We start from the raw sequence: 48,513 nt of genomic DNA on the forward strand, positions 1-48,513 counted from the left end.
CACGCCCCTCGCCCTTGTTCAGAGGCTCGCGCCCCTAGGTTTCCTGCTAGCCAGCCGTCCCGGCCGCGATGTCGCCAGCGATGATGCCTGCGCGAATGTCCTCGATTGCGCTGAGGGTCTCATCGTCGATGGTGCCCTCTGCGAACTCGGCCACGCCCACGCCCTCGTTCTCCAGCGTGCCTACGTAAGGCTCGTTGGTGAAGCCGTCGATCGAGGTTTCGATGGTGTCGAAAACAGCGTTCGAGATCTGCTTCAGCACCGACGTGAAGACGATGTCGGAGTACTCGGGAGCGGACTCGGTCCAGTCGGAGTCCACGCCGACCAGCCACGCGTCACCAGCGGACTGGATCGCGGAAGCCGCACCCAGGCCCACGGGACCCGCGACCGGCATGACGATGTCGGCGCCCTGGTCGAGGAAGCCCTGCGTGATGTTCTGACCCTGCGTCTGGTCCTCGAAGTCACCCGAGAACGAGCCCTCGGCGCCGTCCCAGCCGAGCACCGTGACGTCGCTGCCGGTCTGCTCGTTGTAGTAGTTGGCACCTGCGAGGTAGCCGTCCATGAAGATCGACACGGTGGGGATGTTCACGCCGCCGAAGGTGGCGATCGTGCCCGTCTCGGAGGCGGCTGCGGCCGCGTAGCCGGCGAGGAACGCCGCCTCGTCGGTCTCGAAGAACATCGGCTTGATGTTCTCGATGGGCTCCTCGTAGCCGAAGTCCACGATCGCGAAGTTCACGTCGGGGTTGGCGGCGGCGGCAGCGGCCGTCGCGTCGCCGAGCAGGAAGCCGACCGTGATGATCAGGTCGCAGCCAGCAGCAACCTGAGCGTCGAGGTTGGGTCCGAAGTCGCTCTCTGACGTCGACTCGGCCTCGGCGATCTCGATGCCGAGCTCTTCGCTCGCGCGGACCAGTCCGTTGTAAGCGGACTCGTTGAACGAGGCGTCGTCGAAGCCACCCTGGTCGGAGACCATGCAGGCCTTGTAGTCGACGGTCTCGGCGGGGGCCTCAGCGGAGGTCGTGGAGCCAGCGGTCTCGGACGAGGTGGGCTCGTCCTCGGGCGCGGATGCGCACGCGGCCAGGACGAGAGCCGAGGCAGCCGCAACGGCGCCGAAGCGGATCGTGTTCTTCATGTGTGAGTTCCTTGGGTCGTTCGTGCCTGTTTAGGTACGCCAGGCTGGTGCGTTGCCCTCTATGCTACGCACCAATTGTTTCGCAAACCGATGCGAAGTGTTGCGACACGACAACGAATCGGTATCGATAGCCGGAGCGACGCCGGGTTCGAGCGTGCCGCGTCAGCCCTGGAACGCGACGTCCTTCACCCGCTGCGCCGCCTCGCGCCGGGTCACGAGGATCGCGTCGTCTGTCTCCACCACCACCGCATCGGGTATCCCCACCACGGCGATGGGCTTGGAGCCGCCAACCAGCAACGTGCCTTCGGACCCCACCAACGACACAGCCTCGGAGCGGCCGATGCGGAGGGCGCCATCCTCCCCGGGTGTCAGCAGTTCGGCGAGGGTGGCGAAGTCACCCACGTCGTGCCAGCGGAACGGCCCGGGCACCATTGCGACGCCGCCCTCGGCGGCGACCGGCTCGGCGATTGCGTGATCGATCGCGATACGGGTGAGCGTGGGCCACACGCGGTCCAACACCTCGGCCCGCGAGGGGCCGTCCCACGCTGCGGCAATCTCGCGCACGCCGGACTCGAGCGTGGGCTGCAGCCGCGCGAGGTGCCCCAGCAGTACCGACGTGGACACCACGAACATGCCCGCGTTCCACGAGGACCCGCCCTCCGCGATGAACTGCGCGGCCGTGTCCGCATCTGGCTTCTCGGTGAAGGCGTCCACCGCGAAGGCTCCCGGCGCATCGGGTAGCGGGGCGCCGGCCCGCACGTAGCCGAACGCCGTGGACGGCTCCGTGGGCTCGATGCCGATGGTGACGAGCTTGCCCGTGCGCGCTGCTTCGACGGCCGTGCGCACCGTGGCACGAAACACATCCCCAGCGGGGATCACATGGTCCGCGGCGAACGAGCCCATGATGCGCTCGCCCTCGCGCTCCTCGATGAGCGCCGCCGCGAGCGCGATCGCCGCCATCGAGTCGCGGGGGCTCGGCTCGGCGAGGATGCGCTCGGCTGGCACGCCTGGAAGCTGCTCAGCGACCGCATCGGCGTGGCGCTGGCCCGTGACGATGTACACGGACTCGCTGAGCGGCGTCAGCCGCGCGACCGTGTCCTGGATCAGAGTCGACCCCGTGCCAAGCAGGTCGATGAGGAACTTGGGCCGCTCGGGCTTGGACAGCGGCCACAGCCGCGACCCCACCCCGCCGGCCGGGACCACGCAGACGAGGTCGGGAACGAGACTGTCCAGGCTGGCACCGAGCATCATGGTGACCACCTTAGAATGTCTGCACCGGACCATCGCCACTCAAAGGAGAAGCCGTGTCCCCCGCGCCCACTCTTTATCGCGGCCGAGAAGGCATGTGGATGTGGCTCGTGCACCGTACAACGGGTGTTGCGATCTTCTTCTTCCTGCTGATCCACGTGCTCGACACTTCGCTCGTGCGCGTCTCGCCCGAGGCCTACAACGAGGTCATCGGCGCCTACAAGACGCCCATCTACGGCCTCATCGAGGCCGGACTCGTGGCCGCGATCGTGCTGCACGCCTTCAATGGCCTGCGCATCATCGCCGTCGACCGCTGGACCTGGGCGCTGCGCCACCAGCGCATGCTCGTGTGGGTCGTGTGGGGCATCTTCGCCGTGATGATGGCGGCATTCCTGCCGCGCCACTTCGGCTTCGTGTTCGGGGGTGCGTGATGACTGCCCCGGAGCTCAAGGCGCCCAAGAAGCCCATGAACCGACGCACCGTCGGCAACGCGGAGAAGTGGGGCTGGATGTTCCAGCGCGTCTCCGGCGTGATCCTCATCGTGCTGATCTTCACCCACCTGTTCGTCAACCTGATGACCGGCGACGGCGTGAACCAGATCGACTTCGCGTTCGTGGCCGGCAAGTGGGCCTCGCCGCTGTGGCAGTGGTGGGACTTCACCATGCTGGTGCTCGCGATGGTGCACGGCACCAACGGCATGCGGATGATCGTCAACGACTACGCCCGCCGCCCGTTCCTGCGCCACATGCTGCAGTGGGCCCTCAACATCTCGATGGTGGTGATCATCGTGCTCGGTTCGCTCGTGATCTGGACCTTCGACGCCTGCCCCGTGGACGCCGCCGGCGAACTGCTGCCCGAAGTCCCGACCTTCTGTGAGGATGTCCGATGACCGACCACGAATACGACGTCGTGATCGTCGGCGCCGGTGGCGCCGGCATGCGCGCGGCTCTCGAGAGCTCGCAGCGCGCCCGCACTGCGGTGCTCACCAAGCTCTACCCCACGCGCTCCCACACCGGTGCGGCGCAGGGGGGCATGGCTGCGGCGCTCGCCAACGTCGAGGACGACAACGCCGAGTGGCACACGTTCGACACGATCAAGGGCGGCGACTACCTGGTCGACCAGGATGCCGCCGAGATCCTCTGCAACGAGGCCATCGACGCGGTCCTGGACCTCGAGAAGATGGGGCTGCCGTTCAACCGCACCACTGCGGGCACGGTCGACCAGCGCCGGTTCGGCGGCCACACTCGCAACCATGGCGAGGCCGCCGTTCGCCGCTCCTGCTACGCCGCGGACCGCACCGGCCACATGATCCTGCAGACGCTGTATCAACAGTGCATCAAGCAGGAGGTCGAGTTCTTCAACGAGTTCTACGTGCTGGACATGATCCTGGACGCCGACCCGCAGACCGCCGCAGACGGCGAAGAGGTCGCCGTGGCCGGGGTCGTGGCCTACGAGCTCTCGACCGGCGAGATCCACACCTTCCGCGCCAAGTCCGTGGTGTTCGCCACCGGCGGCGCGGGCAAGGTCTACAAGACCACCTCTAACGCACACACGCTCACCGGGGACGGCATGGGCATCGCGCTGCGCGCCGGGATTCCGCTGGAGGACATGGAGTTCTTCCAGTTCCATCCGACAGGTCTCGCGGGCCTGGGCATCCTGCTGTCCGAAGCGGCGCGCGGCGAGGGCGGAATCCTCCGCAATGCCGACGGCGAGCGCTTCATGGAGCGCTACGCGCCCACCATCAAGGACCTCGCGCCTCGCGACATGGTCGCGCGGGCGATGGCGAACGAGGTGCGCGAGGGTCGCGGGGCCGGGCCCAATAAGGACTACGTGCTGCTCGACCTCACCCACCTCGAGCCCAAGCACATCGACGAGAAGCTGCCGGATATCACCGAGTTCGCTCGCACCTACCTGGGCGTCGAGCCGTACACGGAGCCTGTGCCGGTGTTCCCCACCGCGCACTACGCGATGGGCGGCATCCCCACCAACGTCAACGCCGAGGTGCTGCGCAACAACAACGACGTCGTCAAGGGTCTGTACGCGGCCGGCGAGGTCGCGTGCGTGTCCGTCCACGGCGCCAACCGCCTGGGCACCAACTCCCTGCTGGACATCAACGTGTTCGGCAAGCGGGCCGGCATCGCCGCGGCCGAGTACGCGCTCACGGCGACGGCACCGGAGCTTCCGGCCGATGCGGCAGCACGGGTGACGGCGCTCGTCGCCCAGTTGCGCGAGACGGTGGGCGGCGACGGCACCGAGCGCGTGGCACAGATCCGCAAGGAGCTGCAGGAGACCATGGACATGAACGTCCAGGTGTTCCGTACCTCCGAGTCCCTCGCTGAGGCCAAGGAGCTCGTCCAGCAACTCAAGGAGCGCTACAAGTCGATCGCCATCCACGACCGCGGTCAGCGCTTCAACACCGACCTGCTGGAGGCCGTCGAGCTCGGCTTCCTGCTCGAGCTGGCCGAGGTCGTCATCGCGGGAGCGGACGGTCGCAAAGAGAGCCGCGGCGGCCATTACCGCGAGGACTTTCCCACCCGGGACGACGAGAACTACCTCCACCACACCATGGCGTACGCGCGTCCCGACGGGATCGACCTTCAGTGGAAGCCCGTCGTGATCACCAAGTACCAGCCGATGGAACGTAAGTACTGAGCCGGGAGGCGCACCGATGACTGCCACTGCCGAGAAGACCGAATCGACCCAGGAGGTCGGCGCCGTCCCCACGTTCACGGTCACGCTCAAGATCCTGCGCTACGACCCCGAGGGTATGGACGGCCGCGAGGCCGGCGCCGAGTACTGGGAGGAGTTCACGGTCGAGGCGCTCGGCACCGACCGCGTCCTTGACGCCCTGCACACCATCAAGTGGGATCAGGACGGCACGCTCGCCTTCCGTCGCTCGTGCGCGCACGGCGTGTGCGGCTCCGACGCGATGCGGATCAACGCCAAGAACCGGCTCGCGTGCAAGACGCTGCTCAAGGACTTGAACCCCTCGCGTCCCATCACCGTGGAGCCCATCAAGGGGCTGCCGGTTGAGAAGGACCTGATCGTGGACATGGAGCCGTTCTTCGCCTCCTACCGGGAAATCATGCCGTTCCTGATGACCACGGGGCCCACGCCGGAGCGCGAGCGCCTGCAGTCACCCGAGGAGCGCGAGCGGTTCGATGACACGACCAAGTGCATCATGTGCGCCGCCTGCACGACGGCGTGCCCGGTGTTCTGGACGGACGGTCAGTACTTTGGCCCGCAGGCCATCGTGGGTGCCCACCGGTTCATCTTCGACTCGCGCGACGAGGGCGAGTGGGACCGGCTCGAGGTGCTGAACGACAAGGCCGGCGTGTGGAAGTGCCGCACCGCGTTCAACTGCACCGAGGCGTGCCCGCGCGGCATCGAGGTCACCAAGGCCATCTCCGAGGTGAAGAAGGCGCTGACCTCAGGCGAGGTCTGACCCGCTACCAGGTCCGGCCCTCTTCGCACCAGGTCTGCAGGAAGGGCCGGCCGCGCTCGCCGCACGAGTCCCCGAACTCCTCGTACTCCGAGCCCAAGGGTGACTCCGAGTAGAGGTCGTCGCACGCAGTGTTGTCGCCGGCCGCGCAGTCATCCCAGAGCGCATCGAGCGCCGGGTCATCTCCGTACGCGCTGCCTTCGGCGTACTCGGAACCCGCCTGCTCTGACTCCGCCGCTGCGGAGTCGGCCTCGAACGCCGTCCACGCGATACCCCAGGTGAGCGCGGCTGTGACCGCGATGGTGACCAGGACCCCGAGCACCAGCCCGATGACCGCCATCCAGGTTCCCTTGCGCTGACCCGCCCCCGTGCGCCGCAGGCCCACCGCTCCCAGCGCGACCGCGACCGGCCCCATCCCCAGGATTCCGGTGACGAGCGCGGCGATCGAGACCCCGTCGGTGGACGTCGGTGAAGGCGACTGCGGGCCAGTCACCGGCGGCATCTGGCCGTATGGCGGCGGTGACGGGTTGCCGTATGGCGGCGGTGACGGGTTGCCGTACGGCACCGGCGGACTCGCAGGCGCTCCGGCGGAGAACCCGGGAGCGGGCTGCTGCGGCGCGGGCGCCTGAGGGCCTGGCGGCGCATAGCCGGCCTGCTCGGTCGAGGCGGCGTCCGGGCTCCACGCGTCGGGCTGCGAACTCGGTCGCTCAAATGGGTCGCGGGTAGTCACGGGACGTCCTCTCGTCGGTGCGCCGAGGGAGGGACAAGCCCTCGCGATGCGCTCTGAGAGGACGCTAGCGCATCTGCTCTAGCCGGGACGTACCGTCGACTTGCTCGTGGTGACGCCACTGCTCCGGCGCGGCTGCTCCTCAGGGGCGTCGGATTCGATTTCCGGGTCCACGCGCTGGACGTCACGGTTGGCGCCCAGCCACGCCGAGGTCAGCAGCAGGATACGCGCGATGAAGTCCACGAAGATCAGCAGCGACACGATCGCGATGGCCGAGCCGAGCACCGCGTTCTCACTCAGTGCGCCGACGACAAGGGAGAACGCCTGGCGCAGGATGCCGATCGCGACGGCGGCCGCAAACAGCGCCCATAGCAGGGGACCGCGCGGTCCCTTGTAGCGCCCGAGCACCACGATCGCGAGCGCGGCGAACGCCATGTCGAGCAGCACGCCAATAGCGATCGCTGGTCCCCGGATGATGCCCTCGGAGACCCACTCGACCGAGAACCATCCCGCCATCACCTCCGCGAACTGGGAGGCGATCACCTGCAGCACGAGTCCCAGCACCACGACGATGATGAGCGAGAACAGTGCGATGAAGTCCCGCAGCTTGCCCTGCGCGGGCGGGGCGGCTTCCTTGCCGAGCATGACACGCACGCCCACGCGCATGCCGCGCAGGTACCGGGTAGCGGTGTTGAACAGCACGAGAAAGCTCACGAGACCAACAACGCCAGAGATGCTCTGCGGCTCAAGTGTCGACGGGTTCACGAGGTCGTTGTCTCCCTCACCGACGATCCCCGGTACCGTCTCGTCGAGGAACGAGTAGAACCTCTCGTTCCACTCGGAGTTGCGGGTGATGAAGTAGCTCGCCAGGGTGACGCCGATCACCAGCGCGGCGGCGATGGAGGTGATCGAGAAGTACGCGATACCGCCAGCCAGGATCATTCCGTTGCCGTCGTTGACGCGCTCGAGCATGCGCCCGGCGTGAGTGTGGTCGAACCGCTCCTTCAACGATGCGGCGCGTTTGCCCGCCACCTTCGCCTTGACCAGCAGGCTCGCGTTCTTGGCCTCGAGCCGGTCCTGCTCTCGCCGGTAGACGGTCGTGTGCTGGAAGGCGGAGTCCGCCGCGTAACGGTGAGGATCGTTCGAGACCGGTGTGCTCGGGTCCTCACGTTCCGCCATCCGCCTACCTCCCGTGCATCGGGGCCAGCAGGCCCACCTTGTCGTACAGCCGCTCGAGGGTGGGGCGCGCGATGGCCGTGGCCCGCGCGGCGCCGTCCTCCAGTACTCCGTCCAACCTGTCGGGGGACTCGATCCATTCCATGGCGGAGTCGTGGAAGGGCGTGAGGAACTCGACCACGGCGTCCGCGAGATCGACCTTGAGGTGGCCGTACATCTTGCCCTCGTAGTCCGCGACGAGCTGCTCCACGCTGCGCCCGTCGATCGCCGAATAGATGGTCAGCAGGTTGGACACTCCCGGCTTGGCCTCGCGGTCAAAGGAGATCACGGAACCGGTATCGGTCACGGCTGACCTGATGTTCTTCGCTACTTTCTTGGGATCGTCGAGCACCTCGATCAGGCCCTTGGGGCTCGAGGCCGACTTGGACATCTTCTTGGTGGGCTCCTGGAGGTCGTAGATCTTCGCGGTCTCCTTGACGATGTGCGGCTCGGGGACCACCACTGTGCCCTCGCCGAAGCGCGTGTTGAGCCGCTGCGCGAGGTCGCGCGAGAGCTCAAGGTGCTGACGTTGGTCCTCGCCGACCGGCACCACGTTGGTGTCGTACAGCAGGATGTCCGCAGCCATCAGCACCGGGTAGGTGAACAGGCCGACGTTGGTCCCCGTCTCGCCCGCCTTCGCGGACTTGTCCTTGAACTGCGTCATGCGGCCGGCCTCGCCGAAGCCGGTGAACGTGCTCAGCAGCCACGCGAGCTCCGCGTGCTCCGGCACGTGGGACTGGACGAACACGAGCGACCGGGTCGGGTCGACGCCTGCCGCGAGGAACTGCGCGGCGGTGCGACGGGTACGCTCGCGCAGAGTCGCGGGCTCGGGCGCCACGGTGAGCGCGTGCAGGTCCACCACGCCGTAGATCGCGTCGTGGGTGTCCTGCAGCTTCACCCATTGCACCAATGCGCCCAGGTAGTTGCCGAGCTGCAGGGAGTCGGAGGTGGGCTGCATCGCCGAGAATACGCGGGGCTTCATGCGCCCATTGTTCCGCAAGTCCGCAGCCGCGCCGAACCCGGCCCCGGCATCGGCCGTATGCCCTGTGCCCAACGCCGGACCGTCTCGAACATCGTGCCCGCCGGCACGCCTGCGACTCCTACCGATTCCCACGCGCGCTCCAGCGTGTCGCCCTCAGATTGTTCCAGAGGGTCCGCAGCGAAGGCCAGAGGTATCAGGTGGCGTCAGCGTCGAACGGGGCCGGCTGGCCCGTCGCCTCCGGAGCGGACCGCACGGGCGCGGCGGTCGGTGCGGGCTCGTAGAGCGCCTCCCGCACGATGCGTCGTGGGTCGTACTGGCGGGGATCGAGCTTCTCCCAGTCGACGTCGTCGCCCACCTCCGCCTTGAGCTGCGCCCGTCCCTTGTCGACCGCTGCCCGCACGCCCAGCACCCACTCGCGCAGTTGCCGGGCGTACTCGGGCATACGTTCGGGCCCGACCACCACGATGGCGATCAGAATCAGGACAAGCAGCTCGCCGCCGTTGATGCCGAACATGCGTCCTAGTCTTCCGGCTCGGGCTCCTCTTCGCCAGTCTCGTACTCGACCGAGGAGCTCGAGTCGAGCGTGACGACGATCTCCTCCTCCGAGCCATCGCGCTGGACGGTGAGCGTCACGTCCTCGCCTACGGCCTTGGCGCGGATCTGCACCACGAGCTCGTCGACCTGGGTGATGGGCCTGCCGTCGATCGCCGTGATGACATCTCCCGGCTCGACTCCGGCGTTGGCCGCGGGTCCGCCCTCGACCACGCCGAACTCGTCGTCCACGACCTGGACTCCCTCACCGCTGTAGCGCTGGTCGAGCTGGACGCCGATCACGGGGTAGGTCGCGACCCCGGTCTCGATCAGTTGCTCGGCGGTGCGCTGCGCCTGATTGGACGGGATCGCGAAGCCGAGGCCCACAGAGCCTGACGTGCCGCCGGTGCTCGGCAGCGCGGCGATCGCGGAGTTGATGCCGATGACCTCGCCCTGCGAGTTCAGCAGCGGTCCGCCGGAGTTGCCGGGGTTGATCGCGGCATCGGTCTGGATCGCGTCGATGAACGCGGTGCTGTCCGCGTCGCCCGCCGTGACGGGACGGTGCACTGCGGACACGATGCCTGTCGTCACGGTGCCCTCGAGGCCCAGCGGGGAGCCGACGGCGATGGTCGAGTCACCCACGAGCACCTCCGAGGAGTCGGCGAACACCATCGGCGTCATGTTGTCGGCGTCCACCTCGAGAACCGCGAGGTCATAGTCCGCCGTGGCGCCCACGATCTCGGCGTCGAGCTCGGAACCGTCGGACAGGATGACATTGATCGACTCGGCGCCTTCGACCACGTGGTTGTTCGTGAGGATGTAGCCGTCCTCCCTGATCACCAGGCCGGAACCGGAGCCCGCGCCGGCGCCGCCTGCGCTGACCTCGATCGAGACGACGGACGGCATGACGGATGCGGCGACGGCCGCGACGGAGTCTGCGGGCCGCTCGACGGTCTCGCCAGAGGACAACTGCATCGAGGGGGTGGACGTGCCCCACTCGTCATAGGCCCACGCGCCGCCGAACCCCGCGCCGGCGCCGATCACGAGTGCGCCGACGACCACGCCAGCGACCGTGCGCTTGCGAAGACGGCCTACCGGCGGCTTGGGCAGAGCGGCGGCCGGAGGCGGCGTGTCGCCGCTGCCATCGTGCGCGGGCTCCGACGTGTACATCACGCCGTCCGCGCCAGGCGCATACGGCGACCGGTCGGCCGATGCGGGCGCGGGGGCGTCGCCGGAGTCGGCCTGCGCGGAGGGCGACTCGGGCGGCGAGGTCGAGGAGTCGGCGGAGGTGTCGTCGGGCCGTGGCGCGCTCCCGTACGAAGGTGCCGCCTGGTCATCGGCGGGTGCGGAACCCTCACCCTCGCTGCTCGAGCCGGGGGGTGCGAAACGGTTGTCAGTCATCGAAACTCTCTCATCTGTCTAGTGACGCGAAGGCGGTGAACTCTCGCAGCCCGTCGGCCACGCGGTCGACGAAGCCAGGATCCCCCTGAGCGGGGAAGCATGCCGCGACGGCCTCAAGCGTGGACAGCGCGCAGGAGCACGTCGCGGAGATCACGACGTCCCCGGTCTGCCACACCAGCTGGCGTGGATCGTCGCTCACGATGTAGGCCATCGTGTGGCCAAGGTCCAGGGAGTCGAATTGCTCAGCGAACGCGGACGACAACCGCCCGTGCTGCTCGGTGATGACCACAGGCTCGAGGTCCGCGAGGATCGTCGCCACGAACACGAGCTCACCACCGGGAGTGCGCATCACCGCTCCCTCGACCGGGGTCAGGCCGGTGGCCTCCCAGTCGGGGTGAACCCAGGATCGCAGGGCGTCTCCGCCGCGCATGGTCTGCGCCGCGACGTAGGTGACGTCCCCACCAGCAGACCCTGCTTGGACAGCCGGCCCGGTGCCCTCTGCGAACTCGAGGGAGACCTCGTCGGGTGCGCCCGCGAGGTACGCCGCTCCGACCCCTGCCGTCACGGCGACGATCATGATCATGGCGGCGAGCATCGGCTGCCGGTGGCGGCCGCTCGCGGCGCGTGCCTGATGACGCGACTCACCCTTGGCGATCTCCGCCATGCGGTCGCGGTCGAGCAACTGTTGCGCGAAGGACATGTCGATGCCGGCCGACGCCGTCTTGAGCGCGTCCCGAGCCTCGCGCAGGTCGTTCCACCGCATGCGGCAGTCGGGGCAGTGCTCGAGGTGGCTCATCGCCTGCGCCGAGCGCGCGGAACTCAGCCGGTTGTCGAGGAGATCGTGGAGGTCGTCGCCGAGGTGCTGATCACTCACACGCCACCTCGCACCGGCGCGCGGTGAGCCAAAGACTCACGGAGCTTCGCACGGGCGCGAGACAGTCGGGAGCGGACAGTACCCATCTTGATGCCGAGTGTGGCGGCGATCTCCTCGTATGACAGCCCCTCGATGTCGCTCAGCACCACGGCGGCCCGGTATTCGGGCTGCAGGTCGGCAAGCGCGGCGACGATGTCGTCGCCGAGGTGGGACATGTCGAACGCGTCCTCCGGCTGGCCCGAGCGCTCGTGGCGGTCGAAGCTGCGAGAGGTGGGGACGGAGACATCGTCATCAGCCATGAAGTCGAACCGAATGCGCTTCTTGCGACGCATGCGGTCCAGGAAGAGGTTCGTGGTGATGCGGTGCAGCCAGCCCTCGAACGTGCCCGGCTTGAACTGCGACAGCGAGTTGAACACGCGGATAAACACATCCTGCGTGAGGTCCTCGGCGTCGTGCTGGTTGCCGGTGAGGTGATAGGCCAGCCGGTAGACCCGGCCAGAGTGCTCCTCGACAATGCGCTCCCACGTGAGTTCGGGGTTCGCCGTCTCGGGCGCGAAAGGGGTCGCCACAGTCGCAGCATGCGTGTCTTGCTTCTCGTGCGACATCAACTCACCCACTTTCACGGTCTGGCAACGGATACATGTACTCCTATGTTCCCACGGATGCGCCCGCGAGGCATCGGCGCGGGCCCCGATGTGACGGATACCATGCCCTCAGGAGGCGATACATGACTACGGATGCCGCGAACTGGGCTTATTGCGAGGACTTCGTCCCCGAGGACGCCGTCCTGCTGGAGGCCCGCGACACGGCAGACCAGTTGGGCTGCGTGCCGGTGCACCCCGGTGCGGGCCGTGTGCTGCAACTGCTGGCACGAATCTCTGGGGCGCGATCCGTCGTCGAGATCGGCACCGGCGCAGGAGTCTCCACCACCTACATCCTGCGCGGCATGGGTGACGCCGGCGTGGTCACCACCATCGACGTCGAGCCCGAGCACCACAAGGCCGCGCGCCGCACCCTCGCTGCCGGCGGGTTCGTCCCCACACGCGCACGCCTGATCACGGGGCGCGCGCTGGACGTGCTCCCGCGCCTGACGGACGCCGGTTACGACATGGTGCTGATCGATGCCCGGAAGGTCGAGTACCCCCAGTACCTCGAGCAGTCGCTGCGGCTGCTGAAGGTTGGCGGGGTACTGGCGATCGACAACTCGCTGTGGCACGGTCGCGTCCCGGACCCCGCTCAGCGGGACGAGGAGACGACGGCGGTGCGCCAGACCCTCAAGATGGTCCGTCAGGACGAGTCACTCGAGCCGATGCTGCTGCCGAGCGGCGATGGTCTGCTGATCGCGGTCAAGCACTCCGCGTGAGCGGTGGTGCGAGTCGCGTAGCGGCGCGGGTCGAGCGCGAGTAGCGCTAGTCCTGCGGAACGGGGAGCGCGCCAGCCAGTGCGTCGCGCAGCTGTGCGACCTCGTCGGCGTTGATCTCGACAACGAGACGACCGCCACCCTCGAGTGGCACGCGCATGACATAGCCGCGGCCTTCCTTCACGACCTCCATGGGGCCGTCGCCGGTACGGGGCTTCATCGCAGCCATATGTGATTCTCCTCGGGGATCTCGCGCCAACCGCGGGCTCCGCGGTACCGGGAACCATTCTACGCCGACGCGGGGGTACCCCTCAAACCACCTCCGAGGTCCCCCGCCGTGAGCCTCGGCAGCGCTACATCCCCTCGGCGGGCTGTCCCTCGATGGGCTCCTCAGGCCCGGTGCCCTCTCCGCGCGCGTGATCGACGACGATGCTGACCGCCTCCTCGATATCGTCCGTGACGTGGAGCAGGTCCAGGTCCGTCGCCGAGATCTTGCCGTCGGCGACCGCCGTGTCTCGCAGCCATGCGAGGAGGCCATCCCAGTACGCGTGTCCGACCAGCACCAGCGGAAACCGTGTGACGGTGCGGGTCTGGACCAAGGTGAGCGACTCGAAGAGCTCGTCGAGCGTTCCGAATCCCCCCGGCATGACGATGAACCCCTGTGCGTACTTCACGAACATTGTCTTGCGCGCGAAGAAGTACCGGAAGTTGATTCCGAGGTTCACGAACTCGTTGACGCCCTGTTCGAAAGGCAGCTCGATGCCGAGGCCGACGGACACTCCCCCGGCCTCGTGAGCGCCCTTGTTCGCAGCCTCCATCACGCCGGGGCCGCCGCCCGTGATGACCGCGAAGCCCTCCTCGACGAGCCGGCGACCCGCGGTCTCTCCCTGCGCGTAGTCGGTCGAGTCCGACTTGGAGCGGGCAGAACCGAACACCGAGATCGCCGGGCCGAGCTCCGCGAGCGCGCCGAATCCTTCGACGAACTCGGACTGGATGCGCATCACTCGCCATGGGTCGTCGTGCAGCCAGTCGGGCGGATCCTGCTCGTTCAGCAGCCTGCTGGAGGTGGAGGACTTCGGCACGTTGCGGCCGCGCAGAATGACGGGACCCTTGTGGTATTCGGCCTTCATGGAGCCTCTCCTTGAGTCTGTGGAGTCGTGCATGCGGTGATGTGCAGGACGGTCAGGACAGCCACGCCTCCAGGCCGGCGCGGCACGCATGGATGTCGCTCACGGGACACTGTTCCTGGTCCGCGTGCGCGAGTTCGGGATCACCCGGCCCGTAGTTGACCGCAGGGATGCCGAGAGCGCCGAACCTGGCGACATCGGTCCAGCCCTCCTTCGCTCGGGGCGCGCCCGCGCCCGTCCCCGCGACCGCATCGGCGAACGAAAGCGCCAGCGGCGCGTCCAGCCCCGGCCTGCACGCGGCGGCCAGGTCCGTCCACTCGAGCGTCCAACCGTCCACACCGGCCGATGCGACCAAGGCTTCGACGTGTGCCTGCGCCTGGGCAAGGGTCTTGTCGGGCGCGAAGCGGTAGTTGACCGTCACGGTGCTCGCGTCGGGGATTACGTTGCCGGCGATGCCGCCCCGGACACCCACGGCATTGAGGCCTTCGCGGTACGTGAGCCCGTCCACCTCGACGCTTGCGGGCTCGTAGACTGCCAGCGCGGCGAGCAGGGGCGCGGTGCGGTGAATCGCGTTGACGCCCTTCCATGCGCGAGCGCTGTGCGCCGCGACACCCGGGACGGTGACGTCGGCGCGCAGCGTGCCGTTGCAGCCGCCCTCGATCGCCGCCGAGGTCGGCTCGCACAGGACGGCGAAGTCCGCCTCCAACAGCCGCGGGTGGCGCCGGGACAGCCGCCCCAGGCCATTCTTGGTCTCCTCGACCTCTTCATGGTCGTAGAGCACCCAGGTGACGTCACGCGTGGGCCGCTCGAGCGCCGCGGCGAGCGACAGCATGACCGCCACGCCCGCCTTCATGTCGACCGATCCGCGCCCCCACAGCGTCGCGCCGTCGTCGCGCCACTGGGCGGGGACGTTGTCCTTGATCGGCACCGTGTCGAGGTGGCCGGCGATGAGCACGCGCTCGGCCGCGCCGGTCTCGGTGCGCGCGATCAGCGCGTCGCCGTCGCGCGTGACCGTGAGGTGCGGCAGCGCGCCCAGCGCCGCCTCCACAGCATCGGCGATGGCATGCTCTCCGCCGCTCACGGACGGGATGTCGATGAGCAGGCGCGCGAGCTCCTCGACGGGCGCGGACAGGTCAAGGACAGGCATGCGGCCAGCCTATCCGGCACCGTGCCGAGACCTTCCGACCCGCCGATGCGCCCCGCTCCCGTCCACTGCGCCCTGGAGGCACATGAGCGTCGGGTCTGGCTGGAATCCGACACCCATGTCCCTCCAGGGCGTGGATGGGGCGGAAGGCGGGGCGCTCGGGCGGGGACCTCGGCCCTCTCAACTACCCTGGACACATGACTCGCCCCGCATACGGATTCGGACTGGCCACCATCAACGCGAGCGGAACCGTGCTCGACACGTGGTTCCCCGCCCCCGCCCTCGGAGACGCCCCCGAGGGCGCATCGGCCCCCCAGGCGCTCCTCGACGCCGCGCGTGAGGATGCGCTGCGGGACGTCGCCGTTCGCGCGGTGAGTGCCGAGATCGACCTCGATGTTCCCCCCGCCAGCGTGACTGACGCGTATCTGCGCCTGCACCTGCTGTCCCACCGCCTGGTACAGCCTCACGGCGTGAACCTCGACGGGCTGTTCGGTGTGCTGAACAACGTCGTGTGGACCTCCGCCGGCCCGTGCGCGGTCGAGGGCTTCGAGGACGTGAGGCTGAGATTCCGGGCCGCCGGACAGACGCTCACTGTCTACGGCGTCGACAAGTTCCCCCGCATGGTCGACTACGTGGTTCCCAGCGGTGTGCGAATCGCCGACGCCGACCGGGTCCGCCTGGGCGCACATCTCGCCGAGGGCACCACCGTCATGCACGAGGGGTTCGTGAACTTCAACGCGGGCACGCTCGGGCACTCCATGGTCGAGGGCCGCATCTCCGCAGGCGTCACCGTGGGCGACGGCTCGGACGTGGGCGGCGGCGCCTCGATCATGGGCACGCTGTCAGGGGGCGGCAAGGAGGTCATCGCGATCGGCGAGCGCTCGTTGCTCGGCGCCAACTCGGGCCTGGGCATCCCGCTCGGCGACGACTGCATCGTCGAGGCCGGCCTCTACGTGACGGCCGGGTCCAAGGTGCTGCTCGTCGGCCAGACCACCGATGCGGGCCAGCCACGCCTGGTCAAGGCCCGCGAGCTTGCGGGCACCAACGGCCTGCTGTTCCGCCGCAACTCCGTGACCGGCGCCATCGAGGTGGTGGCACGTCAGGGCGAAGGGGTCACGCTGAACGCGGCGCTCCACGCGAACTGACGTGGCGCAGCAGGGGCGTGGCGGGCGTATCGCCGCGCTCGCGGTGCTGGTGGCCGCGAGTGGGGCCGCGATCGTGCTCGGCCCCGGACTGTGGGATCGGTACGGCGACGAGGTCTTCCCGTCCGGCCAGTGCACCGTCACGCTCGGGGAGCGCACCGACACGAAGACCGCGGAGCAGGCGAACAACATCGCGATCATCGTCGCCGGCTCCATCCGGCACGGCCTGCCGGCGCGCGCCGCGACCATAGGCGTCGCGACCGCGATCCAGGAGTCCTCCCTGCGCAACATCGACTACGGGGACCGCGACTCGGTAGGGCTGTTCCAGCAGCGTCCGTCGCAAGGGTGGGGATCCGTGGAGGAGATCCTCGACCCGTACTACGCGACGGACCGGTTCTACGGGGCCCTTCGGGCGATCTCGGGCTGGCGTGAGCTGGACGTCACGGTGGCCGCGCAGGCGGTGCAGCGCTCCGGCTTCCCGGACGCATACGCGGACCACGAGGAGGAGGGGCGGCTGTGGGCCTCAGCCCTCACCGGCCATGGAGGCGAAGTCGCCTGCGACCTGGGCGGTGCGGAGGCGACCACCGCGCGGGCCTTCACCGACCGCGTCGCGGCCGACTTTGGGACCGCCGTGTCGCTGCAGGTGGGCGACGTCAACGCCGGCTCCACCGTGCTGACAGCACCCGCGGCCTCCGCGACCATGGCGGACGCTTTCCGGCACTGGTCAGTAGCGGTCGCAGCCGTCGAAGGCGTCACCGCCGCGGTGAACGACGATCAGGGGTGGCTGCGCGACGACGATGTGGACCTGCCGTCGGGTACGGAGACGCGCGTCGCGATCCGCACCGACTGAACAAGACGTTCCTGCAGGACGAGCGCTGACGGCGAACCGTGCACAGAACCTTCCTACAGGCGCGTGGGAAGGGAGCGGGTCAGCGCTGATCCATCGGGGCGTAGTCGCGAGCGACCTCACCCGTGTAGATCTGGCGCGGGCGGCCGATCTTGGTGCGCGGGTCTTCCATCATCTCGCGGTAGTGCGCGATCCAGCCCGGCATGCGCCCCAGCGCGAACAGCGGCGTGAACATCTGACGAGGGAAGCCCATCGCCGAGTACAGCAGCCCCGTATAGAAGTCCACGTTCGGGTATAGCTTGCGCTCGATGAAGTACTCGTCCGACAGCGCGATCTCTTCGAGACGCTGCGCCATCTGGAAGGTCTCGTCGTTGCCGCCGAGCTCCGCGAGCACGGTGTTCGCGACGTCCTTCACGACGGCACCGCGCGGGTCGTAGGACTTGTACACACGGTGGCCGAAGCCCATGAGACGCGCGCCCTCGGCCTTGTCCTTGACCTTCGCCACGAACTGCTCGACGGTGTCGCCGGACTCCTTGATGTTGTCGAACATCCCGAGCGCGGCCTCATTGGCGCCGCCATGAAGCGGTCCGGACAGTGCGCCGATGCCCGCGGAGATCGAGGCATAGATGTTGGCCTGCGACGACCCGACGATGCGTACCGTCGAGGTCGAGCAGTTCTGCTCGTGATCCGCGTGGAGGATGAGCAGCAGGTCGAGCGCGCGGCGGATCGTCGGGTCGATGTCGAGAGAGCCGTCCGTGCCCGAGAACGCGATGCGCATGAACTCGTCGACGTAGGTGCCGTCGCGCGAGGGCTCGATCAGGTCGCCGCCGGTGAAGCGGCGCTGCAGGTAGGCGATCACGGTGGCAGTCTTCGCGAGCAGCTGGACGGTCGCGAGCTCGATCTCGTGCTCCCCGCGCCCCACGGACTCCGGGTAGAACGTCGACAGCGCGCTGGTCGCGCCCGAGAGCACCGCCATCGGGTGCGCGTCACGCGGGAAAGCCTCGAGGAACGCCTTGATACCCGAGTGCACGTGCATGTGCCGGGCGACGCGCTCATTCAGTGCGGTGAGCTGGTCCGCCGTCGGGAGCTCGCCGTGGATGAGGAGGTACGACACCTCGAGGAAGGTCGAGTTCTGCGCGAGCTGCTCGATCGGGTACCCGCGGTAGCGCAGGATGCCCTGGTCTCCGTCGATGTACGTGATCGAGCTCTCGCAAGACGCGGTGTTCATGAACCCCGGATCGACCGTGACCAGACCGGTGTCGCTCAGGAGTGTCGCCACCGACACTCCGTCATTGCCTACCGTGGAACGCTCGAGCGGCAGCTCGCGCGTGGTGCCATCGACCGTAAGTCGGGCATCGACCGCTCGTGTCATACCTAGGGACCTCCCGTGCGCCGCAGCGCCATTGTGCGTTCGCTTTACAGCGAGTTTACCTGTCTTTTGAAAGCCGGTCGGCCCCGGCCCGCACACGTTCATTCGTTGCCGTCAGGGCGATTCGCACGTGGCGATCTCCTGCAGCACCGTAGAAGGAGCCCGGCGCGGCGACGATGCCGCGTTCCGCGAGCCACTCTATGGTCTTCCAGCAGTCCTCGTCACGCGAGGCCCACAGATACAGCCCCGCGGCCGAGCCTGAGACCTCGAATCCGGCCTTCCGGACTGCGGGAAGCAGGAGCTCGCGGCGGTTGCGATAGATGTCCCGCTGCGTCGCCACGTGGGAGTCGTCCGCGAGCGCCACCGTCATCGCCGCCTGCACGGGCGCGGGGACGATCATCCCTGCGTGCTTGCGCGTCTCCACCAGTTCCGCGATCAGCGCCGGATCCCCTGCCGCGAACGCGGCGCGGTAGCCTGCGAGCGAGCTCTGCTTCGACAGCGAATACAGCGCCAGCAGCCCCGTGTGATCACCGCCGCACACCTCTGGGTCGAGCACCGACGGCACGCCGTCCTGCACCCAGGGATCGGTCCACGGCAGCGCCGCGTAGCACTCGTCCGAGGCCACCACCGCGCCGATGCGCCGCGCGGCCTCCACGATGTCGCGCAGCTCGTCGCGAGACAGCACCGCGCCCGTCGGATTGGACGGCGAATTGATCCACACCAGCTTGACGTCGTCGCGCTCCGCCCAGTCCCCCACCGCGTCGGTCGCGACGGCCGATGCGCCCGCGAGGGTCGCGCCCACCGCGTAGGTGGGGTAGGCGGCGGCCGGGTGCACGACCACGTCGCCAGTCGACAGGCCCAGCAGCGCGGGCAGCCAGGCGACGAGTTCCTTCGAGCCCACCGTCGGCAGCACCGCAGCCGGATCGAGACCGGCCACACCCCGCGTGCGCGCGAACCAGTCGACGACCGCGCCACGCAACTCGAGCGTGCCGTGCGTGGTGGGATACCCGGGTGCATTGGCGGCGCCCGCCAGCGCGCGCTGGATCAGCGCGGGCGTGGGGTCGACCGGGGTGCCGACCGACAGGTCGACGACCCCGTCAGGGTGCTCTAGTGCGCGCTCGCGAAAGGGAGCGAGGGAGTCCCACGGAAAGTCCGGGAGCGCGCCCGGATGGAGGCCCATGGCTGGCCCGCGAGCCTTCTACGCCTGGGGCGGGAGCGACTTGATGAGGTCGTGGTCGTGCTCGATGAGACCCATCTTCGCGGCACCGCCGGGAGAGCCGATCTCGGAGAAGAACTCGACGTTGGCGTTGTAGTAGTCCGCCCACTTGTCGGGAGTGTCATCCTCGTAGTAGATCGCCTCGACGGGGCAGACGGGCTCGCACGCCCCACAGTCCACGCACTCGTCGGGGTGGATGTAGAGCATTCGTTCGCCCTCGTAGATGCAGTCGACCGGACACTCGTCGATGCAAGCCTTGTCCTTGACATCGACACAAGGCAATGCGATGACGTACGTCACGTGCGTCTCCTCCACTCGAGGTTGTTACGGGCAGTTCATCATAACGTCGCGAGCGCCTGCCGACGTCACACCACGGTTGCCGTTGCGGCCGGCGGCGTCAGTCGGACTAGTCGTCGTCACCCTCGTCGCTGACGCACTCGATCGCGTCATCGGGCTGGTAGGTCCAGGTGTTCGAGGTCTGGTCCACCTGTTCGTCGTCGAGGTACACCGTGCGGGTGTTCGTGATCGTGAATCCTGGCTGGCCGGGGCCCTTCGGTGCGCAGTTGGCGCTCGAGACCTCTTTCACGCCCGGCTCGGTGATGTTGGTCTTCGGGCTTGCGCTCGTGGTGACCTCGAAGTGCTCGGTCGACCACACATCGACGTACAACCGCCCGTTTGCGACGTAGCTGTTGAACACCGCCGCATACGGGGTGTTGTTGCGGAACTCGACGTTGATCGAGCCCGTGTAGATGGTCGACTCGCGACCTGCGGGGTAGCGGGTGAACCACACCGAGTGAGGGCGATGGTCCAGGATCTCGAAGCCCGCGAAGTAACCCGCGTTGTAGGCCGTGGTGGCCATCTGGGACAGGCCGCCGCCCATGCCGCTGGTGAGGATGCCGTTCACGATCACGCCAGAGTCCTGGTAGCCCTCCTCCTCGTTGATAGGGGACAGGGCCTCCGTGAGGTCGAAGTTCTCGCCCGGCAGGACGACCACGCCCTCGACATCGGCGGCCGCGACGCGCAGGTTCTGAGTGCGCACGGCGTCCGACGTGACCGGGGTGTCGAACGAGCTGATGATCTCCTGGAAGTCGGCGAGGCCGAGGTCCTCGGCGCTCACCTCGGGTTCCGCGGACGTGTACGGCAGCTCGCCGATGCGCTCGGCGCTTCCGGCGGCAGAGAGGACCGCCTCGCCGAGGGCCTCGCCGTCGATCGTGATGCCCGGCGAGCCCTCGTCGATCACGATCTGCTGGTTGTCGTCGAAGGAGACCGAGGCGTTGTCGCCCTCGGTCGTGAGCTCGGGGTTGTCCTCGATGATCCGGTCGGCGAGCGCACCTCCGTCCACCGTGAGCTCGAGCCCACCTGGCCCGGACTCCACTGTGGACATCGAGGCGATGGTCGCTGGTTCGATGGTCGCCTCGGCCTCGTCGCCCACCAACGTGATGGGGGCGGCGAGGATCTCGGTCTCGAGCTCGCTCGCGAAATCGGCGGCGTCCTCGTCCGTGATCGCGGGCGGCTCCGTCTCGGCGACCAGGTCGATGGACTGAGCGGCGGGCCACACCGTCACGATGCGCTGCGCAGAGGCCTCCTGGTCCACGGTCACTGCGGCGCGGCCAGGCACCACCTCGACGGCGGCCTCGGCGAAGGTGACGCCGGCGTCCTGCGCCGGCCCGTCGAGCTGGACCGCTGCGGTCTCCAGGGCGTCAGCCAACGAGTCCTCGTCGACCTCGGTCACAGGCGAGAGCTCGCCTCCGCCCGCGATGTGTGCCCATAGCCGGTCAGGCGCGAGGGTGAAGCCGGTGACCTCGTCGAGGGTGCGTTCCACATCGATGGACAGCCCCGCGTCCCTGGCGGGCACCGCGAACGACTGCTCGGCTGCCCGCAGCTCGAGGTCGGTGCTCTCGAGGACGTCGGTCTCGCCCTCGACCTCTTCGGTGGCCTCGGTGACGGACATCGATCCGATGTCCATCCCCAGCATCTCGGTGCCGCGGGGGACGGTCGTGGAAAGCAACGCCTGGGCGCCCACGTAGACGACCGCGATCCCGACGAGCGCGAGCGGCACCGCCCATGCGGCGCGACGCCTCTTGCGACGCGGACCTTCCGAGTCCTCATCCGGTCCGTCGTCGTCTGCTGAACCGGCCCAGGGCGGCGAACCCGCAGCGGCGGGATCGGACTCGGCGTCCACGGGACTCATGACCTCGGTGTCGCCCTCCGCCGGGTGATCAGATGACGAGTACACAGCCGTCGCGTCCACGGGTGTCGAATCGACAGCGGTGGGCTCGCCGTCGGAAGGCTGCACCGGGATCTCCGAGGAGGGCGCGAACACGGAGGTGCGCTCGGGTGCGCCCGTGCCGCCCGCAGCCACATCGCCATCGCTGTTATCGTCGCCTGAGCTCATGGCTGCACCGTCATCATCCTGACGGTCGTCAAGAGACTCGTCCTCATCGGGGTGGGGATCGTAGCGCGGCTCGTAGGTCTCCTCGGGAGAGCCGGAAGTCGCGGCCGAACTTGCGGCGAGCCAGGCGGGCGCCGACAGCTCGCTGGTGGGCACGCGGTCCGATGCGCGCTCGGGCTCGTCGTCGGGCGCGTGCTCGGCGCTTGGCTGGGCAGCGGAATCGTCGTACGCCTGCTCATCCGTCGCAGACTCGTCGGTTGCAGGGTCCTCGCGCGAATGGTCCTCGCCCGAATGGTCCCCGGGCGCAGACTCCTCCGGGGCGAAGCGCTCCCCTGACGTGCGCGCGCCTGAGTCGCCGTCGAACGGCTCGTTCTCGACCTCGTCGACAGCGGGCTCGACCTCGTGGGACGGAACCGCCCGCGCTCCGGTGCCCTTTTGAGCACGCCGGCGCAGCGAGCGGTGAGCGGCGGAGTTGCGGCGGCTGCGTGCCAGGTCCTCCTCGACCTGACGCTGTGCCTTGCTCTTGCCTTTACCGCGGGCCATGCGCACCTACCAGCAACCGAGACGGGACGACGGCGGCCACCACGATCGCGATCGAGCCGCCGGCCAGCCATGCGACGCCTAGCGGGTCTTGAACGATCAGCACGGAACCTCCCGGCCCTTCCAACGCCCACACGAAGGTCATGGCCATCCAGGCACCCGCGAAGAGAGCGAGACCCGGCCATGCGAGCCATGTGCGCGCGAATGCGGCCCCCAGCGCCACCATGAGCAGGCACATCACCACCCCGAACGGGGGGTAGGTGCGATGCGCCACGGCGCCGACGGTCGCGGTGACGAGGCCGCCGCCGAGCAACACGGCATAGCCGAGGGAATCCTTCATGCTCACCAGGATAGGTGCATGCGCAGACAAGACCAGAGCAGTGCCGTCAGTGGTGGCGAGCGCCGCCCGTGCATCGGTCGCCGTCACCGCCGTGGCGCGAGGCCACGGCGGCAACCACCTAAGCGTCTAGACGCTTGGCGCGCGACGTGGCGCGGGCGCGATCGGTCTGGTCCAGGATCACCTTGCGGATCCGGATGTTCTGAGGGGTGACCTCGACACACTCATCCTCGCCGGCGAACTCGAGCGACTCCTCGAGCGTCAGCGTGCGCGGAGGTGACAGGCGCTCGAGCTCATCACCGGTAGCGGACCGGATGTTGTTGAGCTTCTTCTCCTTGGTGATGTTCACGTCCATGTCCTCGCCGCGCGAGTTCTCGCCGACGACCATGCCCTCGTAGACCTCTTCCGTGGGCTTGACGAAGAACGTGCCGCGATTCTGCAGCAGCATGAGCGCGTTGGACGTGACCACACCGGTGCGGTCCGCCACGAGCGAGCCGTTGTTGCGGAAGTCGATGGCGCCCGCCCACGGGGCGTAGCCGTGAGCGATAGACGAGGCGATGCCGGTGCCGCGGGTCTCGGTCAGGAACGTCGAACGGAACCCGATGAGGCCGCGCGCAGGCACGATGAACTCCATGCGCACCCAGCCGGTGCCGTGGTTCGACATGGACTCCATGCGGCCCTTGCGGGCGGCCAGGAACTGAGTCACGGCGCCCAGGTGCTCCTCGGGCACGTCGATGGTCATGTGCTCCATCGGCTCGTGGACCTTGCCGTCGATCTTCTTGGTGACGACCTGCGGCTTGCCGACGGTGAGCTCAAAGCCCTCGCGTCGCATCTGCTCGACCAGGATGGCCAGGGCAAGCTCGCCGCGGCCCTGAACCTCCCAGGCGTCGGGACGCTCGGTCGGCAGCACGCGCAGCGACACGTTGCCGACGAGCTCCTTGTCGAGGCGGTCCTTGACCTGGCGGGCGGTGACCTTCGCGCCCTTGACGCGACCGGCAAGCGGCGCGGTGTTGATGCCGATGGTCATCGAGATTGCGGGGTCGTCTACGGTGATGCGCGGCAGCGGACGAGGGTTGTCGAGGTCGGTGAGCGTCTCGCCGATGGTGATGTCAGCGATTCCGGCCACGGCCACGATGTCGCCCTGCTTGGCGGATTCCGCGGGCACGCGGTCAAGACCCTTGGTCTCAAGCAGCTCGGTGATCTTGACGCTCGTAAGTGAGCCGTCGGCGCGGGCCCATGCCACGGTCTGGCCCTTGCGCAGCGTGCCGTTGAAGATCCGCAGCAGCGCGAGGCGGCCGAGGAAGGGCGACGCGTCGAGGTTGGTGACGTGCGCCTGCAGCGGGGCGTCGTCCTCGTAGCTGGGACCCGGGATGCGCTCCATGATCGTGTGGAACAGCGGCTCGAGGTTGTCGGAGTCCGGCATTCCGCCGTCCTCGGGCTGGTTCAGCGAGGCGCGGCCGGCCTTGGCCGACGCGTACACCACGGGAACCGACAGCAGCGCATCGATGTCCAGGTCCGGGACGTCGTCGTGCAGATCGGACGCGAGCCCGAGCAGCAGGTCGTGAGTCTCCTCGACGACGGCGCTGATGCGCGCGTCGGGCCGGTCGACCTTGTTCACGACGATGATGACGGGCAGGTGGGCCGCGAGCGCCTTGCGGAGCACGAATCGAGTCTGTGGCAGCGGTCCCTCGGACGCATCGACGAGCAGCACCACGCCGTCCACCATCGAGAGTCCGCGCTCGACCTCACCGCCGAAGTCAGCGTGGCCAGGGGTGTCGATCACGTTGATGGTGACGCCGCCGGGCTCTGACGCCTCGCCGAGGTAGCGGATCGCGGTGTTCTTCGCGAGGATCGTGATGCCCTTCTCGCGCTCGAGATCACCGGAGTCCATCGCGCGGTCTTCGACATGGGCGTGGTCGCCATAGGCGCCACCCTGGACGAGCATGCCGTCCACAAGGGTGGTCTTGCCGTGGTCGACGTGGGCGACGATCGCGACATTGCGCAGGTCGGAGCGCACGGGCATACGGGGACTCTTTTCGTAGGGAGGGGTGGCGGCGCTCAGCGGCACCGACAGTCCATTCTAGCGGGGTGCGCTCGATCCGCCCACAATGGGTCCCTTTTGCCCCGATCGGGCGAATAAACCAGGACCGTGATGACGTTGACCGTCACGTGAGGGTCTTCCGCCCTCGCTTCAGGCCACCACTAGGAGGTAGAAGATGACCACGGCACAGAGCAGCATCGACGTCAACGTTCCGCTGAGCACCGCGTACAACCAGTGGACTCAGTTCGAGACGTTTCCTCACTTCATGTCCGGCGTCGAGTCCGTGACTCAGATCGATGACTCGCGCACCCACTGGGTGACGAAGATCGCTGGAGTGGAGCGGGAGTACGACGCCGAGATCACCGACCAGGTCGTCGACGACCACATCGCGTGGCACAGCATCGGTGAGCTCAAGCAGGGCGGACGGGTCGAGTTCAAGTCCGCGGGCCCCGAGGTCACCACGGTGACGCTGACGCTCGACTGGGACCCCGAGGGGTTCGTCGAGTCGACCGGCGCGGCTCTGCAGGTTGACGACGCCATGGTGAACGGCGACCTCAAGAACTTCAAGAAGTACATCGAGGACAAGGGCGTGGAGGACGGTGCGTGGCGCGGCGACATTCGCGGCGGCGAGACCGACCCCCAGATCTAGCCCCTTCTCAGTGCCGACGGCGGGTCCGCTCAGCGGGCCCGCCGTTCGTGCGTCTGCGGCGGCCCGCAGTGACCGTGCTTGACTGGCGGCATGCCTGTGCTTCACATCGCCCACCGATCCGACTGGGAGTCCGCCGTGCTCTCGGGAGCCTACGAGACGTCCACGCGCGGACTCAGCCTCGCGGACCAGGGCTTCATCCATGCGTCGCACCCCCACCAGGTGTCGCGGGTCGCGGCGCGCGTGCATAGCGACGACCCCGAGGATCTTGTGGTGCTCGTCATCGATCCGTCAGCGGTGCGCGCCGACGGCGTCGAGATCCGCGAGGAGGACGGCGGCAGCGGCGAGCTGTTCCCCCATATCTACGGGCCCATTCGTCCTGCCTGGGTGGTGGAGGCCCGGCCTGCACGCTTCGAGGACGGCGACTTCGCCTGGTAGCCGAGCGTGCGGTCGGCGGCCGATGCGCGCGCAGCCGGGGCGCTCAGCGCCGGTAGGCGCGATAGGCGTGCGTCACATATGGCAGGAGGACTTCGCGTTCAGGGCTCTGCAGCCCGGCGAGCACCGCCTCCACGTCCCGATCGACCCGCGCCCGGTACTCCTGATCGCCCATGATGTAGTGGCTGCGCGAGCGTGCCATCGCCCGCACACCGCCCGCGTCCGTCCGGCGCACCCACTCCCACGTGCGCCGTTCGAGGCCGTCCAGCGGTGGCCCCACGCGCGGGCCCTCCCCTTCGATCAGTTGCTCTGCGGCGGAGCCTCGCATCGCGTTCCCCAACCGGGCCACCCATGGCTCCCGACTGTCGCGAATGTTCCACACCAGACCGAGCGTGCCGCCGGGCCTCAGCACGCGCGCGATCTCCGTCGACGCAGCATCGGTATCGACCCAGTGCCAGGCCTGACCCAGCACGACCGCGTCCATGGACGCGTCCGGGAGTGGAATCGACTCGGCACGGCCCACCGAGGTGACCACATCGGGAAGCGACTGCGAGAGCGTGTCGAGCATCGCCGGGTCCGGATCGACGGCCACCACGTGGTCGGCCACTGCGGCCACGAGCGCGGTGAGCTTGCCGGTACCCGCGCCCAGGTCGAGCACCCGCCGGGGTGAGGCGGGGAGAAGCCAAGCGACCGCATCGGCCGGATACCCCGGGCGACCGCGCTCGTAGTCTCCCGCCGCCGCGCCGAAGGAGGTCGCGTGAGTCATGCGGCCAGCCTATGGGCGCGCCCTGTGCGGAGGGAGTCCGTCAGACGGGGACGGGCGCCGGCGGGTCGGAACGTGCGGGCTCCTCCGTGATCGACTCCACCACAGTCGAGGCGGGGCGCTCGCCGAGCTTGACCACGACGACTCCCACCAGGATCAGCAGCGCGCCCGCCGCTTGGACGGGTCCAGGGGCCTGGCCGAGCAGCAGCCACGCGAAGCCGGTGGCAGCCATGACCTCCGTGAGCGCCACGAACGAGCCCAGGCGCGCGCCCAGGCGCCGGGTCGCGGCGATTCCGGTGACGTACGCGACAGCGGCCGTGATGACGCCCAGGGCGATCGCGACGGTCCACCACGGCGCCTCGAACTGCACGAAGGTGACGGTGCCCGTCGAGAAACGCATCGGCAGCACCCCGGCGAGACCCGCGGCGCCCAGCACCACGACCGCGACCAGCAGGCCACCGGCCGCGAGCGTGATGGGCGGCAGCCCGTTGGTCTCGTCGCCGCTGATGACGAAGTAGACGGACGCGCCCACCATCGCACCGAGCGCCCACAGCACTCCGACAAGCGAGATCTGCCCGCCACCGAACACATTGAGCAGCATCGCGAGGCCGAACGCCGCGATGGCCGCCCCGCCGACGGTCAGCGGCGTGGGCCGGTGCCCGTGGCGCAGCCACATCCACAGCACCACTGCCACGGGAGCGGTGTACTCGATGAGCAGAGCGACGCTCACGTCCAGGTACCCGACAGCGAGGAAGTAGAACAGTTGAGCGCCAGCGACGGCGAAGACGCCGTAGGCGACGATGACCTTCCAGCCGCGCCGGACCAGGTGGAGACGACCTCGCACCGCGAGGATCGCGGGGACAATCAGCACTGCCGCGGCGATCACCACGCGAATCAGCGTGGCGGCGCCCGCCGACCACCCCACATCGAGCAAGCCGCGCGCGAGCGAGCCGGACAGGCCGAATGACGCCGCGGAGGCGAGCGCGAAACCGAGACCGGCGATCAGGCGCTGGCGACCCAAGTCATGTGTCATCAAACTCATGACACATGACGCTAGCCATCGTTTGATAATGTGTCAACATGCCATTCGCACATGACACGATCGAGGCGCTGGAGTCGGCGGCCTTTCTCGCCAACTCGGAACTCGAGCCGGACACCCTCGTCGGCATCGAGGCGCTCGACGCCTTTCTGACGGACTTCGGATACACCGGCCCCCGGGCGGCCCCCGCGGACGTCCCGCTGGTGCGCGGCATCCGCACGCGCCTGCGAGGGCTGTTCACCGCCTCGCGCGACGAGGCCGTCCCGCTGGTGAATGAGATCCTCGCGGAACAGGCCGCCCTCCCCCAGCTCGTGCGCCATGGCGACGTCGACTGGCACATCCATGCGACCTCGGATGACCGGCCGCTTCACGAGCGCATTCTGGTGGAGACCGCGATGGCGATGATCGACGTGATCCGCGCCGACGAGATGAGCCGGTTCGGGCGCTGCGAAATGGAGGACTGCGACGGGATCGTGCTCGACCTGTCCCGCAATCGCTCACGCAAGTACTGCTCAGTGACCTGCACCAACCGTGCCGCCCAAGCCGCCTACCGCGCGCGCCAGGCGGACGACGTGGCCTGAGTCGCCGCTAGTCCTGCGAATCGGCCCAGCCTGCGAAGCGGGCGGCAGCGCGACCCCGGCGCGACCGGGGCCCGGGCTCAAGGTGCAGCGTGGCTGCGCGCACCAGCCACGAGTTCAGCGACAGCCCCTCGGCGGCTGCGGCGACCTCGGCCCGTGCCTTGAGGGCATCGGGCAGGCGAAGCGTCGTGCGAGAGATGGCGTCGTCCGCGAGCGCTGCGGCCACCGCTTGCGCATCGGCCTCGTCCCTCTCCTCGGCCAGCGCCGCCCCCGGCGCAGTCACGACGAACTCGACGCCCTTGCCCCGCACGCGCAGGTCGACCGCTCCGGGCTCGAGTTCCCGGGATATCTCCTCGACGGCCTCACCAAGGGCCTCGACGAGCATCATGTGGACGGCCGGGGCGAGCGCCGTGGTGAGCCGCTCCGCCGCCTCGCGGGTCTTTGGAGTGCCTGCTGCCGAGGTCGCGAGCAACTGCTCGCGGAGCCGTGCGGAATGCTGCTGAAGGTCCATAGCGCCATGATGACACCACTGCGACACCACCGCCAGTCGAGGGAAATAACCGTGGCCCGTCGAGGCGTTGCCCCCACACGAGGGACCACTGCAGCGACCGAGTGATCGAGAGAGGCATCTGATGTCCACACCGCAGAGGATCATCGTGGTCGGAGCCGGGCTTGCCGGCCTCACGACAGCCGTCCGGCTCGTCGATGCGGGACACGAGGTGACCGTGCTCGAGAGCGCCGGCGTCGTCGGAGGCCGCACCGCCGACTGGGACGAGGACGGCATGCAGGTCGAGACGGGTCTGCACCGCTACCTCGGCTTCTATACCAAGCTTCCGCGGCTACTCAGGCACGTCGGGCTGAAGGTTTCCGACGTGGTGGTGTGGCGCGACGAGATCGCGTTCCGCGTGGCCGACGGCGGTCCGTCCGCCCTGTTCTCCGCATCCCTCATCCGCCACCCGGTCCGCACCGCAGTGCGCGCTCTCAAGCACCGAGACTTCCTGCCCCTGCGACAGCGTGGCGCGATGGTGCGCATGCTCGCCGCGGGCTCGGTCGCGTACCTGCTCCGGCCCACCAAACTCGACCAGGTTCCGATCGCCGACTACGCGCGCGGGCACGGTGTGAGCCAGCAGACTGTGGACCGACTCATCGCCCCGCTGACGGCCGGGTTGTTCTTTGTGCCGCCCGACAAGTTCTCCGCCCACAACCTCATGGGAGTGGTGGTTCCCTACTGGCGCTCGCTCATCAAGACCGGCGTCGGGGCCTTCAGCGGCGGCATGACCGAGGTCATGTCGGGCCCGATCGCCGAGTACGTGCGCAAGAAGGGCGGCACCGTGCACGTGAACACCCGCGTGCAATCGCTCGTCGGCGACGCGAACGGGATCACCGGAGTGCGCGTTCACGACAAGGTGCTCGAGGCTGACCAGGTGGTGGTCGCCACCTCGCTGGGCCCCGCCAAGGCGTTGATCGACTCTGCGCTGGAGGGCCACGAGTGGTTCGACGACATGCGGCGCATGGAGTCCACCCCGTCGGTGTGCTTCCAGGCGGAGACGGATGTGCCGAGCACAGCGGAAGACACCGCCACCTTCACGCCCGGCACCGAGATGGGTTGCTTCGCGGAGCAGTCGCGCACGACGTTCTCCCATCTGGATGGGCGAATCAGCGTCATCATGGCCACGCCCAAGACGCATGCAGACTCCACGACGGAGGAGCTGACCGAGACCGTGATCACCGAGGCGAGACGGGTCGGCGTGGACCTCCGCGGCCACATTCGCCGCGCGCGCAAGGTGGGGATCTCCGACGACTTCTACTCGCTCGAGTGCGGAAACGACCCGCTGCGGCCCGCGCAGCACACCCCCATCCCGGGGCTCACCCTTGCGGGCGACTACACCCAGCAGAAGTACCTCGCGACCATGGAAGGGGCCGTCCAATCGGGCGAACTCGCGGCGCGGGCAATCCTGAAGGAGGAACGATGAAGGCAGTGGTCTATCACGGCAAGCACGACATGCGGGTCGACGAGGTCGACAAGCCCCACCTCCAGTCGCCCACCGACGCGATCATCAAGGTGACATCCACCGCGATCTGCGGCTCTGATCTCCACCTCTATGACCGCGCCATCGTGGGCATGAAGGAAGGCGACATCGTGGGTCACGAGTTCATGGGCGTGGTCGAGGACGCGGGGCAAGGCGTCTCCCACGTGTCCGTCGGCGACCGGGTGATCGTGCCCTTCGTCATCGCATGCGGGACGTGCTGGTTCTGCACGCAGGGGCTGCAGTCGCTGTGCGACAACACCAACCCGAACGCGAAGATCCTCGAGAAGACGTATGGGCAGTCAGGCGCGGGACTGTTCGGCTACACCCACCTCTTCGGCGGCTACGACGGCGGCCAGGCGGAGTACGTCCGCGTGCCGCACGCCGATGCCGGCCTGTTCGCCATCCCCGACAGCATGGATGATGACCACGCGCTATTCCTCACCGACATCCTGCCTACCGGGTGGATGGCCGCGGTCAACTGCGACATCTCAGAAGGCGACACCATCCTCATCGCGGGAGCCGGCCCCGTGGGGCAGCTCGCCGCGGCCAGCGCCCTGGTCCAGGGCGCCGGAACCGTCGTGGTCTTCGACCGAGAGCGTTCGCGCCTGGACAAGGTCGCGGAGCTGCCCGGAGTCGTGCCCCTCGAGGACACCGGCCGCGGAGTCCAGAAGGCCATCAAGGCCCTCACCGGCGGACGAGGGGCCGATGCGGTCATCGACGCGGTCGGCATGGAAGCCCACGGTGGCGGTGTCGTAGGCGCCTACGACCGGGCGAAGATGCGGCTCAAGCTCCAGACGGACCGAGTCACCGCGCTGCGCACGCTGATCAAGGCGGCGCGCAAGGGAGCACGGGTGTCGATTCCCGGGGTCTACGGCGGGGTCGCGGACAAGTTCCCCATCGGCGCCGTGTTCGGCAAGGGACTGACCATGACGGGCGGCCAGACCCATGTGCACCGCTTCGTGCCCGAGTTGATCGACCTGATCGGGAACAACTCTCTCGACCCGTCGCGGATCATCTCGGCACACATGCCGCTCGACAAGGCTCCCGAGGCCTACGAGTTGTTCAAGGACAAGAAGGAGCTCAAGGTGGTGCTGCAGCCCTAGTCTTCACCGGGATCGGCGGCGCGCTCGGGTTCGCGGCGCTCCTGGTAGCGGTGGAGTTGGTAGCTGAGCGGGGATGCGCTGACGCCGTGGATGAGCACGGAGATGGCGATAGCGAGGGTTGCGTACGTGAAGACCAGCGGATCGCCCGTCTCGTGCTCGGCGACGGTGGAGTAGAAGAGCGCCGAGACGCCCACGGGGGCGAACCAGCTGAGGAAGGCGGTCTCGGCCCGGCTGTGCTCCGGGCGTAGCGCCGGTCGCAGCAGCCACACGGTGACGACGCGGCGCAGTACGAGCGCTAGCATCACGGCCGCGACCGCGCCCCATCCGAGTTCACCCCATGCCGGGAACGGCAGCGCGAGCCCGAGCAGCATGAACACCGGCAGGATGAAGAACCGATTCATGCTGTCGTCCAGCCGGTCCTGCTTCTGCTCGTCGGACTGCGGGATGATCTGCCCGAATACGGCCGCCGCGATGAAGACGGCCAGCAACGCGTTGACACCCGCCACTTCCCCAGTGCCGAGCACGAAGAACGCCAGCGCGATGATGAAGCCCAGGTACGCCGTCTCCTCGATGAGCTGCCGTCGTCTGACCAGCCGGTACAGATAGCCGAAGGCGAGGCCAACCGCCACGCCGAACAACGCGCCGCCGATGACCTCCCGCAGCACCACCGTGGTCAGCAGGTCGGACCACGACTTGTCGGGACGGATCATCAGCATGATGGGCAGGAAGACGAACAGGTACGCAAGCCCGTCGTTGAGTCCGCTTTCGGATGAGATGTTGAACCGTACGCGATCCGGAATCTTCGCTTCGGCGAGAGAGCCGGTCACGACGGGCGTTGTCACCACCGGGTCGGTGGGCGTGATGATGGCTCCGATGAGCAGGGCGAGCGCGAGCGGCAGTCCCAGCAGAGCCCACAGCACGCCTGTGGCCACGAGCAGCATGACCACCATTCCCACGCCGATCATCCACAGCACCCAACGCCGGTGCTCTCGCCAGTAGCCGTGCGGCAGGCGGAGCGCCACGCCGGAGAGCCCGATGGCCAGCGTGACCCGCGAGGCCTCCTCGAGCAGTGTCATGGGGGGCACGCCGAAGGAACCGATAGTGACGACGTCAAGCGCGTACGGCCCCAGGGCGGCGCCGAAGGCCAGCGCGAGCAACGGACCCGGAAGTCCGATGCGCTGGAGGAACGACGAGAAAGCCGAGAACACCAGGATCGCGCCGGCGAACAGGGAAACCGCGACGTAAACGGACATGCCATTCACCCTACGAGCGAAGCTCCGGGATCGCCCAGGTTGCTCCTCACATCCAGCGCTTGGCCTTGAACACCCGGTACAACACCACGGAGAAGCCCACCATCAAGCCCAGGGCCAGCGGGTAGCCGAACGACCAGTGCAGCTCCGGCATGTTCTGGAAGTTCATGCCATAGATGGCCGCGACGAGTGTAGGCGCGAACAGGATCGCCGCCCACCCGGAGATCTTCTTCATGTCCTCGTTCTGACGCTCGGCGACGAGGGTCGAGTTCACGCTGAGAATCTGCGCGAGCGCCTCGCGGTACTCGGCGATCAGCACGCCGATGCGGTCGAGGTGGTCCGCGACATCCTGCAGGTAGGTCTGGAGATCCTCGGCGACCTCGTGCTTGTCGAAGCCGCTCCGCAGGCCACCCAGCACCTCGACCATCCATGACGTCGCGTGCTGAACGTCGATGACCTCCTGAGTGAGGCGGTAGATGCGTTCGGCCACCGCAGGGTCGCCGCCGAACACCTGGCGTTCGATCTGTTCCTTGTCGATTCCCACCTCGTGAAGCACCGGCGCGTAGCCGTCGACGATCGCGTCCAGCAAGCGATACGCGATCGCCTCGGGCCCCAGGTGGAGCAGGTCGTCCTCGAGTAGCGAGCCGAGGATGCGCTCCGCTTCCGCACCCGGCCCGGCAAGCGCATCGGCCGCCGTGCCGTCGATCCAGACGCCGTCCTGGCACAGGACCGCCGCCGCCCCAGGGCGCACCAGCACGTGAAACTCCGCGAGGTCGACCTGTTCGTGCTCGTCGTCGTAGTGCGCTGATCGCACGACCAGGAACAGCACGTCCCGGTATCGCTCGAGCTTGGGCCGCTGACCCGCGTGCAGCAGGTCTTCGACCAGGATCGGGTGCAGGTCCCAGGCGTCGGCCAGGTCGCGGATGGCGCTCTCGCTCGGGTCTGGATAGAGCAGCAGCGCCATCTGTGCGGGCGTCTTGTCGCCGAACGTCCGCGCGTCCGCCGCCGTCGTGCCGTCGGGAGCCGGGACCACTTGACCGTCCGTGACGAACCTGGCGAGGCGGCCGTTGGAGCCGCGGGGCGCATCGGCCGTAGAAGGCACCATGTGCCGACGCCTGCCCGCCATCCTGCCCGCCCGATCTCGCACCCTGCTCACGCGTTCCTCCTCAAAGCCGCTTGCCACCGTCTGTGGAGACAACGGTAGACGCTTAGCAGGCCTCCCTCAGCGCGAGCTCGCGCCAAGCGACTCTGCCAGCCACGCGTTGCGCTGGGCGATCAGCCGCACCATGTAGCGCCGGAGCACCAGGCGTTCAGCCAGGCGGCCGATGCGCGGGAGGCCGCGCGGCCGGGCTCGGCGCTTGTCATCGCAGCGGTGTTGCCGGCCTCAGGATCGGGCTATCCGGGACTTCCCGAGTCCCCCTGGTTGCGCTCGACGAAGGGCAGCAGGCTCGACCCGTCACCCATCGATCCCTCGGCGATCACGCCAAGGGAACCGTCCTGGTGCAGGATCACCGCCTGCACCGCCGCGAGTGACCCGTTCCCGGACTGTCGCACGGCACCGTGGACGTCGGCCTCCGTGAGCCGGTGCTTGTGCAGCGACTTCGATTGGAAGTCGCCGGCGTAGTACAGCAGCACCGGCGGGGAGTCGAGGGCCCGGCGTGCGCGCGGCCAGCGGGAGCGAATCGCCGCGAGCGCCCACTGCACTGCCACCAGCAGCACCAAGGCCACCACGACCTGAGCCAGCCCGACGTCGGAGGCAGTGACCACGCGGCCGAACGCCGAGCCGAGTGTCACGGCGATGACGAAGTCGAGAGGCGTCATCTTCGCCATCGTGCGCGGCCCGGTGCCCTTCAGGAGGACCACCAAGGTGAGGTAGCCGACCGTGCCGACGAGCAGGGTGTGCCAGATGGGGGACCAACCGGTCCAGAAGTAGCTCACGTCCATGGCGTCAGCCTGTCGCGGGCGCCGGGCCGAGCACGGCCCACCCCTGTGAAGGGATCTCGGCCGTATCCACAGCGGCGTCGATGGTCGCCTCGCCCGCCAGGACCACGCTGGCCTCCGCTGCCGCCACCTGCTGAGGTTCGTGCGACAGGTTCAGGGCGACTACGAGTGAGCGGTCGCCGGACGCGACCCTGTAGGAGAGCACCTCGTTCGACAGCTCGAGGACCTCCGTGGTCGCGCGATGCAGCCACGGGTTCCGGCGGCGGAGACCGATCAGCTCTTGGTGCAGGGCAAAGATGGGCCGGCCCAGGGGCGACAGGTCGTCGGGCGACGGCGGGAAGACCGGCCTGATGTCGTCGTCGCCGCCTTCCCTGTCCTCCTTCACGCCGCGGTACCCCTGCTCGTCGCCGTAGTAGATGGAGGGTGTCCCGCCCGCCGTGAGCAGAATGACGACGGCATGCGGCAGCAGCGCGGCATGGGTGAGTTTGCTCGCGATGCGGGTGACATCGTGGTTGCCGATGAACGTCATGGGCGCGTAGGTGGCGAGCAGGTCGTTGTGGCGCTCCAGCGCTGAAGTGAGCTCGTAGAAGTTCGCGTCGTTGAGCGAGCTCCAGATCGCCTTCCACAGTTCGTACTGCGTGGTCGAGTCGAGGCCGCCCGCCTCGACCTCACCGGCGTAGTCGCCGTGGATGTACTCCCCCACGAAGTACGCGTCGGGATAGTTGCTCCGGACACGGCTCGTGACCTTGCCCCAGAAGGACGACGGCACCGCGTAGGCGGCGTCGAGGCGCCAACCGTCGGCCCCTCGCGACAGCCAGTGCTCCATGACCTCGACCACGAAGTCGGCCACCGCTGGCTCATCGTGATTGAGCCCCACGAGGTGATGATGGCCCTCGAAGTCGCCGTACTCGGGCTCATCCCCCGGCGCCGCACCTTCGGGCCACTGCAGTGAGAACCACGCCCCCGCATCGGCCGCCGGGCCGCCCGCGAGGACCTCCTGGAACGGACCGAATGACCGGCCGACGTGATTGAAGACGCCGTCGAGGAGCACGCGCAGTCCGCGCCGGTGTGCCTCTGCGACCAAGGCCTGAAAATCCTCTTCGGTGCCCAGGCGAGGATCGATCCGGAAGTAGTCCGTGGTGTCGTAGCCGTGCGTCTCCGAGGCGAAGATGGGGCCGAGCGCCAGCCCGGACGCCCCGAGCTCCACCGCGTAGTCGAGCCACGGAATCAAGTCGAGCAGCCGGTGGTCCGCGCCGGGCTCGGCGACGGACGACCTCTCCGCGCCGGTGAAGCCCAACGGGAACACCTGCCACCAGATGGCGTGCTCGACCCAGCCAGGTTCAGTCATGGCGTCGAGGCTATCGGGGATCATGGGACGTGTAACGGTCCCATGGGCGTGGTCTGTTCCGCGGCGACTGTCCGTACGATGCTCGTCGTGACCTCCTCCCGATCCGCGGCGCCGATCTGATGCCGCCGCGTTCGCCGCTGCCTCAGCGTCACGGGCTCGATGCGGCTTGGATACGCACGCCCGGCAGCGGGCCTGAAGGAGCACCGCAGTGGGCGACGATGCGCGACTTCCTCGTCGCTCGGCTGCCGGACGCGGCTCCGGTCACCGAGATGCTGGACGCGGGTGCCTTCGTGGACCCTGTGGGACGCCCGTGGGACGGCGACGAGCCGTACAGGCCCCACACCTTCATCTGGTTTCATCGCCCGCTCGCACCCGAGACGACGGTGCCGTTCCCCCTCAACGTCCTCGACGCGAACGACCGCTTTGTGGTGGTCGACAAGCCACACTTCATGGCCACCATGCCGCGCGGGTCGCACGTGCAAGAGACTGCGCTGGTGAAGGCGCGCCTCGCCCTGGACCTGCCCGAACTGGCGCCCGCGCATCGGCTGGACCGTCTGACTGCCGGCGTGCTCGTGTTCTCCGCACGCCGCGAGTACCGCGCTGCCTATCAAGGGGTATTCCAGACCGGTGCCGCGCTCAAGACGTACGAGGCGCTCGCGCCGTACAACCCTTCGCTGGAACTTCCCCACCGGCTCGTCGGCCGAATCGAGAAGCCCCGAGGCGTCATGCAAGCCGTGCTGGTGCCGGGCGAGCCGAACGCGGAGACGCTCGTGGAGGTGCTGGAGACTCGCGGCCGGTACGCGCGCTATCGGCTCACTCCGACGACAGGCAAGACGCATCAGTTACGCGTCCAGATGTGCGCGCTCGGACTGCCGATCCTGGGCGACACCCTGTATCCGTCCGTTGTCGAGGTGGACCCGAACGACTTCAGCGGTCCGCTTCAACTGATTGCACGCCGCCTGCGCTTCACCGACCCGGTCGATGGGAGCCCGCGGGACTACTCGAGTGAGCGCGCGCTGGTCTGGCCTGCTGACGAGACTCAGGTTCCGCAGAAGGTCCGGTAGGCCCCGAAATCCTCGGGAGCGGCGGCAGCATAGCGTTCCAGACCTGGGCGTTCCTCGTAGGGCCGGGTCACCGCGTTCAGGAGCTCATGGAGGGGGCCGGTGTCTCCTTCGGTCGCGGAGGCGAGCGCCTCCTCGACCAGGTGGTTGCGCGGGATATAGACGGGGTTGACCTGGTCCATCAGCGCGGGGTCAGGTCCAAGCGGTAGCCAGCGCTGCATCCAGTCATCGAATGCTGCTGGGTCGCGGAACAGGGCCCGCGCTAGCTCCGGCGAACCGGAGGCGGCGCCGCTGAGGCTGCGAAAGAGCAGCGTGTGGTCGACCTCGTTCTCTTCGAGCAGTGCCAGCAGCTCTTGCACCAGCCCGGAGGCGGTCTCGGCGTCGACGTCGTCTCGCAGCCCCATCTTGGCCTTCGCGCCCGTCGACCAGGAGGCGCCGTACTCGTCGTCAAAGCTGCCGAGCGCATCGGTGGCGATCGCCACCGCTTGCTCTTGATCCTCGTGCAGCAGGGGAAGCAAACCTTCCGCCAGCCGGGCGAGGTTCCACTGGGCCGCCAGCGGCTGGTTGGCGTAGGCGTAACGACCGCCCTGATCGATGGAGCTGTAGACAGCACCCGGATTGTAGGCATCCATGAATGCGCACGGCCCGTAGTCGATCGTCTCGCCGGAGATCGTCATGTTGTCGGTGTTCATCACGCCGTGGACGAAGCCCACGAGCATCCAGCGGGCGACCAGAGACGCTTGGGCGGCAATCACTGCTTCGAGCAGTCCTCGATACCGGTGGTCCATGTCCGCCACAGCCGGGTAGTGGCGGGCAATGGCATGGTCTGCGAGCCTGCGCAGCAGGTCGGTGTCGCCGGTGGCGCGAGCGTACTGAAAGGTCCCTACGCGCAGATGACTGCTGGCGACCCGTGCCAGCAGGGCGCCGGGCAACTCGGTCTCGCGGTAGACGGTAGCGCCCGTGCTGACGACGGCGAGGGATCGTGTTGTGGGAATGCCCATGGCGTGCATCGCCTCGCTGAGGATGTACTCGCGCAGCATCGGCCCGATTGCGGCGTAGCCGTCGCCCGCGCGCGCCAACGGGGTCCGCCCCGATCCCTTCAGGTGCAGGTCCCGCAGATCGCCACTGACGTCGGTGACCTCACCCAGCAGCAGCGCGCGGCCGTCGCCGAGCCGAGGAGAGTAGTGGCCGAACTGGTGCCCCGCGTAGGCCTGCGCGACCGGAGTGGCTCCGTCAGGAACGAGGTTGCCCGTCAGCAGGAGCAGCCCGTCGGGACCGCGCAGGGCGGCGGGCTCGAAGCCCAGCTCGGCGGCCAAGGGCTCATTGAGCGCCAGCAACTGCGGATCGCGAACCCGTTGCGCCTCCCACGGCACGCCCAGTTCCGGGAGTCCCTGGGCGAAGCGGTCGTGAAACCTGACCGAGATTTGCGGTGAAGCACTCATCCACAGATTTTACCCGCCTCCCGTTCACGGGCTCGGTTCGGAGAGGCGGAACCTCAAGGAGAAGTTGTTCAGCAGTGCGGGGAGGTTGCCCGGCTCAAGAGTGTGGCTCGTCATCGCGATGGCCCGCTGGCCCACAATGTGGGCGATGAAGTTACTGATCAGCAACAGCACCAGATGGCGCCCGGGGCAGATGCCGGGTCCAGCACTGAATGGCACCAGCGGCCACTCATCGCGAGCGCGGGTGTGGTCCCACTGCTCAGGGGCGAAGGAGTGGGCGAAGTTCAGGTTCCGATCGTCCCGATGAAAGAAGGGCGCGAAGATCAGCACCGAGGTGCCCTCCGGCATCACTCCGTGCTCGAACTCGACCTCCCGGGTGCTTTCGCGCAGGATCATCGGGGTCGTCGCCCACAGCCGCAGCGACTCCAGCACCGTGGAGCGTAGGAGCGGCAGCATCGGCGCAGCCTCTCCCGCTGCTGCGGCGATCTGCGCGCGGACCTCCTCTTGGTGCTCGTGGTGGGAGGCCAGCAGCGCAAGGGCCCGGAAGCTCGCCATGCCTGCAGGGTCGAAGGCGAAGAGCCACTGCGGCACCTGCTGCTCGGGGTGGTCCTCGGGACGAGAGTCCATCTGAGACATGTATGCGGCGATGCTCCCCGGTTCGGCCTTGTCGATGGCGTGGCCGATACGCCGCAGGAGCTCAGACCTGGCGCCCTTGTCCACCGGACGCAGAAACGCCCAGTTCGCGCGCGACCGTTGAGTCTCCATCAGGTCGAGGATCTCCTCGTCATCGCGGTACGAGTCCCCCAGCACTACTCGGTTGACCATCCGAAACCACGCCACAAAAAACGTGTCGTAGTCCAGGTCACCGCCTGCGGCGTCGACGGCGTCCAGCAGCTGCTGGGCCTCTTCGCCCACCGCGGGCATGAACTGCTCGGCCATCCTGTGGATGGGGTGGCCGTCGTCGAGGGCATTTTCGTTAACTTCACGTCGCCGTTGCCGGCCATGACCGTGCGAGATCAGCGACACCTTGGGCTCGAAGTGCTTGAGCGCGTGCCGCTTCAAGGTCTCCGCCGGGGCGAACGGTTCCGGTGACTCCTCCAGAATCCGGTGCACGTGTTCGGGGTCCAGCACGACGGCCATGTTCTTTCCCGGCACGGAGAGCATCAAAGGTCCCCTGCCGTACTTCAGGGCTGCCGCCTGCATGCGTTCCACCGCCCGCGCCTCCAGATCCCACCGCTCAGCACCGGCCACGACCTTGGGGCGACGGATGATCGGGCCCTTCGCCACGGTGGGCAACTGGACATCGCGCACTATTCGGGCGGTGTCCAACGGTGTCGCTCGCGGCAGGGGGTTCTGCAGCGCAGTGGGCGTACCGGACGACGACCCAGAGTCAGGCCCCCGCGAGATGTCGGGATCGGACGGAGAAGCGGCTGGAGTCATCGGCGCGGCGCCTCCTCACGTGTGTACTCACATACGTGCACACGACCCTGCGATACGGCGCCTGCCAGGCCAACTGACGAGCTCCGGCGTGCCTGGAGTCGTGGTGCTGGGCTGAGCCAGCGTGCTCCGCAGGCTCCACTTCAGCGTAACCGAGTTGTCCGCAGTTGCGAGGTGTGGCGGCGCCGGGAGAAGACCTAGACGTTGAAGCGGAACTCCACCGCGTTCCGTAGCCGGCCAACGTTTCGCCAAGTGCCCACGTTCGGCACTGCGATCGCCCAAGGGGTGGCGCGGGCGCGATGGGAACCACACCAGTCAACCAACGCTAGAACAGACCCGCGTCACCTCGACCCTCAGCAGTCCCACCCACCATGTTTCGGCGCAGAACGACCCTTGAGGTGCCGAACAGTGCGACCGGTCGACGAGCCGCGGACCTGTCTGCTACTTTGGACATATGCCCAAGGCGCTCGTCCAATGGAGTAATGCCGATGCATGATGCACTAACAACAGTCGTTGCCGTCCTACTCGTCGCGATGACGCTCATCCTGACGCCCATGGCTCCGGGCGGCCTCGTCGACACGAGGGTATTCGCACCCCTGCCGCGCTGGCAGTTCAACCTCTTCAACGCCTTCCTGGTCTCGCTCGGCCTCGCGAGCTTGATCATCGCAGGCTTCAGCGTAGGCGGAGCTACCTGGGTATATACACCAGCGATCGTTGTCGGCGCCCTCTTCATCGCCGTATACGCTGCGGATTTGGCCGAGATCTTCCCTGTTGTCCCCGACCGTATGCCGAGCCACCTCCTCGTGCTCGAGGTGATTAACCTGGCACTCGCCGGCACCCTCGTCGTCCTGTCGATCAAGGGACTTCTGACGTGACCGATACCCGGACGAAGATCGTGGAAGCCGCACAGCAAATCATCGCCGACGAAGGGTGGGGGGCGGCAACAACCCGCAGAGTCGCAGAGGTTGCCGCGGTGAATTCCGGGGTGATCCACTACCACGTCGGCAATGTTCACGACCTTCGCCGAGAGGCTGTGCTGGAAGGCGTCGCCTCATACTTCTGCGAATTGCGCAATCTCACTGGTGATCGCACGGATCTGGCTGATCGACTCCGCGCACTCATCCGAACCATCACCTCGATCGACGGAACATCTCGAAATGCGCGGTTGCTGTACGCCTCGCTCGGCGCTGCCGCGCACGACCCTGAACTGCGGAACGTCATCAAAGCCGAAATTGGAAGCCTGCAACGCGAGCTTGCAGCCCATACGAGCGCAGGTCGGGCACAGTTGCTGACGGCCGCGATCGACGGCCTCGTCATGCAGCGAGCGTTCGGTGTCGAGATTGATGCGGGCACACTGATCCCAGTGATAGAGCAACTACTAAACACCTACCCGACGGACGGCGACGCGCAGCGTTAGGGCGGAACTCCGCTACACGTTGAAGCGGAACTCCACCACGTTCCGTAGCCGAATAACCTTTCGTCCAAAGTCTGCGTCCAGCCACTCGATCCGCCCCGGTGTGGCGCGGGGGCGCTGGGAGCCAGACAAGTCAATCAACGCCGAGACAGACCCGCGTCACCTTAACCTCTAGCAGCCCTATTTGACGACGATCGTCAACGACGGCGCTGCGCGAAGACCTGCCGAATGCGATGCGAACGTGGGGGCGCAGATATCTAGACTGGCGACCATGGAAGGCACAAGCCGTAAACGTGTCCCTGCTCGCCTAGACAGAGACAGCGTGCTCTTCAAAAAGATTCTCTTTCAAGCAGTCGGGTCAGTTGCGTTCACTCTGGTTACTCTGCTAATCCTTTGGGCGGTGTTCCTAAGCCCGGAGTATGGGCGGCCTAGTTGGTGGGCTCAACTGGTCGTGCCGATTGCCGTCATCTGGGTGACCTATCTGACGATCCTCAACACGAGGGCCTTGCTCCTGGCCTTGGGCCTTCTGCCGTTCGCTACGGTCTCGGTTGAGAGCGACACACGCGTGATGGCTTTTCTCTGGTGGCCCATCAAGCGCGAATTGGTAATCCCAGCCGATGCGGTGACTCAGCTTGCCGTCGAGCGATTCGCTCATGAGACCAAGCAGTCCACAGTGATGGGTGTCGTCGTCGTGCTCGAGGTCGACGGGGTGGGCCAGTTCCGTATCCCGGTGCCACACGCGGATCACACCTACGACTGGGAGACCTGGGCCGCGCAGGAGTTTAAGGCGATTCCCCTACTGGTCGTCTTACCTGCTGAAGGTAAAGGGGACCACTGAGGGTTCTGGCTACTGGATGACCTGCCCCGCCGTCGAGTCTGCCCGAACAGCAGTCGACGCCCAGTCCTTACGAACATAGTCCGAGCTGAGATTTGCGCCAGAGGTTAGAGCGCAAAACGAAATTCGACCACGTTCCGTAGCCGAATAACCTCTGGCGAGGCCCGGCCGTCGGCCATCTGGTCTCCCCCGGGGTTCCGCACGAGCGATGCGAACCACACCGGTCAACCAACGCTAGAGCTGACGCGCGTCACCTCAGCCCTCAGCAGTCCCTAGCGCGTTCTTGTGCGCGCGGGTTGCAGGGCCGCACTAAGCATCTTGCGCTTAGTCGCACGTACGCTCCGTCCGTCCGCTCTGCGCGTGTGGGAGCATCTCCCCGTGCCTGAACGCCCCTCTCCGACTTGGATCATCCGCCCGCCGCTCAGCGCCCGCGTGTTTTACCGGATCTTCGCCGGGTTCATGACGGTGGTCTGGCTGCTAATTGCGACTACAGCGGTCTCCGAGAACGGCGTGAATCCTGCCTTGGTCTGGATCCTGGTGCCCGCCTGGGCATCAAGCGGACTCTTCTTCAACACCGCAGCCAACCAAGGCGCACGCCTATTTCGGGACAGGTTGGAGATGGAGATGCAGATCGGGCTGGCGCGAATACCTCTAGGCGAGATCGACGAAGTACACCTCAACAGTGATCTGTCACTCATCATGTTGCGCACTCGCGAGCGCTACATCTACCAATCCATCCGCGCTTGGCATCTCCTGAAAGTGTCCGACCAAAGGAAGCACGACGTCGAGCAGGCGCTTCACGGCGCAGGTATCGAAGCAACGTGGCTCAGCCGCAAGGACGAAGGATACGATCCACGCCGACGACGGTGGGCAACATTCGAACCAGGTGCAATTGTGGCAACGATGATGCGCCCATGGGTGCTCGGCATGGCTGTCGCCGGGGCAATAGTCGCACTGCTATTTCAGGTGTAGCCACAACAACAGGGAGCTATAGCGCGTGGCCCGACGAGGGTTGGCGCGTCCCTACCCACCGCCCGCAACCGAGGTCGGGTCTGCCCCAGCAGCAGTTGACGCCTAGCCTCTAAGAACGGGATCCGTGCCGAGAACCTCGCCAGATGTTGGAGCGCAAATCTAAATTCGACCACGTTCCGTAGCCGAATAACCTCTGGAGAAGTGCCGGCAGTCGGCCAGGTGATCTCCCCGGTGGTTTCGCAGGAGCGATGGGAACCACGCCAGTCAACCAACGCTGAAGCACACGGGAGTCACTTCAACCCTCAGCAGCCAGCTGCCGTGGTGAGCGCCCTAGCCAATTTCTGGTTTCCGTTCATTCTTGCCCCCTACTGGTCGAATGAGAGCCGCCGCAGCAAGGGAGAGCGCGCTGGCGACTCCCCATCGGGATGCCTTGAGTTGAAGGTCCTGGGCCAGTGCGAGGCTGCCTTGACTCAGGCCGCCGACGTTGCTGGCCGTGAGCGAGTGGTTAAGAAAAGCGATGAGGCATCCGAGCGATCCAGCGATGAGCAGAATTGTGAAGAAGCTTCTCCAAGAAGGACTTGTCACGTCATTGCACCGCAGGGCCTTTGTGAGCTCGGATGAGCACAGGCCCCCCTCTCCTGTCATGGGCTATGCCCTTACGGCGCAAGTCCCCGGGATCACACCTGTACCAAATTGCCTGGCACCGGGACCCACTGAACTGTCGCTGCCATCGACAGGAGGTCTGCTCGAGACTGTAGCGCCACATCGCAGCGGTGTCGACAATTGTGACGACCTGGGCACGGAGTCCATTTCGACCGCGACACCAGGGACGCTTCAGCTCTGCGAGCGTGTCGCCCGCGGTACGGAGCGGCCACGGCTACATTGCGCTCGTGAGCGACGACGCCGATGCCCTTAGAGCCGAAGACCCGACGTGTCCGGAAGCGGATCTTCTCGCGTTCCTGCGCCACCGATCCAGGTACGTGCGGTGGAACGCAGCGCAGAATGCGGGCGCAAGCGACGAGTTCAGGATGGCGGCCCTCGCCACGGGCGACAAGGTTGTTGCGGAAGCTGTGGGATCGCTGGGCGACGCGCTGTCGCCCGAGGTGCGTGAGGCAGTCTTTGCGCACCCGGCAAGGCAGGCAAGAGAGGGCCTCGGTGTGTCAGCCCGGCTCCGCTCGACGATGGAGCGCCTCGCTTCCGACCCTGATCCAAGCGTCCGGGCACATCTTTGTGCAGGCTATGCGCCCGTACCCGAAGACCTTCTGCGACGGCTCGCGAAGGACCGCAGCGCCAAGGTGAGGGCCGCGGTAGCGTTCAGCGAGGATATTCCAGAGAATCTCGCGTTCGAGCTCGCGACGGACAGGTCCGTCGTCGTGCGCTTCGAGATACTCGTGAGTCACGATGACGACTTGCGTTTCGCTCGACTCATGCGAGATGACCCCGATGAGGACATCCGCAACCATGTGCGGAGCTTGCTTGGCGAACCAGAGGCCACCGAATAGCACCCCGCCGTCCCCCGTCTACGCCGGTGGTTTCGCACGAACGTGAGGCCAACAGCTTCGCGAAGGCGACGGCGACGACGCTCACATTGACGCGCTAAGCCAGGTGCAGCGGAGCGATGGCCTCGATCTTGCTTGCCAAACGGTCTTCCGCAAGCTCAAGCTCGTAATGAGACTGCAGGTTCAACCAGAATTGCGGGTCGATGGCGAAGTACCGGCCCAGGCGAAGTGCGGTATCGGCCGTGATGGCGCGCTTGCCGTGGACGATCTCGTTGATGCGACGCGGCGGCACGCCGATCGACACCGCCAGCTTGTTCTGGGTGATCCCGAACTCGTTGATGAAGTCCTCCATGAGAACTTCCCCAGGGTGAACGGGAGCCCACCTCTCAGTGGTAGTCGACGAGTTCGACATCTTCAGCACCTCCTTCTGTCCAGGTGAAGCAGATCCGCCATTGGTCGTTCACTCGAACACTGTGCTGGCCTGCGCGGTCACCCTTGAGTTGCTCCAGCCGGTTGCCCGGTGGCACACTCAGCGATTCGAGGAATCTGGCCGCATGGATCTGCGTCAGCTTCCGAAGGGCGACCTTCTGCACACGGGGATCGATCGACGGCACCTTGTGACGGTGCCACAGTCGTTCGGTCGCCTTGTCTGCGAACGATCGGATCACACCATCAGCATCGCAAACTTGACGCGCCGCGTCAATAACGCTATACGTTAAACCGAAACTCCACCACGTTCCGTAGCCGGATAGCCTCCAGATAAGTGCAGGCGATAGCCCAGGTGGTCTCCCAGGGGGTGGCTCGTGAACAAAGAGAACCAAAAGTGCGTCTCAACGCCGGCCAGCCACGCGCCACCTCAACGTTCAGCAGTTCCCTCAGCGAAACGCTGCTGGAACGTCTTCGAGCTGAACGCTACGGTCCCACCTCCCGGGTCGCTCGTCCGAGCTTGCCCACTGCGCGCCGTTCACCAGCCACTTCGCGCGGAATCGACGTGCGCCTGCAGGCGTGGCGTCCTGATACCCGAACTCAACTCCACAGCACGGGCAGTAGTCATAGTCGGGCGTGTTGCCGTCGAAGCCCCATGGCGGCTCCGGGAGTTCGAGCCCGCACACGCGGCAGTGCATGAGATCGTCACTGTGCATTGAAACACTCTAAATCGGTCGGGTACTTGGGCTGAGTCTGGACGAGAAGGAGGCAGCGTCGAAGTGCTTCCGGCAAGTCGATCACCTTGACCTTATTGTTTCGCACAGCATTGTGGTTCGTGCGGTCCCGCGTGGCATCCAGGGGGGTGGAAAAGGAGCGGTACCACCATCGAAGGATCTACCCCTGCAGCGGTTGACGCCCATCTCCTACACACGTGGTCCGTGCTAGGAATCGCGCTAGAAGTTAGAGCGCAAAACGAAATTCGACCGCGTTCCGTAGCCGAATAGCCTCTGGCCTAGTGACCCACCGACTCAGCACTTGAGGTCCTCAACTAGCCGGGTGCACTGAGGTGTCGGGGCCGAATGCCATCACCGAATGCTCGTCCGCTATCGTTGCGCGCAACACGGCACCTGAGAGAGAACGTCATGCGGACCAATTCGGTCGCGGTCGGCGCCGTCGGCGCTCTCGTCACCCTGGGCATTCTGGCCGGGTGCGCGACGGACGTCTCTAGCGAAACCGCGCCCCACGTGACCGTGACCGATGAAGGTCCAGCGCCCACGGTAACAATGACGCCCGATGCAACAGCGGCTCCGGTGGACGATACCCCGTCTGCCGGGGCCAAGTCTGATATCCAGGGCGCCGCAGCGGCCTCCATCGAGGAACTTGGCCTTGCCCTCACCGATCGGTATGACGGTAGCGAAGTCGAGTGCAGGTTCGATTTGCATGAGGACACCGAGAAACAGTTCTGCGGCGAAGTTCCGAACTCCGCGGTTTCAGAGGACCTGGTCCTCTTAATGCGGGACGCCTCGTCAGATGATTCGGGCAGGATGAAGGAGTACTCGGACGGGTGCACAGTTGTCCTTCCCGACATCGAGGCTCTCGCCTGCCTTGTCCAGTATCACTCCGGCTCAGACGGACCATGGATCGAACTCAGAACTGTCGAGGGCTGGGCCACGCCAGGAGAACCGGGACGGGAGGACGGATACACCATGATTACAGTGAGAGAGCTTGCTGGTCAGCCCTCCGCGATCGAGTTCGCAGAGCCTTACGAACTGCGCGAGTAGGCGGCCGGGTTTGCTCAAATAGCGGCTGACGTCTGGCCTGTGGGGACGGGATCCTTGCCGGGAACCCGCCACCAGCTACACGTTGAAACGGAACTCCACCACGTTCCGTAGCCGAATAACCTCTCGTATCTATCGCGCATTCAACCGTCCCTGCGCATGTGCCACACTCTGGACATCGAGAAGGGTGGGCCGATGAACGCTGACCAAGTGGCGCCGAGATGTTGATCCAGTTGGTTGCGGACGCGGTCATTGCGCAGTGGGCGCTCCGTGGATGGAAATCACGTATACGAGCGTTGCAGGCGGACAACGTGCTGCTGGGCGCGCTGCGCGCTGTCGAAGTTCGTGATTGGCGGTTTGGCGACATGTGGCTATCCGGCGAATGGCACGTATTGCCGGGCAGCGTGAGGCTCGGGTCGACGACCGTGGCAGTCGACGCCATTGAACCCGGCGTTCAACACGGATCGAGCGGAGACTACTCGCTTCCGCTAGGGCTGGACGCTACGGTACTCACTCTCCATGGCCCCAGGGGGACCGTCGAGCTGGCTATGGCCGCGTCCTCTGAATCGTGGTTCCGGGAAGCGGTTTCGGTACCTCCTAGTAGCGAGCAACGGTGAACTCGTCGGGTAACGCGAGGACCCGTGACGTCCGTCCGACTCAAGCGACAGGCACGAACGTCTCGACGCGCCGCCAACGAAGCCAAGGAATCAGAAACTGGGGATGCCAGGGAGGGCAGAACCGTCCGATGGCCACATCGCCGTCGTCAAGCGTGACCTCGGACTTGGCATACCCGAGCGAAGTTGACTCAACAACACGGCCTGCTAAAGCGGCGTCAAAAAGCTCCAGGGCCATGCGAAGCCCGTCTTCGTCGTAGTCGCCAACCCACTCCGAAGACCTGAGATTGCCGATGCGGACCATCCAGAATGCGTAGTCAAACTCAATCTCGACCGGACAGGTGCCAGCCACGGGTGACAGGACGTTGAACCGCCCGGTGCGCTGATCAGTGAAGTTTCCCTCCAAAGCAACGCGCCCGCTGAGCCGATCCCGAGCCGCAGCGACCAGTTGCTCCGCGATGTTCGCCCGCTGTTCGTCCAACCATGAATCTTGCTCAGCAGCCGCCATACGTCGAATCTTATGGGCACTCACGAGGAGTGTCAGAGCACCCTGCCAAGCACTTCGAGTTACCCGCCACATCCCGCAATGCGAGGCGTCCAGAGACGAGACACAATCTCGCCGAACGCGGCTCCCACGCCACGTTGACACCCAGGTGAGCTCTACAGGCGGGAAGGAACCACGTGCGGATCGAAGATCGCACCATCGACCCGTGTTCCGACCGCGCCCTTGCCGACTCCCACCGACCCGAACGTTAAATCCGTCAAGTCGGTGTTGTCGGCGACGCTTGAAAACGAGGCCATAGCGACGGGCGAAAACGAGGCCACCCAGACAGATTGGGTGGAT

General features: G+C 67.0%; 51 protein-coding genes. 19 read left to right on the top strand and 32 right to left on the bottom strand.

Annotated features, from left to right (window positions below):
- Nucleotides 1–46: 46 nt before the first annotated feature.
- A complete protein-coding gene (locus ACNI3K_RS09165) occupies nt 47–1,126 on the bottom strand; it encodes a BMP family lipoprotein (RefSeq protein ID WP_419391575.1) in 1,080 nt (359 codons plus the stop codon).
- 162 nt (nt 1,127–1,288) lie between these two features.
- Entirely contained in the window at nt 1,289–2,377 is a 1,089-nt protein-coding gene (locus ACNI3K_RS09170; protein WP_419391576.1) for a mannose-1-phosphate guanylyltransferase, read from the bottom strand.
- A gap of 53 nt (nt 2,378–2,430) precedes the next feature.
- Between ACNI3K_RS09170 and sdhC the strand changes: the two genes are divergently transcribed.
- From sdhC to ACNI3K_RS09190, 4 genes are read left to right on the top strand one after another with little or no spacing between them, the layout of a single operon-like run.
- A complete protein-coding gene (sdhC, locus tag ACNI3K_RS09175) occupies nt 2,431–2,805 on the top strand; it encodes a succinate dehydrogenase, cytochrome b556 subunit (RefSeq protein ID WP_419391577.1) in 375 nt (124 codons plus the stop codon).
- On the top strand, nt 2,805–3,263 hold the full coding sequence (sdhD, locus tag ACNI3K_RS09180) for a succinate dehydrogenase, hydrophobic membrane anchor protein (protein WP_419391578.1): 459 nt from the start codon (nt 2,805–2,807) through the stop codon (nt 3,261–3,263). Before sdhC ends, sdhD begins: the two co-directional genes overlap by 1 nt.
- A complete protein-coding gene (gene sdhA, locus ACNI3K_RS09185; protein WP_419391579.1) occupies nt 3,260–5,026 on the top strand; it encodes a succinate dehydrogenase flavoprotein subunit in 1,767 nt (588 codons plus the stop codon). Before sdhD ends, sdhA begins: the two co-directional genes overlap by 4 nt.
- Before the next feature lie 16 nt (nt 5,027–5,042).
- Complete coding sequence (locus tag ACNI3K_RS09190) at nt 5,043–5,819, top strand: succinate dehydrogenase iron-sulfur subunit (protein WP_419391580.1); 777 nt, start codon at nt 5,043–5,045, stop codon at nt 5,817–5,819.
- Nucleotides 5,820–5,823: 4 nt separating this feature from the next.
- Here the strand turns inward: ACNI3K_RS09190 and ACNI3K_RS09195 are convergent, their stop codons facing one another.
- The 7 genes from ACNI3K_RS09195 to sigE form a co-directional block, all read right to left on the bottom strand.
- Nucleotides 5,824–6,546 (bottom strand): DUF4190 domain-containing protein, encoded by a 723-nt coding sequence (locus tag ACNI3K_RS09195; protein WP_419391581.1) that lies wholly within the window; start codon nt 6,544–6,546, stop codon nt 5,824–5,826.
- A 78-nt stretch (nt 6,547–6,624) separates the two neighbouring features.
- The gene (locus tag ACNI3K_RS09200; protein WP_419391582.1) at nt 6,625–7,722 is read right to left on the bottom strand and encodes a YihY/virulence factor BrkB family protein; all 1,098 of its coding nucleotides are present in this window, start codon (nt 7,720–7,722) and stop codon (nt 6,625–6,627) included.
- A 4-nt stretch (nt 7,723–7,726) separates the two neighbouring features.
- Entirely contained in the window at nt 7,727–8,740 is a 1,014-nt protein-coding gene (gene trpS, locus ACNI3K_RS09205) for a tryptophan--tRNA ligase (protein ID WP_419391583.1), read from the bottom strand.
- Between the two features lie 193 nt (nt 8,741–8,933).
- Complete coding sequence (locus ACNI3K_RS09210; RefSeq protein WP_419391584.1) at nt 8,934–9,254, bottom strand: twin-arginine translocase TatA/TatE family subunit; 321 nt, start codon at nt 9,252–9,254, stop codon at nt 8,934–8,936.
- Between the two features lie 5 nt (nt 9,255–9,259).
- Complete coding sequence (locus ACNI3K_RS09215; RefSeq protein ID WP_419391585.1) at nt 9,260–10,672, bottom strand: S1C family serine protease; 1,413 nt, start codon at nt 10,670–10,672, stop codon at nt 9,260–9,262.
- A 10-nt stretch (nt 10,673–10,682) separates the two neighbouring features.
- Entirely contained in the window at nt 10,683–11,546 is an 864-nt protein-coding gene (locus tag ACNI3K_RS09220; protein ID WP_419391586.1) for an anti-sigma factor, read from the bottom strand.
- Entirely contained in the window at nt 11,543–12,151 is a 609-nt protein-coding gene (sigE, locus tag ACNI3K_RS09225; protein WP_419391639.1) for an RNA polymerase sigma factor SigE, read from the bottom strand. Before sigE ends, ACNI3K_RS09220 begins: the two co-directional genes overlap by 4 nt.
- Before the next feature lie 122 nt (nt 12,152–12,273).
- Here sigE and ACNI3K_RS09230 point away from each other — a divergent pair, with 122 nt between their 5' ends.
- Nucleotides 12,274–12,909, top strand: coding sequence for an O-methyltransferase (locus ACNI3K_RS09230; RefSeq protein ID WP_419391587.1), 636 nt, complete (start codon nt 12,274–12,276; stop codon nt 12,907–12,909).
- Nucleotides 12,910–12,955: 46 nt separating this feature from the next.
- Here the strand turns inward: ACNI3K_RS09230 and ACNI3K_RS09235 are convergent, their stop codons facing one another.
- The 3 genes from ACNI3K_RS09235 to dapE form a co-directional block, all read right to left on the bottom strand.
- Nucleotides 12,956–13,135: a DUF3117 domain-containing protein gene (locus tag ACNI3K_RS09235; protein ID WP_062135903.1), complete on the bottom strand. Its 180-nt coding sequence runs from the start codon at nt 13,133–13,135 to the stop codon at nt 12,956–12,958.
- Nucleotides 13,136–13,259: 124 nt separating this feature from the next.
- Nucleotides 13,260–14,036 carry an LOG family protein gene (locus tag ACNI3K_RS09240; protein WP_419391588.1) on the bottom strand — a complete coding sequence of 259 codons (777 nt, stop codon included), beginning with the start codon at nt 14,034–14,036 and terminating at the stop codon, nt 13,260–13,262.
- Between the two features lie 52 nt (nt 14,037–14,088).
- On the bottom strand, nt 14,089–15,180 hold the full coding sequence (gene dapE / locus ACNI3K_RS09245) for a succinyl-diaminopimelate desuccinylase (RefSeq protein WP_419391589.1): 1,092 nt from the start codon (nt 15,178–15,180) through the stop codon (nt 14,089–14,091).
- Between the two features lie 194 nt (nt 15,181–15,374).
- Between dapE and dapD the strand changes: the two genes are divergently transcribed.
- Both dapD and ACNI3K_RS09255 read left to right on the top strand, forming a co-directional pair.
- Entirely contained in the window at nt 15,375–16,322 is a 948-nt protein-coding gene (dapD, locus tag ACNI3K_RS09250; RefSeq protein WP_419391590.1) for a 2,3,4,5-tetrahydropyridine-2,6-dicarboxylate N-succinyltransferase, read from the top strand.
- 1 nt (nt 16,323) lies between these two features.
- On the top strand, nt 16,324–17,169 hold the full coding sequence (locus ACNI3K_RS09255; protein ID WP_419391591.1) for a hypothetical protein: 846 nt from the start codon (nt 16,324–16,326) through the stop codon (nt 17,167–17,169).
- A 79-nt stretch (nt 17,170–17,248) separates the two neighbouring features.
- Here ACNI3K_RS09255 and ACNI3K_RS09260 read toward each other — a convergent pair whose 3' ends face one another.
- The 6 genes from ACNI3K_RS09260 to typA all read right to left on the bottom strand — a co-directional run bounded on the left by ACNI3K_RS09260 (nt 17,249) and on the right by typA (nt 25,043).
- Nucleotides 17,249–18,538, bottom strand: a complete 1,290-nt coding sequence (locus ACNI3K_RS09260; protein ID WP_419391592.1) for a citrate synthase — start codon at nt 18,536–18,538, stop codon at nt 17,249–17,251.
- A 55-nt stretch (nt 18,539–18,593) separates the two neighbouring features.
- Nucleotides 18,594–19,715 (bottom strand): succinyldiaminopimelate transaminase, encoded by a 1,122-nt coding sequence (gene dapC, locus ACNI3K_RS09265; RefSeq protein WP_419391593.1) that lies wholly within the window; start codon nt 19,713–19,715, stop codon nt 18,594–18,596.
- 18 nt (nt 19,716–19,733) lie between these two features.
- The gene (fdxA, locus tag ACNI3K_RS09270; RefSeq protein ID WP_062135924.1) at nt 19,734–20,051 is read right to left on the bottom strand and encodes a ferredoxin; all 318 of its coding nucleotides are present in this window, start codon (nt 20,049–20,051) and stop codon (nt 19,734–19,736) included.
- A 106-nt stretch (nt 20,052–20,157) separates the two neighbouring features.
- Nucleotides 20,158–22,686 carry a VanW family protein gene (locus ACNI3K_RS09275; protein ID WP_419391594.1) on the bottom strand — a complete coding sequence of 843 codons (2,529 nt, stop codon included), beginning with the start codon at nt 22,684–22,686 and terminating at the stop codon, nt 20,158–20,160.
- Nucleotides 22,673–23,023, bottom strand: a complete 351-nt coding sequence (locus tag ACNI3K_RS09280) for a hypothetical protein (protein WP_419391595.1) — start codon at nt 23,021–23,023, stop codon at nt 22,673–22,675. The genes ACNI3K_RS09275 and ACNI3K_RS09280 overlap by 14 nt, the downstream gene beginning before the upstream one ends.
- A gap of 118 nt (nt 23,024–23,141) precedes the next feature.
- Nucleotides 23,142–25,043 (bottom strand): translational GTPase TypA, encoded by a 1,902-nt coding sequence (gene typA, locus ACNI3K_RS09285; protein ID WP_419391596.1) that lies wholly within the window; start codon nt 25,041–25,043, stop codon nt 23,142–23,144.
- Between the two features lie 193 nt (nt 25,044–25,236).
- On the opposite strand from typA, the gene ACNI3K_RS09290 reads away from it, so the two are divergent.
- Nucleotides 25,237–25,710: an SRPBCC family protein gene (locus tag ACNI3K_RS09290; protein ID WP_419391597.1), complete on the top strand. Its 474-nt coding sequence runs from the start codon at nt 25,237–25,239 to the stop codon at nt 25,708–25,710.
- A 90-nt stretch (nt 25,711–25,800) separates the two neighbouring features.
- Complete coding sequence (locus ACNI3K_RS09295) at nt 25,801–26,145, top strand: DUF952 domain-containing protein (protein WP_419391598.1); 345 nt, start codon at nt 25,801–25,803, stop codon at nt 26,143–26,145.
- Nucleotides 26,146–26,188: 43 nt separating this feature from the next.
- Here ACNI3K_RS09295 and ACNI3K_RS09300 read toward each other — a convergent pair whose 3' ends face one another.
- The gene (locus ACNI3K_RS09300) at nt 26,189–26,908 is read right to left on the bottom strand and encodes a class I SAM-dependent methyltransferase (RefSeq protein ID WP_419391599.1); all 720 of its coding nucleotides are present in this window, start codon (nt 26,906–26,908) and stop codon (nt 26,189–26,191) included.
- A 40-nt stretch (nt 26,909–26,948) separates the two neighbouring features.
- The gene (locus ACNI3K_RS09305; protein WP_419391600.1) at nt 26,949–27,947 is read right to left on the bottom strand and encodes an EamA family transporter; all 999 of its coding nucleotides are present in this window, start codon (nt 27,945–27,947) and stop codon (nt 26,949–26,951) included.
- A gap of 38 nt (nt 27,948–27,985) precedes the next feature.
- On the opposite strand from ACNI3K_RS09305, the gene ACNI3K_RS09310 reads away from it, so the two are divergent.
- Nucleotides 27,986–28,525 carry a CGNR zinc finger domain-containing protein gene (locus tag ACNI3K_RS09310; RefSeq protein WP_419391601.1) on the top strand — a complete coding sequence of 180 codons (540 nt, stop codon included), beginning with the start codon at nt 27,986–27,988 and terminating at the stop codon, nt 28,523–28,525.
- Nucleotides 28,526–28,532: 7 nt separating this feature from the next.
- On the opposite strand, the gene ACNI3K_RS09315 is transcribed toward ACNI3K_RS09310, so the two are convergent.
- A complete protein-coding gene (locus ACNI3K_RS09315) occupies nt 28,533–29,033 on the bottom strand; it encodes a toxin-antitoxin system HicB family antitoxin (RefSeq protein WP_419391602.1) in 501 nt (166 codons plus the stop codon).
- 121 nt (nt 29,034–29,154) lie between these two features.
- On the opposite strand from ACNI3K_RS09315, the gene ACNI3K_RS09320 reads away from it, so the two are divergent.
- Nucleotides 29,155–30,495, top strand: coding sequence for a hydroxysqualene dehydroxylase (locus ACNI3K_RS09320; protein ID WP_419391603.1), 1,341 nt, complete (start codon nt 29,155–29,157; stop codon nt 30,493–30,495).
- Nucleotides 30,492–31,655 carry a zinc-dependent alcohol dehydrogenase gene (locus ACNI3K_RS09325; protein ID WP_419391604.1) on the top strand — a complete coding sequence of 388 codons (1,164 nt, stop codon included), beginning with the start codon at nt 30,492–30,494 and terminating at the stop codon, nt 31,653–31,655. Before ACNI3K_RS09320 ends, ACNI3K_RS09325 begins: the two co-directional genes overlap by 4 nt.
- Here the strand turns inward: ACNI3K_RS09325 and ACNI3K_RS09330 are convergent.
- From ACNI3K_RS09330 to ACNI3K_RS09345, 4 genes are all read right to left on the bottom strand, one after another.
- Nucleotides 31,652–32,908 carry a cation:proton antiporter domain-containing protein gene (locus tag ACNI3K_RS09330; protein WP_419391605.1) on the bottom strand — a complete coding sequence of 419 codons (1,257 nt, stop codon included), beginning with the start codon at nt 32,906–32,908 and terminating at the stop codon, nt 31,652–31,654. The genes ACNI3K_RS09325 and ACNI3K_RS09330 overlap by 4 nt on opposite strands.
- 46 nt (nt 32,909–32,954) lie before the next feature.
- Entirely contained in the window at nt 32,955–34,061 is a 1,107-nt protein-coding gene (locus ACNI3K_RS09335; RefSeq protein WP_419391606.1) for a magnesium and cobalt transport protein CorA, read from the bottom strand.
- Nucleotides 34,062–34,300: 239 nt separating this feature from the next.
- On the bottom strand, nt 34,301–34,849 hold the full coding sequence (locus tag ACNI3K_RS09340; protein ID WP_419391607.1) for a DUF421 domain-containing protein: 549 nt from the start codon (nt 34,847–34,849) through the stop codon (nt 34,301–34,303).
- Nucleotides 34,850–34,853: 4 nt separating this feature from the next.
- Nucleotides 34,854–36,194 (bottom strand): alpha-amylase family glycosyl hydrolase, encoded by a 1,341-nt coding sequence (locus ACNI3K_RS09345; protein ID WP_419391608.1) that lies wholly within the window; start codon nt 36,192–36,194, stop codon nt 34,854–34,856.
- A 218-nt stretch (nt 36,195–36,412) separates the two neighbouring features.
- Here ACNI3K_RS09345 and ACNI3K_RS09350 point away from each other — a divergent pair, with 218 nt between their 5' ends.
- Nucleotides 36,413–37,258, top strand: coding sequence for a pseudouridine synthase (locus tag ACNI3K_RS09350; protein WP_419391609.1), 846 nt, complete (start codon nt 36,413–36,415; stop codon nt 37,256–37,258).
- Here the strand turns inward: ACNI3K_RS09350 and ACNI3K_RS09355 are convergent.
- Together ACNI3K_RS09355 and ACNI3K_RS09360 are read right to left on the bottom strand one after the other, a co-directional pair.
- Nucleotides 37,234–38,697 (bottom strand): protein adenylyltransferase SelO, encoded by a 1,464-nt coding sequence (locus ACNI3K_RS09355; RefSeq protein ID WP_419391610.1) that lies wholly within the window; start codon nt 38,695–38,697, stop codon nt 37,234–37,236. The two genes, ACNI3K_RS09350 and ACNI3K_RS09355, sit on opposite strands and share 25 nt — an antisense overlap.
- 24 nt (nt 38,698–38,721) lie before the next feature.
- The gene (locus ACNI3K_RS09360; protein WP_419391611.1) at nt 38,722–40,134 is read right to left on the bottom strand and encodes a cytochrome P450; all 1,413 of its coding nucleotides are present in this window, start codon (nt 40,132–40,134) and stop codon (nt 38,722–38,724) included.
- Between the two features lie 479 nt (nt 40,135–40,613).
- Between ACNI3K_RS09360 and ACNI3K_RS09365 the strand changes: the two genes are divergently transcribed.
- From ACNI3K_RS09365 to ACNI3K_RS09385, 5 genes are all read left to right on the top strand, one after another.
- Entirely contained in the window at nt 40,614–41,006 is a 393-nt protein-coding gene (locus ACNI3K_RS09365) for a DUF8051 family protein (protein ID WP_419391612.1), read from the top strand.
- Entirely contained in the window at nt 41,003–41,548 is a 546-nt protein-coding gene (locus ACNI3K_RS09370) for a TetR/AcrR family transcriptional regulator (RefSeq protein ID WP_419391613.1), read from the top strand. Before ACNI3K_RS09365 ends, ACNI3K_RS09370 begins: the two co-directional genes overlap by 4 nt.
- Before the next feature lie 268 nt (nt 41,549–41,816).
- The gene (locus ACNI3K_RS09375; RefSeq protein ID WP_419391614.1) at nt 41,817–42,383 is read left to right on the top strand and encodes a hypothetical protein; all 567 of its coding nucleotides are present in this window, start codon (nt 41,817–41,819) and stop codon (nt 42,381–42,383) included.
- Between the two features lie 375 nt (nt 42,384–42,758).
- Nucleotides 42,759–43,352 carry a hypothetical protein gene (locus ACNI3K_RS09380; RefSeq protein WP_419391615.1) on the top strand — a complete coding sequence of 198 codons (594 nt, stop codon included), beginning with the start codon at nt 42,759–42,761 and terminating at the stop codon, nt 43,350–43,352.
- An 890-nt stretch (nt 43,353–44,242) separates the two neighbouring features.
- Nucleotides 44,243–44,854, top strand: a complete 612-nt coding sequence (locus ACNI3K_RS09385; protein WP_419391616.1) for a hypothetical protein — start codon at nt 44,243–44,245, stop codon at nt 44,852–44,854.
- A gap of 94 nt (nt 44,855–44,948) precedes the next feature.
- Here ACNI3K_RS09385 and ACNI3K_RS09390 read toward each other — a convergent pair whose 3' ends face one another.
- The 3 genes from ACNI3K_RS09390 to ACNI3K_RS09400 form a co-directional block, all read right to left on the bottom strand.
- The gene (locus tag ACNI3K_RS09390; protein WP_419391617.1) at nt 44,949–45,263 is read right to left on the bottom strand and encodes a HigA family addiction module antitoxin; all 315 of its coding nucleotides are present in this window, start codon (nt 45,261–45,263) and stop codon (nt 44,949–44,951) included.
- Complete coding sequence (locus ACNI3K_RS09395; protein ID WP_419391618.1) at nt 45,238–45,519, bottom strand: type II toxin-antitoxin system RelE/ParE family toxin; 282 nt, start codon at nt 45,517–45,519, stop codon at nt 45,238–45,240. Before ACNI3K_RS09395 ends, ACNI3K_RS09390 begins: the two co-directional genes overlap by 26 nt.
- 207 nt (nt 45,520–45,726) lie before the next feature.
- Nucleotides 45,727–45,993 carry a hypothetical protein gene (locus ACNI3K_RS09400; protein ID WP_419391619.1) on the bottom strand — a complete coding sequence of 89 codons (267 nt, stop codon included), beginning with the start codon at nt 45,991–45,993 and terminating at the stop codon, nt 45,727–45,729.
- 426 nt (nt 45,994–46,419) lie between these two features.
- Here ACNI3K_RS09400 and ACNI3K_RS09405 point away from each other — a divergent pair, with 426 nt between their 5' ends.
- On the top strand, nt 46,420–47,058 hold the full coding sequence (locus tag ACNI3K_RS09405) for a hypothetical protein (RefSeq protein ID WP_419391620.1): 639 nt from the start codon (nt 46,420–46,422) through the stop codon (nt 47,056–47,058).
- A 654-nt stretch (nt 47,059–47,712) separates the two neighbouring features.
- Here ACNI3K_RS09405 and ACNI3K_RS09410 read toward each other — a convergent pair.
- A complete protein-coding gene (locus ACNI3K_RS09410; RefSeq protein ID WP_419391621.1) occupies nt 47,713–48,177 on the bottom strand; it encodes a hypothetical protein in 465 nt (154 codons plus the stop codon).
- Between the two features lie 152 nt (nt 48,178–48,329).
- Nucleotides 48,330–48,513: hypothetical protein (locus ACNI3K_RS09415; protein WP_419391622.1), on the bottom strand; the 184-nt coding region annotated here is incomplete at its 5' end.

Source organism: Demequina ureilytica (genome assembly GCF_048553575.1).
Classification (GTDB): Bacteria; Actinomycetota; Actinomycetes; order Actinomycetales; family Demequinaceae; genus Demequina.

Excerpts from the sequence above, each read along its gene's own strand:
- ACNI3K_RS09165 (WP_419391575.1), bottom strand. The coding sequence starts at position 1,126 with ATGAAGAACACGATCCGCTTCGGCGCCGTTGCGGCTGCCTCGGCTCTC.
- ACNI3K_RS09170 (WP_419391576.1), bottom strand. The coding sequence starts at position 2,377 with ATGATGCTCGGTGCCAGCCTGGACAGTCTCGTTCCCGACCTCGTCTGC.
- sdhD (WP_419391578.1), top strand. The coding sequence starts at position 2,805 with ATGACTGCCCCGGAGCTCAAGGCGCCCAAGAAGCCCATGAACCGACGC.
- sdhA (WP_419391579.1), top strand. The coding sequence starts at position 3,260 with ATGACCGACCACGAATACGACGTCGTGATCGTCGGCGCCGGTGGCGCC.
- ACNI3K_RS09190 (WP_419391580.1), top strand. The coding sequence starts at position 5,043 with ATGACTGCCACTGCCGAGAAGACCGAATCGACCCAGGAGGTCGGCGCC.
- ACNI3K_RS09200 (WP_419391582.1), bottom strand. The coding sequence starts at position 7,722 with ATGGCGGAACGTGAGGACCCGAGCACACCGGTCTCGAACGATCCTCAC.
- trpS (WP_419391583.1), bottom strand. The coding sequence starts at position 8,740 with ATGAAGCCCCGCGTATTCTCGGCGATGCAGCCCACCTCCGACTCCCTG.
- ACNI3K_RS09210 (WP_419391584.1), bottom strand. The coding sequence starts at position 9,254 with ATGTTCGGCATCAACGGCGGCGAGCTGCTTGTCCTGATTCTGATCGCC.
- ACNI3K_RS09215 (WP_419391585.1), bottom strand. The coding sequence starts at position 10,672 with ATGACTGACAACCGTTTCGCACCCCCCGGCTCGAGCAGCGAGGGTGAG.
- sigE (WP_419391639.1), bottom strand. The coding sequence starts at position 12,151 with ATGTCGCACGAGAAGCAAGACACGCATGCTGCGACTGTGGCGACCCCT.
- ACNI3K_RS09230 (WP_419391587.1), top strand. The coding sequence starts at position 12,274 with ATGACTACGGATGCCGCGAACTGGGCTTATTGCGAGGACTTCGTCCCC.
- ACNI3K_RS09235 (WP_062135903.1), bottom strand. The coding sequence starts at position 13,135 with ATGGCTGCGATGAAGCCCCGTACCGGCGACGGCCCCATGGAGGTCGTG.
- ACNI3K_RS09240 (WP_419391588.1), bottom strand. The coding sequence starts at position 14,036 with ATGAAGGCCGAATACCACAAGGGTCCCGTCATTCTGCGCGGCCGCAAC.
- dapE (WP_419391589.1), bottom strand. The coding sequence starts at position 15,180 with ATGCCTGTCCTTGACCTGTCCGCGCCCGTCGAGGAGCTCGCGCGCCTG.
- dapD (WP_419391590.1), top strand. The coding sequence starts at position 15,375 with ATGACTCGCCCCGCATACGGATTCGGACTGGCCACCATCAACGCGAGC.
- ACNI3K_RS09260 (WP_419391592.1), bottom strand. The coding sequence starts at position 18,538 with ATGACACGAGCGGTCGATGCCCGACTTACGGTCGATGGCACCACGCGC.
- dapC (WP_419391593.1), bottom strand. The coding sequence starts at position 19,715 with ATGGGCCTCCATCCGGGCGCGCTCCCGGACTTTCCGTGGGACTCCCTC.
- ACNI3K_RS09275 (WP_419391594.1), bottom strand. The coding sequence starts at position 22,686 with ATGGCCCGCGGTAAAGGCAAGAGCAAGGCACAGCGTCAGGTCGAGGAG.
- ACNI3K_RS09280 (WP_419391595.1), bottom strand. The coding sequence starts at position 23,023 with ATGAAGGATTCCCTCGGCTATGCCGTGTTGCTCGGCGGCGGCCTCGTC.
- typA (WP_419391596.1), bottom strand. The coding sequence starts at position 25,043 with ATGCCCGTGCGCTCCGACCTGCGCAATGTCGCGATCGTCGCCCACGTC.
- ACNI3K_RS09290 (WP_419391597.1), top strand. The coding sequence starts at position 25,237 with ATGACCACGGCACAGAGCAGCATCGACGTCAACGTTCCGCTGAGCACC.
- ACNI3K_RS09295 (WP_419391598.1), top strand. The coding sequence starts at position 25,801 with ATGCCTGTGCTTCACATCGCCCACCGATCCGACTGGGAGTCCGCCGTG.
- ACNI3K_RS09300 (WP_419391599.1), bottom strand. The coding sequence starts at position 26,908 with ATGACTCACGCGACCTCCTTCGGCGCGGCGGCGGGAGACTACGAGCGC.
- ACNI3K_RS09305 (WP_419391600.1), bottom strand. The coding sequence starts at position 27,947 with ATGAGTTTGATGACACATGACTTGGGTCGCCAGCGCCTGATCGCCGGT.
- ACNI3K_RS09310 (WP_419391601.1), top strand. The coding sequence starts at position 27,986 with ATGCCATTCGCACATGACACGATCGAGGCGCTGGAGTCGGCGGCCTTT.
- ACNI3K_RS09315 (WP_419391602.1), bottom strand. The coding sequence starts at position 29,033 with ATGGACCTTCAGCAGCATTCCGCACGGCTCCGCGAGCAGTTGCTCGCG.
- ACNI3K_RS09320 (WP_419391603.1), top strand. The coding sequence starts at position 29,155 with ATGTCCACACCGCAGAGGATCATCGTGGTCGGAGCCGGGCTTGCCGGC.
- ACNI3K_RS09325 (WP_419391604.1), top strand. The coding sequence starts at position 30,492 with ATGAAGGCAGTGGTCTATCACGGCAAGCACGACATGCGGGTCGACGAG.
- ACNI3K_RS09330 (WP_419391605.1), bottom strand. The coding sequence starts at position 32,908 with ATGTCCGTTTACGTCGCGGTTTCCCTGTTCGCCGGCGCGATCCTGGTG.
- ACNI3K_RS09340 (WP_419391607.1), bottom strand. The coding sequence starts at position 34,849 with ATGGACGTGAGCTACTTCTGGACCGGTTGGTCCCCCATCTGGCACACC.
- ACNI3K_RS09345 (WP_419391608.1), bottom strand. The coding sequence starts at position 36,194 with ATGACTGAACCTGGCTGGGTCGAGCACGCCATCTGGTGGCAGGTGTTC.
- ACNI3K_RS09350 (WP_419391609.1), top strand. The coding sequence starts at position 36,413 with ATGCGCGACTTCCTCGTCGCTCGGCTGCCGGACGCGGCTCCGGTCACC.
- ACNI3K_RS09355 (WP_419391610.1), bottom strand. The coding sequence starts at position 38,697 with ATGAGTGCTTCACCGCAAATCTCGGTCAGGTTTCACGACCGCTTCGCC.
- ACNI3K_RS09360 (WP_419391611.1), bottom strand. The coding sequence starts at position 40,134 with ATGACTCCAGCCGCTTCTCCGTCCGATCCCGACATCTCGCGGGGGCCT.
- ACNI3K_RS09365 (WP_419391612.1), top strand. The coding sequence starts at position 40,614 with ATGCCGATGCATGATGCACTAACAACAGTCGTTGCCGTCCTACTCGTC.
- ACNI3K_RS09375 (WP_419391614.1), top strand. The coding sequence starts at position 41,817 with ATGGAAGGCACAAGCCGTAAACGTGTCCCTGCTCGCCTAGACAGAGAC.
- ACNI3K_RS09390 (WP_419391617.1), bottom strand. The coding sequence starts at position 45,263 with ATGTCGAACTCGTCGACTACCACTGAGAGGTGGGCTCCCGTTCACCCT.
- ACNI3K_RS09400 (WP_419391619.1), bottom strand. The coding sequence starts at position 45,993 with ATGCACAGTGACGATCTCATGCACTGCCGCGTGTGCGGGCTCGAACTC.
- ACNI3K_RS09405 (WP_419391620.1), top strand. The coding sequence starts at position 46,420 with ATGCGGACCAATTCGGTCGCGGTCGGCGCCGTCGGCGCTCTCGTCACC.
- ACNI3K_RS09410 (WP_419391621.1), bottom strand. The coding sequence starts at position 48,177 with ATGGCGGCTGCTGAGCAAGATTCATGGTTGGACGAACAGCGGGCGAAC.